The organism is Cupriavidus basilensis OR16 (assembly GCF_000243095.1).
Taxonomy (GTDB): Bacteria; Pseudomonadota; Gammaproteobacteria; order Burkholderiales; family Burkholderiaceae; genus Cupriavidus; species Cupriavidus basilensis_D.
This window is the reverse complement of record NZ_AHJE01000087.1, coordinates 1-43348: the sequence shown is the minus strand read 5'-3', so window position 1 is coordinate 43348 and position 43348 is coordinate 1. Positions and strand designations below refer to the sequence as shown.

Genomic DNA, 43348 nt, shown 5'->3' with positions numbered 1-43348 from the left:
GCTGCTGAACTCGCCGGTGATGCTGTTGAGATGGTCCTGCGCCAGGCGCAGTTCTTCCGCGAACAGGTCCAGCGCCTGTGCTTGCTGCGCGGCGCGTTCTTCGGCCAGGTCCAGGTGCGATTGCGCGTTGCGCAGCGCGGTGAGGTGCCGCTCGCGCGCGAGGAAGGTGCCTTCGTTGCCCGATTGCCAGCCCACCAGCCGCAGCAGCTGGCCGCGCAGCAGGTCGATGCCGGCGCCGGTGCGCGCGGAGATCCATACCTCGGCGGGGTTCGGGCCGATGGCGGCTACCACGTGCGGGCGATCGGTGCCGAAGTGGTGCTCGCCGACCATGGGCGCCAGGTCGATCTTGTTGACCACGCGCAGGATCGGCGAGCCCGGGGGCAAGTGGCCGGAGAGGCGGTCGTCGATGGCGTCGTCGATCTCCGACAGGCCGTGTTCCACGTAGTCGGCCGCGTCCACCAGGTGCAGCACCAGGTCGGCGCGGCCCACGGCTTCCCAGGTGCGCTCGATGCCGATGCGCTCGACTTCGTCGGTGGCGTCTTCGCGCAGGCCGGCGGTGTCGATGATATGCAGCGGGATGCCTTCGATCTGGATGGTCTCGCGCACGCGGTCGCGCGTGGTGCCGGGGATCGGCGTGACGATGGCGAGCTCCGCGCCGGCCAGCGCGTTGAGCAGCGACGACTTGCCCACATTGGGCTGCCCCGCCAGTACCACTGACAAGCCCTCGCGCAGCAGCGAGCCTTGCTTGGCTTGCGCCAGCACGCCGCACAGCGTATCGCGGATATTGGCCAGCTGGCCGCGCGCGTTGGAGGCTTCGAGGAAGTCGATCTCTTCCTCGGGGAAATCCAGCGTGGCTTCCACCAGCATGCGCAGGTGGATCACCTGCTCCACCAGCGCGCGGATGGCGTCGGAGAACACGCCCTCCATGGAGCGCGCGGCCGAGCGCGCGGCGGCTTCGGTGCTGGCCTCGATCAGGTCGGCCACGGCTTCCGCCTGGGCCAGGTCGAGCTTGTCATTCAGGAAGGCGCGGCGCGTGAACTCGCCGGGCTCGGCCACGCGCAGGCCAATCCCGCGGCCGGCATCCAGGCAGCGCGCCAGCAGCATCTGCATTACCACCGGGCCGCCGTGGCCCTGCAACTCCAGCACCTCTTCGCCGGTGTATGAGTGCGGCGCGGGGAAGTACAGCGCCAGGCCGTGGTCGATCGCCTTGCCGTGCGTATCCAGGAACGGCAGGTAGGTGGCGTGGCGGGCTTTCAGCGCCTGGCCGCACACGGCCTGCGCAATCGCGCTCACATCGGGGCCGGACACGCGCACCACGCCGATGCCGCCGCGCCCGGGCGCGGTGGCAATGGCGGCGATGGGGGTGGCGTGAGCGGTGCGAGGCTGGAGGGAGTCGGTTGCGGTCATGGCGGTGGTGGCAGTCATGGCGATATTGTCGCAGATCGATCCGGCGCAACCTTGGCACCTGGCGCTTCCGGCGCACCCGGCGCACCCGGCGCACGCACCGCATCCGCCGCGGGCATTTCCAGGCACGCCATCATCAGGCGGCGTGCCACCGCGCCGTCGATCAGGCCGCCCAGGCTGCCCTGCCGCTTCACCAGCTTGCCGTGCAGGCGTTTGGCATAGCGCTTGGCCAGTACCGGCTTCAGGGCCTCGATCACGTAGCGCAGCCGCTTGCTGACAATGCGAAAGCGATGCACGCGGGTCAGGTCTTCCGAGCGCGCGGCGCGCGCCAGCGCCTTCACGCGCTTGCGTGCGCGGCGCACCCGCCGGCGTGCGAACACCGCCAGCCGCTCCTGCGCGGCGGGGCCCGCCCGCTGCGCGCCGCCATTGCCCAGGTGCGTGAGGTCGCGGTGCAGCACGGGCAGCGGCCAGTGCTGGTGTTCGGTGAGCTGCGCCAGCATGGTGGCGCGTGCGTAGTGGCGGCGCGTGATCGCGGTGTCATGCACCGCCAGCAGCACCGGATCCTCCGGCTGCAAGTCCAGCGCCGGCCGCAAGGTCTCGCTGATGAACACGTCCCAGTCGCGCACATCGCCGGCGGCCTGCGCCAGCCGCCGCAAGCAATCATCCCAGCGCGCGCGGATGGCCTTGGGCAGGCCGGGGCAAATGCCCAGCACACGGCGCGCAGATGCCGCACCGCCACGCGCAACGCATGCACATCATCGGGATGGTCGCGCCGGTGCAAGGCATCCAGCTGATCGGCAATCGCCACCAGGCCCGCATCGCCGAGCGCGATGAAGGCGTCAATAGCGCCCATGCGAGGGTGCAACTGGATGGGAAGGTTGGCAGCGCGCATGGCGTATCGGCGTTGGCGTATCTACCGGAACAACGTGATCTTGCGAAGGCCAGGTTCATGGCACGTTTCAGGGCACGTCTATCCAGTGTAGGCGATTGTGCCGGTTGCGCCGCACTCCATTGACAGCCTGAGCGCTTCGGGTTGCAATGGGTGCTGGCAACGCCAGCCGGCCGCGCTGATCCAGCATCACCAAGCCGTACCTGACCCGTACCTAACCCTAGTAGGAGGAGCAGCGCCATGTCCACCGAACAAGAACGGCTTTTGCTGCGGGACACCATCGAGGCCGGCTTTCGTCAGGCCGCCTTTGTCGCGGACGTGGGCATCCGGCTGGTGGATTGCGGGCCGGGCTGGTGCGAGAGCGAACTGCTGGTCACGCCCCGTCACCTGCAGCATGGCGGCATCGTCCATGCCGGCGTGCAAGCCACCATCGCCGACCACACCGCCGGCGCGGCCGCCACCACCATGCTCGATGCCGGGCGCCATGTCGTCACCGCCGAATTCAAGATCAACCTGCTACGCGCCGCCCGCAGCGATCGCCTGACCTGCCGCGCCGACGTATTGAAATCCGGCCGCGCGATCATCGTGGTCGAGGCCGATGTCTTCGCCAGCGTGCACGGCGAGCGGGTGCTGGTCAGCCGCTTCAACGCCACCATGAGCGTGCTCGACCTGGCCTGAGCGGCGTCCGGCCGCGGCATCGAGGCGGCGTGCCCGGCAAAGAACGGGCAGCCACGGGTCTGGGCGGCTCAGAACAACAGCGTCAGCAAATCGAACAACTCACGATCCGCCGACGCAGCGGAACGGGCGCGCCGCCGGATCACCGCCAGCAGGCAATCCACGAAGCACTGCGCGGCCGCGCCACGCATCGCGCTGCGGCGCGCGATGATGCCGAGCTGGCTGGTTTCGAAGCGCTCGGCCACCGGCACCGCCTGCACCCAGCCGCGCAGCGCGTCGGTAAACATCAGCGGCCGCGGGCAATAGGTGATCATGCCCGCATGCCGCACCATCTCCAGCAGCAACGAGGTCGAATGGGCGCGATGCAGATGGCGCGGCTCGATGTCGGCGCCGTGTTGCCAGAACAGGTTCTGCATCATCGCGGGATAGGTGGCGGGCGTGTAGTTCACCACCCAGTCCTGGTCCAGCAGCTGATGCAGCGAGGTCTTGCCAGCGCAGGGGTGGCCGCGGCTGGCCACCACGCGGGAGTCGTAGGCGAGCAGCAGCTCGCAGTCGAACTCCTGGCCCGACATGGTCGGCGTGAACGGGCCCACCACAAAATCGAGCAGGCCCTCGCGCAGGCGCGGCAGCGCCACCGCCGTCAGGCCCTCGAACACTTCAAGCTGCACCTCCGGCATGCGCTCCCGGAAATGCAGCATCGCCTCGGACAAGAACGTCAGCATGACCCAGGGCGTGACGCCGATCGACAGCCGCCCGCCCACCTCGCCGCGTAGCTCCGCCAGTTCCGCGTTGGCGCGGTCAAGCTGGCCGACCACCAGGCGGGCGTGGCCCAGCAGCCGGTGCCCCGTCTCCGTGAAGCCAACGCCGCCCGCGGTGCGCAGCAGCAGAGCCAGCCGCTGCTCCGCTTCCAGTTCGCGCAGCGCCTTGGTCACCGCCGCCTGGGAGTGGCCCAGCAGGCGCGCGGCGGCACGGATGCTGCCGGCGTCGGCAACCGCAACCAAAGCCTGCAATTGATGGAGTTTCATGGCTCGCGCGAAATAGGCGGCGGTGTGGGCCGGGCCGTGGGGACAACCAACGGTTGTCAGGATAACAAGATTGCGGCTTCCCGCGGCGATTGGACGCTGCCTATGATCGGTTCCTGTTCCACGGGGGCGCCGCCGGCAAGGCGTTGGCCACCCGGCACCCACAAGGAGACCGTCATGCTGCAAGCCACCCAATCCCCTGTATTGCCCGGCATCCGCGCCATCGAAGCCGAGATGGTGGCCTTGCGCCACCGCATCCACTCGCATCCCGAGCTCGGCTTCGAGGAATTCGTCACCAGCGACCTGGTAGCGGAGTGCCTGCAGGCCTGGGGCTACGCGGTGCATCGCGGCCTGGGCGGCACCGGCGTGCTTGGCACGCTGCGCAACGGCGAGGGCCGCGCGCTGGGCCTGCGCGCCGACATGGACGCGCTACCGATCCAGGAAGCCACCGGCCTGCCCTACGCCAGCAAGCTCGACGGCAAGATGCACGCCTGCGGGCACGACGGCCATACCGCCACCCTGCTCGCCGCCGCCAGGTACCCTGGCCGAGCACAAGCCCTTCAAGGGCACGCTGCACCTGATCTTCCAGCCCGCCGAGGAAGGCATGGGCGGCGCCCGTGAAATGATGAACGACGGCCTGTTCACGCTGTTCCCCTGCGACGCCGTGTTCGCCTTGCACAATATGCCCGGCCATCCAGTCGGCAAGTTCGGTTTCCTGCCCGGCCCATTCATGGCCTCGTCCGATACCGTCACCATCCGCGTGAGCGGGCGCGGCGGCCACGGCGCGATGCCGCACAAGGCGATCGATCCGGTGGTGGTGTGCGCCTCCATGGTGATGGCGCTGCAAAGCGTGGTGTCCCGCAACGTCAACCCGCTCGACATGGCCATCGTCACGGTCGGCGCCATCCAGGCCGGCAAGGCGCCCAATGTGATTCCCGACACCGCCGAGATGCGGCTGTCCGTGCGCGCGCTCAAGGCCGAGGTGCGCGACCTGCTGCAGACCCGCATCACCGCGCTGGCGCACGCACAGGCAGAGAGCTTCGGCGCGCGCGCCGAGGTCGATTACGACCGCCGCTATCCGGTGCTGGTCAACCATCCCGCCGAAACGGAACTGGCCCGCGAAGTGGCGCGCGAATGGCTGGGCGACGCAGGCCTGATCGACAACATGGTGCCGCTCACCGGCAGCGAGGACTTCGCCTTCCTGCTGGAGCAGCGCCCCGGCTGCTACCTGATCATCGGCAACGGTGATGGCGAAGGCGGTTGCATGGTGCACAACCCCGGCTACGACTTCAACGACGCCTGCCTGCCGCTGGGCGCCACCTACTGGGTCAAGCTGGCCGAGCGCTTCCTGGCCTGAGCCGCGCCGCGCACGGGCAGGACCGGGCGCATGCCCGGCAATAACCAATAACGAAAACGCGAATAACGATTCAAGGAGACCGGACCATGTCCACCACCGCACCGGCGCAGGCGCTAGCCCTCGCGCCCGCCCTGCCCGCGCCCACGCGCCGCGCGATCGCCGCCATCACCATCGGCAACGGGCTCGAGTTCTACGACTTCACCGTCTACAGCTTCTTCGCCGTGATGATCGGCCGGCTGTACTTCCCGGTGCAAGGCGCGCTCGGGCAACTGATGCTGTCGCTGGCGACCTTCGGCGTGGGCTTTGTGGCGCGGCCGCTGGGCGGCGTGCTGATCGGCCTGTACGCCGACCGCGTTGGCCGCAAGCCGGCCATGACGCTGACGCTGTGGATGATGGGGCTGGGCTCCGCGCTGTTCGTGGTGGCGCCCACCTATGCCCAGGTGGGCCTGTTCGCGCCGGCGCTGATCGTGCTGGCGCGGTTGGTGCAGGGCTTTGCCATCGGCGGCGAGATGGGCGCATCCACCGCGCTGCTGATGGAGTACGCCGACGACAACTCGCGCGGCTACTTCGGCAGCTGGCAGTTGTTCAGCCAGGGTGTGAGCGTGTTGCTCGGCTCGCTGGTAGGCCTGCTGCTGACCAACGCGCTGCCCGCCGCCGCGCTGGAAAGCTGGGGCTGGCGCCTGCCCTTCCTGCTCGGCATCCTGGTGATTCCAGTCGGCCTCTATATCCGCCGGCATCTGGATGAGACCGCCGAGTCCGCCACGGCGGGCACCCACGGCGGCGCCAGCGAGCGCGCGGGCCTGTCGGAAATATTCCTCGGCCACGGCCGCGCGGTGGTGGCTGGCGTGCTGATCACCATCGGCGGCACCTCCGCCAACTACATCGTGCTGCACTACATGGCCAGCTACGCGGTGACGGTGCTCAAGCTGCCGCTGTCGGTCGGCATGGGCGCCGGCTGCCTGGCCGCGCTGGTCCAAGTGGCGCTATGCGCCTATGCCGGCCGCCTGTCGGACCGCGTCGGCCGCAAGCCCGCCATCCTGTGGTCGCGCGTGGCAATGCTGGTGCTGATCTACCCAGCCTTCCTGCTGATCAACGCGTACCCGTCGCTGCCGGTGCTGCTGGCCGCGGTGGCGTTGCTGGCGCTGACGCTGGTCTTCAACACGGTGCCCTCCGTGGTGCTGCTGACCGAACTCTTTCCCCGCCGGATTCGCGCCACTGGCCTGTCGGTGGTCTACTGCATCGGCGTGCTGGTGTTCGGCGGGTTTGCGCAGTTCCTCGCGACCTGGCTGATCGATCTCACCGGCAACCGCAACGCGCCGGCCTTGTATGTGATCGGCTGCGGGATAGCGTCCCTGGCGGGTTTGGTGATGGTGCGGGAGACGGCGGGCAAGCGGCTGGATTGAAAAGCGCCCGCTGGTTTGCTCCCCTCTCCCCCTGAGAGGAGGGGGAGTAAACACCTTCGCCATTCCAAACGGCTCTGGCGCATCTTGTCGGCTTCGTCGAGCACATTCGGCTAGCCCCAAAGAAAAAGCCCGGTGCATGCACCGGGCTCTTTTTTCGCCAGCAGGTTCATCACCCACCGGCCCTGGCATCAACCTCAGCCCTTGGCCACCACGGCGTTTTTCGCCTTGCTCTTGCCCAGCATCCGGTTGATCTGCCATTGCTGCGCGATCGACAAGACGTTGTTGGTCACCCAGTACATCACCAGGCCGGCCGGGAAGAAGAAGAACATGAACGAGAACACCAGCGGCATGATCATCATGACCTTGGCCTGCACGGGGTCCGGCGGGGTCGGGTTCAGCTTGGTCTGCACGAACATCGACACGGCCATCAGCACCGGCAGGATGTAGAACGGATCCGGCACCGACAGGTCATGGATCCAGCCCAGCCACGGCGCGCCGCGCATTTCCACCGACGACAGCAGCACCCAGTACAGCGCGATGAACACCGGGATCTGGATCACGATGGGCAGGCAGCCGCCGAGCGGGTTGACCTTCTCGGTGCGGTACAGCGCCATCATCTCCTGGTTCATCTTCTGCGGATCGCCCTTGTGGCGCTCGCGCATCGCGGTCATGCGGGGCTGCAGGTCCTTCATCTTGCCCATGGACTTGTAGCTAGCCGCCGACAGCGGGAAGAACACCAGCTTGATCAGCACGGTCAGCCCGATGATCGACCAGCCCCAGTTGCCCAGGAAGCCATGCAGCTTCTCCAGCAGCCAGAACAGCGGCTTGGCCAGGATGGTCAGCCAGCCATAGTCCTTCACCAGTTCCAGGCCCGGGGTGATCTTCTCGAGCATGCGCTCTTCCTGCGGGCCGGCGAACAGGCGCGCATCGGTGGTCACCGTGGCACCCGGGGCAATCGCGCCCAGCGGCTGCTGCACGCCCACGCGGAACAGGTTGTTGTCGATCTTCTCGACGTAGAAGCTGTGCTCCTTGCCCGATTGCGGAATCCACGCCGAGGCAAAGTAATGCTGCACCATCGCCACCCAGCCGCTGGTACCGGCGGAGGGGACCGAAGCCTTGCCCTTGCCGATGTCGTCGAAGGTGATCTTGTGGTACTTGTCGGCGTCGGTGTAGATGGCCGGGCCGGTGAAGGTGCTATAGAACTGCGACTGCTCGACCTTGCTGCCGTCGCGCGTCAGTTCCATGTACAGCGTCGGCGAGATCGGCTTGCCGCTGTCGTTGGTCACGGCAAATTTCGTGTCGACAACGTAGCTGCCCTTGTGGAAGGTATAGGTCTTGTCCAGCTTGACCCCGTCCTTCTCCGCCGTCAGCGTGATCGCCACCTTGTCCGAGCCAGCCAGGTCGCGCGGGCCCGCCGAAGCGGTAAACACCGTGGTGTGGTTGGGCAGGTCGCCACCGATCAGGCCGGAACGGGCCATATAGGTGCGCGTCTGGTCACGCTCGAACAGCACGACCGGCTTGCCGTCGTGCTCTTTGTGGTTGAGCAGTTCCAGGCGCGTCAGGATGCCGCCGGCGGTATCGATCTGGGCACGCATCACGTCGGTGCTGACCACGATCTTCTCGCCGCTGGGCTGGGCCGCGGCGACCGGCACGGACGCCGGGGCGTCTGCGGCGGCGCCCGCCGCTGCATTGGCCTTGGGCACGTCGCCTTGCGGGGCCGAAGCGCCGCCTGCGGTTGCCGGAGCCTGCTGCGTCGCGCTCGGGAAGAACATCGACTGGTGACCGTTGGCGCGCTGCCAGTTGTCGTAGAGCAGCACGAGGGCCATCGAGAAGATGACCCAGAGTATGGTGCGTTTGATATCCATGTCTCGCTGTGGTCGAGGGAATTCAGGGGCGGGGTAGCCGGATCGTGACTGGATGGCCAGTCGCGGGGCGAGCCCGGTCTTGCTTTGTTGCCGATGCCGGTGGCACCGGATCATACCCGCCATCCGTGAACGGATGACAGCGGCATAGCCGGCAAGCGGCCAGCCAGCTGCCGCGCCCTGCGCCATGGCACAGGATCGCTTCGCGGGCGTAATCGGAACAGGTGGGCAGGAAGCGGCACTGCGAGCCAAAGAACGGGCTCCATGGCCTGGCTGGCGTTGACGATATTGTCGCCACGCAGCGCCGACACCGGCACGTAGCGCACATCCTTCAAACCCAGCTGGCTGGCCAGCTCGGTGTAGGCGGCGCGGATCTGGTTGAAGCGCTCTTCGCTGAACTCGACCAGGTCCATCTTGTTGATGGCCACGATCACGTGCTGCAGCTCCAGCAGCTTCAGGATGGCCGAGTGGCGCTTGGTCTGCGCCAGCAGCTCGGCGCGGCCGTCGGTCACGGTCACGCGGGTGGCGTCGACCAGCACGATGGCGGCGTGCGCGGTGGATGCGCCCGTCACCATGTTGCGGGTGTACTGCTCATGCCCCGGCGTGTCCGCGATGATGAACTTGCGGCGCGCGGTGGAGAAGTAGCGGTAAGCCACGTCGATGGTGATGCCCTGCTCGCGCTCGGCTTCCAGGCCATCGGTCAGCAGCGAGAAATCGATCTGCTCGCCGGCGGTACGCTTGTTCTTGGCGTTGGTCAGCGCGGTCAGCTGATCGGACAGCACAGCCTTGCTGTCATACAGCAGGCGGCCAATCAGGGTGCTCTTGCCATCGTCGACCGAACCCGCGGTGATGAAACGCAGCAGGCCTTGGTGTGTTGCTTGGGTGCTCATGTCGAATCCTTTGCGTCCGGTCTTAGAAGTAGCCCCGGTCTTGCTTTGTTGCCGATGCCGGTGGCACCGGATCATACCCGCCATCCGTGAACGGATGACAGCGGCATAGCCGGCAAGCGGCCAGCCAGCTGCCGCGCCCTGCGCCATGGCACAGGATCGCTTCGCGGGCGTAATCGGAACAGGTGGGCAGGAAGCGGCACTGCGAGCCAAAGAACGGGCTCAGGGCGATCTTGTAGATACGCAGCAGGGCAAGCAGGATTCGCTTCATGGCAGCGGCTGGGGGGCGGTCAACAAGCGGGAGCGCCCGAGGGCGGGACTTCCGTGGGCGCAGCCTCGGCGGACGTTGGCGGCGACACCCCGGAAGGGGCAGCAGGGCGCGGGGCCAGCGGTTTCACCGCAACCTCGAACAAGCCGGTCAATTCGGCCAGGCACACCCGGCGTACCGCGCTGCGGCTGGCAAATTCCGCGCGCGGAAACTTGGCCTGCAGGCGCAGCAATACATCGCGGCCCGCGAGTTTGTCCTGCCGCTGGCGGAACAGTTCCCGCACCATGCGCTTGACCAGGTTGCGCTCGGCGGCCCGCGCCGCGAACTTCTTGCCAACCACCACGCCCAGGCGGGCTTGCGGCAGGTTGTTCTCGCCCACATACAGCACGAAATGCTGGCTGCGGCGGCGCGGGCGCAATGCAAAAACGGATGAAAACTCATCCGTTTTTGTGAGCCTCGCGGCTTTAGGGTAGGCAAAGGTAGTCACGCTAGGCAAAGCGAGCGGAAAAGCTGTGCTTGGCTGCTGGCTACCGGCCGTCCAAAAGGCGAGGCGAGTGGCCAGGGCGGCGCAAGCTGCTGCACCACCAGGGCCGGTCGCCAGGCCCTTAGACTGCCAGGCGCTTGCGGCCCTTGGAACGACGCGCGTTGATGACGGCACGGCCGCCGCGGGTCTTCATGCGCACGCGGAAACCATGGGTACGCTTGCGGCGGGTAACGGAAGGTTGGTATGTACGTTTCATGTTGCACTCTCTGGTTGATCTGGGCTCGCCCGGCTTCCGGCGTTTAGCCGGGCGCCGCCGCGTATGGTTCGCATGGGGCTGCCGCGGTTTGCGGTGTTGCCGACTGCTGTGGTGATCTTGCTGCCGGCCGTGTATCTCGCGAATCGATGGCACCGACGAATCGGACATCGACGCCGCGCGAAGCAGTTGTGGGAGGGAATCGTGCCGGAGCGGATCATAAACCAACCCATCCGTTCCAACCCCATCAGCCTGCCCGGCCCGCTGCCTGTTCCGGCCAATCCAGCTATTTCCGGTGCGCTTCAGCTTAGGTAAAGCTGAGGATTCGCACCAGTCTTGCACGGAACAGGTCAGACCCGGCGATGCGCATACGTGATCCCCTGCGGCATCGCAGAACCCGCCATTTAACTGAGTTTCGCGCGACGTGTCAAGACTACAGAAGGATTAGAGCCTAGTGGAGCACCCCTGCCTGAAAAATACGCAACAGGCCGTTGTATTTCATTGTCCACAATCGCCAGTGGGTAAGTTTTTTTTCAGCGGGGGTGCAACCCGGGGTCCACCAGGGTGAGCGAAGTCTCTGTTTAGACTGGGTTTTCCTGCGTTTGGGCTACCCGGAAATCCTTTGTGGATAACTTGGGGCGGGGGGTACAATCCGGGTCCAAACACCACACGGGCTGCGTGGCGCAAGCGCAACCCGGGCAACACCCTTGGCATGCCGGACAACGGACGCGCAACGGGCAGAGGCGATTTCGTCCCTCGCTCGTCAGCGGCTCCCGCTTGTCGCGTCGATCACCATGGGGGCCCGGGCTGCGGGGTCAATTGCGGATCGCTTTTGCGATCGCCTTCAGGTTGAACGTACTACCGGCAGGGATGCCTCACCGATCCTTGCCTGTCGTCCATTTGGCCGGACTGTCCATGCACCGTGGCGAACACCGAACAACAAAACAATGCAAGATTTCTGGCAGGCAGCAGCCGCGCAACTCGAGCGCGAACTGACGCCGCAACAGTTCAAGACCTGGATCAAGCCGTTGGCGCCTGTCGCCTTCGACGAGGAAGCGCACGCGCTGCGTATCGCCGCGCCCAACCGCTTCAAGCTCGATTGGGTAAAAAGCCAGTTTTCGGGCCGCATCACCGCGCTCGCCTGCGAATACTGGGAAGCCAACGTCAGCGTTCACTTCGTCCTGGACCCCGCCGCCTCGGGTCGGGCCGCTGCCGGCTATCCGCAGCAGCCCGGTCAGGCCGGCCAGCCGGGCCAGCCCGGCATGGCGCCGCAGCACGCCGGCCCCGGCTATCCGTCCGGCCAGCCGCTGTCGCAGAATTTCGGCCAGCCCGGCATGCAGCCGGGCCAGGGCGGCCAGGGCTACGGCCCCATGAACCAAGGCGGCGGCCAGCGCGGCGGGCAAGCGCCCTACCCCGGCAATGGCGGCGGCGGCAACTATCCCGGCAACGCCAGCCAGGCCAATATGGGCGGCATGGGTGGCGAGATCGTCGACATCGACGTGCCGCAACTCGATCCGGCCGAAGCCAGCGCCCGCTCCTACCGCGTGCAACCGGCGCAGCAACCCATGCAGGGCGGCCACCCCGGCAACCAGGGCGGCCATCCCGGTCACCAAGGCCACCAAGGTCATCAGGCGCATCAAGGTCATCCAGGCCACCCGGGTCATCAAGGCCACCCCGGCAACCAGCAAGGCGGCCAGCAGAACGACTCGGTGCACGAGCGCTCGCGCCTGAACCACATCCTCACCTTCGACAACTTCGTCACCGGTAAGGCCAACCAGCTCGCGCGCGCTGCCGCCATCCAGGTGGCCAACAACCCGGGCAAGTCCTACAACCCGCTCTACCTGTATGGCGGCGTCGGCCTGGGCAAGACCCACTTGATCCACGCCATCGGCAACTTCATGTTGCTGGAGAACCCGCGCGCGCGCATCCGCTACATCCACGCCGAGCAATACGTCTCCGACGTGGTCAAGGCGTACCAACGCAAGGCCTTCGACGAGTTCAAGCGCTACTACCACTCGCTCGACCTGCTGCTGATCGACGATATTCAATTCTTCTCCGGCAAGAACCGCACGCAGGAAGAGTTCTTCTACGCCTTCGAAGCCCTGATCGCCAACCGGGCGCAGGTGATCATCACCAGCGATACGTATCCCAAGGAAATCAGCGGCATCGACGATCGCCTGATCTCGCGCTTCGACTCCGGCCTCACGGTCGCCATCGAGCCGCCCGAGCTGGAGATGCGCGTCGCCATCCTGATGAAGAAAGCCGCCGCCGAGAACGTCAGCGTGCCCGAGGAAGTCGCCTTCTTCGTCGCCAAGCATCTGCGCTCCAACGTGCGCGAGCTGGAAGGCGCGCTGCGCAAGATCCTCGCCTTCTCCAACTTCCACGGCAAGGACATCACCATCGATGTCACCCGTGAAGCGCTGAAGGACCTGTTGACGGTGCAGAACCGCCAGATCTCGGTTGAGAACATCCAGAAGACCTGCGCGGATTTCTACAACATCAAGGTCGCGGACATGTACAGCAAGAAGCGGCCCGCCAATATCGCGCGGCCCCGCCAGATTGCCATGTACCTGGCCAAGGAACTCACGCAGAAAAGCCTGCCGGAAATCGGCGAGCTGTTCGGCGGGCGCGATCACACCACCGTGCTGCACGCGGTGCGCAAGATCGCCGACGAACGCAGCAAGGACGCGCAGCTCAACCACGAGTTGCACGTGCTGGAGCAGACGCTCAAGGGCTGACCTCGAGCGTGGAGTCACAGTGAAGCAGCAGTGAAGCAGCATTTGCCAGCCCAGTCACGCAGGGCTGGCATACTGTAGGGTACGCGCCGGGCAGGATCCGGCGCATGAATCAATCGGAAAGCAACACCGGGGCATTGCGGAACATTGCCATGAAAACGGCCTGGGCTAAGGCTTTGCGGTGAGTCGGGACGAGCGGGCGGAGGGGGCGGCCAGCGACAACAGTCGCCAGCCACCGAAGAAGTCTGAATTTGTGTCGCTTTGCGCACAATTTCATCCTCCGATCGCGCTTCTCCCGCTTCACCGCAGCGGCTTATCCTTGGTACAATGGCGAATTAACTTGTTGATTCCAAAGCGTTTTGGAAGCGGTTTTATAAACCGTGCAGCCAGTTAGTGCCAGTCAGTGCGCACCCGCGGTCGCTTACTACAAACGACGAAGGATAAATTCAATGCAATTGGTCAAAACCTCGCGAGACAATCTGCTGCGTCCGCTGCAAATCGTGAGCGGCATCGTGGAGCGCCGCCACACACTCCCGATCCTGGCCAACCTGCTGATTCGCAAGTCCGGGTCCAACGTATCCTTCCTCTCGACCGACATCGAGATCCAGATCACCACGCACGCCGAATGCGGTGTGGGCAGCGACACCGTGGCCACCACCGTGGCCGCCCGCAAGCTGCTCGACATCCTGCGCGCCATGCCCGACGGCGAAGTCGCCCTGTCGCTCAACGACAAGCGCATGACCGTGCAGTCCGGCAAGAGCCGCTTCGCGCTGCAGACCCTGGCCGCCGAGGAATTCCCCACGGTAGCCGAAGCCAGCGAGTTCGGCGCGTCCGTCAGCCTGCCGCAAAAGACCTTCAAGCACCTGCTCGCCATGGTTCACTTCGCCATGGCCCAGCAAGACATCCGCTACTACCTCAACGGCATGCTGCTGGTGGTGGACGGCAAGAAGGTCATGGCAGTCGCCACCGACGGCCACCGCCTGGCGTACTGCGGCGTTGAGCTCGATACCGAGGCCACCAGCGGCGAAGCCGCCCCGGCGCGCCAGGAAGTCATCATCCCGCGCAAGACCATCCTCGAGCTGCAGCGCCTGCTGGAAGACAACGACGATCCCGTGCAAGTGCAACTGGCCGCCAACCAGGTCAAGTTCACCTTCGCCAACATCGAGCTGATCTCCAAGCTGGTCGAAGGCAAGTTCCCGGATTTCCAGCGCGTGATCCCCAAGGGCTACAAGAACGCCTTCGCCATCGACCGCGTCAAGCTGCAGCAAGCCCTGCAACGCACCGCCATCCTGACCACCGACAAGTTCAAGGGCGTGCGCTGCATCCTGGATACGCACGTACTCAAGATCAGCTCCACCAACGCCGACCAGGAAGAGGCGCAGGAAGAGCTCGAACTCGACTACTCGGGCGACGCGCTCGACATCGGGTTCAACGTGACCTATTTGCTGGACGTGCTCGCCAACCTCAAGAGCGAGCAAGTCCAGGTCAGCCTCGGCGACTCCAATTCGAGCGCGCTGATCACCGTGCCGGAAGACGACAACTTCAAGTACGTCGTCATGCCGATGCGCATTTGATGAGCCGGTAACAGGGACCACAAGATACGCAAAACCGGAGCATCTAACGGCACACCACGGCTTGCGCAACCGCCCAAAGGGCCCCGCGCAAGACCCGCCGCACCAGGGGCCGGATCGTCGAGATCCGCCCCTTTTGCCGTTTTTATGTAACCCGCTATGCGGCCCGATCCGGGCACGCCCATCCGGGCGTGACGAGAGATCGCCGCATTCGCCGTGAGTAAGAGAACATGACCGAAGAGCAACAACCGCAATCGCAACCGCAACAGCAAGACAGCTACGGCGCAGGCTCGATCCAGATCCTGGAAGGCCTGGAGGCGGTGCGCAAGCGTCCGGGCATGTACATCGGCGACACGTCCGACGGCACCGGCCTGCACCACCTCGTATTTGAAGTGCTGGACAACTCCATCGACGAAGCCCTGGCCGGCTGGTGCACGGAAATCACCGTCACCATCCACAGCGACAACTCGATCTCCATCACCGACAACGGCCGCGGCATTCCCCCGCTCGTCAAGTTCGACGACAAGCACGAACCCAAGCGCAGCGCGGCCGAAATCGCCATGACCGAGCTGCACGCCGGTGGCAAGTTCAATCAGAACAGCTACAAGGTCTCCGGCGGCCTGCACGGCGTGGGCGTGTCCTGCGTGAACGCCCTCTCCCAGTGGCTGCGCCTGACCGTGCGCCGCGACGGCCAGGCCCACCTGCTCGAGTTCGCCCAAGGCGCCGTGCAGAACCGCCTGGTGGAAACCGTGACCGGCCCCGACGGCCAGCCCGTGGAAGTCTCGCCGATGCGCATCATCGGCCCCACCGACAAGCGCGGCACCGAAGTCCACTTCCTCGCCGACGTGGATATCTTCACCAATGTGGAGTTCCACTACGAGATCCTGGCCAAGCGCATCCGCGAGCTCTCGTTCCTGAACAACGGCGTGCACATCCGCCTGAGTGACCAGCGCACTGGCAAGGAAGAAGACTTCGCCTTCTCCGGCGGCGTCAAAGGCTTCGTTGAGTACATCAACCGCGGCAAGAGCACCCTGCACCCCAACATCTTCTACGCCAACACCGAAAAAGACGGTATCGCCGTGGAAGTGTCCATGCAGTGGAACGACGGCTACAACGAACAAGTACTCTGCTTCACCAATAACATCCCGCAGCGAGACGGCGGCACCCACCTCACCGGGTTGCGCGCCGCCATGACGCGCGTGATGAACAAGTACATCGAAGAAAACGAGATCGCCAAGAAGGCCAAGGTAGAAACCACCGGCGACGACATGCGCGAAGGCCTCGCCTGCGTGCTGTCCGTGAAGGTGCCCGAGCCCAAGTTCAGCTCGCAGACCAAGGACAAGCTCGTCTCCTCCGAAGTGCGCCTGCCCGTGGAAGAACTCGTCGCCAAGGCCCTCGGCGACTTCCTGCTCGAAACCCCGGTAGACGCCAAGATCATCTGCGGCAAGATCGTGGACGCCGCCCGCGCCCGCGAAGCCGCCCGCAAGGCCCGCGAAATGACCCGCCGCAAAGGCGTGCTCGACGGCATGGGCCTGCCCGGCAAGCTCGCCGACTGCCAAGAGAAAGATCCCGCCCAGTCCGAACTCTTCCTGGTGGAGGGTGACTCCGCAGGCGGCTCCGCCAAGCAAGGCCGCGACCGTAAGTTCCAGGCCATCCTGCCGCTCAAGGGCAAGATCCTGAACGTGGAACGCGCCCGCTTTGACAAGATGCTCTCCAGCCAGGAAGTACTCACGCTGATTACCGCACTTGGTACGGGAATCGGCAAGGACGACTACAACCTCGAGAAGCTGCGCTACCACCGCATCATCATCATGACCGACGCGGACGTGGACGGCTCCCACATCCGCACGCTGCTGCTCACGTTCTTCTACCGCCAGATGCCCGACATCATCGAGCGCGGCCACGTGTATATCGCCCAACCGCCGCTGTACAAGATCAAGCACGGCAAGGAAGAGCGCTATATCAAGGACGACAACGAGCTCAACGCCTACCTGCTGCGCCTGGCCATGGAAAAGGCCGCGCTGGTCAACCCGGACGGCAGCGAAGTCGCCGGCGACGCCCTGACCGAGCTGGCCCGCCAGTACCAACTGGCCGAAGCCGTGATCGGCCGCCTGGCCCGCATCGTGGATAGCGACGCCCTGCGCGCTATTGCCGACGGCGTTGAGCTGGACCTGGACAGCGCCGCCGCCGCTGAAGCCTCAGCCACCGTGCTGAAGGCCAAGCTCTCGGAGATGCACGCCAAGACCCTGCTGGGCGCCGCCGTCAATGACGACGGCACGGCGGATGTCTATGCGCAGTTTGATGAGAAGACGGACAAGCATCGCCTGATGATCGCCCGCCGGCATCATGGCAATGTGCGCTTGTCTCACCTGGACGCGGACTTTGTCCACGGTGCGGATTACGCCGCGCTGTCGCTGGCTGCCAAGACCTTCTACTGCCAAGACCTTCCAGGGGCTGATTGCGGAAGGCACCAAGGTGCGCCGTGGCGAGGGTGAGAAGATGCGTGACCAGACGGTGAATGACTTCCATGCTGCCATGCAGTGGTTGTTGTCTGAGGCCGAGCGTGGGGTTTCTCGTCAGCGCTATAAGGGGCTGGGGGAGATGAATCCTGATCAGTTGTTTGAAACCACGCTGGACGTTACTCAGCGCCGTTTGCTGAAGGTGCAGATTGAGGATGCTATTGCGGCGGATCAGATTTTTACTACGCTGATGGGGGATGAGGTTGAGCCGCGTAGGAATTTTATTGAGTCGAATGCGTTGGTGGCTCGGAATATTGATGTTTGATGGAATAGCATTCGGATTCCAAGTTTGCTAAGAGGCCAGCCTCCATTGAGGCTGGCCTTTTTTCTAACAAATAATTTTTACGTGAGACCAATGCAAGTCGCAATATACACAATTTACGCCTGCCACCTGCATAGCATGCTTGGCTGTTAAGACCACGATTTTGAGGCCTCGACGCATGCATCAAGATGCCTCAATTGAGCACGGAGGTACTTGCTACCAGAGGCGATCTGCGATTGGCAGAGCAATGCACCCTCATTCGTAAGACCGAATGTATGACTCTATAGCGCAAGGCTTTGATCCGTAGGACATCCTCGCTGGAACTGGCTGTGCGAAACCCTCACGGACCACTTGCGCACCTTGTGCGCATCCCCAGCGCCGAGGCGGTCGTACTCGCAAACCGGGACTGAGCCCTCGCTCCCCGATGGGGCCGGGAAGGCCGGTTAGAAAGGAAGGGCTCGCATCGACCCCCTAGCTAGGTGTGCCGCCACTATTGGCGTATCAATCCACTTCCAAATATATGTAAATGAATGATACTTATAGTCCGTGGAATCATTGTCATCATTCTGTTTCAATGCAGGTATGCCCAAGCATCATGACAACTTCTTGCAATGGTTTGGAAGCCGAGTCCGCGGACTCAGGCAACAGAAGGGGCTGTCACAAGAAGAACTCTCACAGCTCGCAGGTATCGACCGAACCTACATTGGAGGTGTTGAGCGAGGTGAGCGTAACCTCAGTTTGTTGAACGTCAAGAGGCTTGCCGATGCGTTGGGCATTAATGCAAAGGACCTCTTCGACGATGACTTCGAATACTGACTATCTCTCTCGTGTACTTCAAAGATTGAGCGCTTTCCGTGGGGAAGCTGAGCTCAATCCCGCTCAAGTAGAAGAACGGTTAATCCTGGGCCCAGGATGGATTGGCGCTATCGAGGCTGGAGCCATTCATCCTAGCTTAGACGTCATCGCGTCGATGTTGTCGGTGTACGGCAAAACTTTAACGGACTTGGCCGATGGCGCGACGGGCAGTGTTCCGTATATCAACCGCTCGATTGCTGCTGAAGCTGTCGGCAGCGACTTGGACATTCATTTCGCCTACGCCCGGCACGATGCAACCTATCGATTGCTGCAAGCATCCCTTGATCAGTTCACGCAAGTTGTCTTGACACTCAGAAACGGGCTCGCCCAGCTAAGTAGGCAGAATGTGAGCGATGAACAAGAGAAGGCAATCAAAACAGAAAGCGTCGCAAGCGCCTTTCTAAAGGCGGTCGAGTTATGGCCGTCGGCAAATCCGTCTGATATCTGGTGGTTTGTTGTATACCGGGCGTATTGCGACCAGTACAACCACCCATCGGAGCACTCCCGACTGGATTTTACCCAAAGCTGGAAGCGGACCGGCGGTTGGGCATTGGAACGTATCCTCGAACGTCATTACGGCACGGCTTTAGCGGCGCATGGTATCAATCTGGTGATTGCAGACGGTGAACGTAAGGTTCGGTTGCTTGCAGGCATTAACATAGGGCACCGGCTTGAGGCAGACAAGATGGACGTCCTGCTTACAGTTGGGAATGGGGCAGCAGAGAAACTGATTGGCGTTGTCCATGTAAAGGCAAGTTTCGCCGAGAGGCGCACGGATGATGTTCCCATGAGCCAAGCACTCGTTGACGCAGGCTATATTTCCCCGCTTTGGACAATGGACTGTAAGAGTACCCCATCAGCTCGCCCGGTAAATCGCGGTGAGTTGGGAGCCATCTTTGACGGACAGGGTGCAGACGGCAGAAGCGCCAAGCGGAAGGACATAGAAGATGATGGTTTCTTTTCCGCCTGCTTTTCGTACAACAAGAATACCCGAGCAACTCCCGAAGCATATCAGGCAAGAGCAAGGGTATTCATCTGCGATTTTTCGAGCCCGAACGATTCTTTTACGCACTTCATCGTGTCGGAGAGGCAGCGCGTCAGAACAAGGCTTGGGATTTAACACCTGCTGCCTCAGCAAGACGCACGTTCGACGCTGCCACCTGTTCAGGCTCAATTTCGAAGCCTATATATGAGCAGCCTAAACGCAGGGCAGCGATACCCGTTGTGCCGGATCCAGAAAAGGGGTCCAGCACAACGACTTCTTCGCCCGCGGACCCATATGCATCAATGCAGCGAAACGGGAGTTCCTCTGGAAACCGCGAGAAATGCTTTAGCCCGTCGATTTTTTCGTTGGCGAACTCCCACACGCTTTTAACAGGAGGCGTCACGCGGAAGTTGTGGCGCTCATTCTTGGTCAGTAGGTAAATTGGTTCGTGATACCGATGGGGGCGGCGGCAGCGCCCTTCGGGCATAGGGTTTTTCTTGCGCCAGATGATCTCACCCCGAAACAGATACCCGCCATCACACAGACCCAAGACAAGTCTGTACGGAAGTGCCAACAAGTTTCCGTATTGGAGCCATGCCGCGTCCTTCTCTAGGAAGGCCTTTCGTTTCATTCTCGGCTTTGTATATGCTGAGTTATGCGCAGCGAGGCCATTCTTGTCAGCCCCCAACGTACTGAATTGGCGGTCATCCTCTCTCCAGTTAACGGGGGTGTTATAGGCATCTCCAATGTTGATCCAGAGAACTCCACCGGGCTTCAGCTTCGGGAGAAGCCCCATAAATACGTTGTTCAGAAACGCTACGTAATCACGCGGGTCTTCCTCCACTCCAGTACCCCGGGAGTGCCTTTGGCCCCAATATGGCGGACTTGTCACGATTACATCGATCGACTCGTCTGGAAGTTGGGGGATCAACTCGAGGCAATCACCTTCGTGGGCCCGGTTCAGTTGGAATGGTCCAAGCATTACGTCAGCATCTCTCATCAATATGGAACTCATAGTCATCATACCAGCACTTCAGCTCTAGGGACAATCAATTCATCGGTTTGAGTTGACACAACCATCTGCATGGTCGCGACTCACGCGGCCGACTGCTTGGAGTCCATCTGGGCAGGGAGCGTTCTCTGCCGCTCGAGTACCAGTACGCCTGCTTACGCGACCTACAGGCGAAACACTTTACTGATTTGGCGCTCGTCCCTCGAGGTGCAACTCATCGTGGAGCTCGCGGGCTTCAGCCGCAGCCTTCAGCCTCAGTGCGCACACTAGAGTGAGCAACGCGGCCAAGCCGCCGAGTACGCCAGCTGCCAACCGCTGCGCATGTATCGCCCTAGCAATAAGCCTCTGTATCGATTTGTCCTCGAACGCATTGCACAACGTCGTAGCTTCCGCGATGGTGAACTTGAACTCTTTTGCGAGTGCGCTCGGATCTGCAAGGCAGCCCTGGGGCTTTGCAGAAGGACTGCCCAAGAAGCCACGAATGACTGTTCCATCTGTCTTAAACCAAACCTCGGACCCTCTGGTCCGCAGGAACGCGTCATCTATGAACAAGCCGGCTATTGAAAGGCTAGCGACCAAATATCCCGCAACCACCATCGCGAACTGAGTTAGCGCGTACCGCCGTGGTGGCTTGAGGACGATAAGAGGCGAACGAATGTCCGATCCACTTGCGCACCCTCTGCAGCCTGGCGATGCCAACTTTGTGCCTATGCAGCCATGACATAAGTCGCTGAAATTCAGGTTGCGTTTCAATCTTCAATCCGTAGATGAAGCGAAATCGCTCAAGATCTCGATTTTCTTGAATGAGCTTTTTGAGCTGAGGGTTCTCTACTTCGGCCTTGCCAGTCACCAACCGCCAGATACGCTCAAGGAGGCTATGGAGAGAGCCAACGCGGAACCAAAAGAAGGTCAGACCCACGAACGCCAGAAGCGGACTGATCAAGGCCGTGGCAAGTGGGCTTTGAAAGATTGATGACAGGGATTCCATAGGCGTTGATGGCGATCCAAAGAGTGTGCAACTGGTTCTCTGCATCTGCAGGGCTGGGCGGGGGTTCTGTGTGTCTGACTATTGTTCCGTTCCCTTAATTTTCTCCAAATCCCGCGCAATCCGATCTCGAATCGGCGACGTATGCCCGTGCTCCTCGTCCGTCTTCCCAGTGACGAGCCAGTACGCGTACTGAGGCCACACTGCCCCAATAGCCTCCACCATCTCCTGGGTCACGCGCTGCTGATTGCGGCATGTGTTCTTCCAGCTATCGGATTTCACCCCGGTCAGTTCCTCCATGCGCTTGAAGCGCCGATGTCCGCCCGCAACGAAATCTATCAATTCTTCTACCCGATCGCGCATTTCAATTGGGCTATTTAAGCTTTATTAGGTAAATTTAGCCTCGTTCGGTGATTCGAGCGAAGGAATGGGCTGGCAACTTGCGAGCAGTGGCACTTTGCCGAGTGCGCCGGTGTTGGTCTACTACTCGCGACATCCGGCGCGGGCCACCTTATTCGTGCCGCACGACGACGAACACACTTTTGCCACCTCTCTTGTGAGGGTGGTGTAGGCGCTCGCGCCGAGAATTATCAGCCGCATTATGGACCATGCGGAGGGGCTTCTGCGCCCTACGGATCTGCGCAGCATCGCAAGGCTGCCTAGCAGAGCATCTCGACTGGTATCCCAAACGAGGAGGCGCCCATGACCGCCCGCCAACGCCACCCGCGCACCGCAGCCGAAGCAAGAGAGGCAGCCACAGAAGCCAAGCTGATCACTGGGCCCCTCATGCGCGAAGGCGAAACCACCCCAACCCACGAAACCATCCACCAAACCTGCCACGACCTCCTGCGCGTCAGCGCGGGCCTGGAATCCCTCCTGCTCCTGCTAGAGCTACAGGCCGCCGAGCAAGCCGCCAACGACGGCCTGCATGCCCTGCTGGCGCCGCTAAAGCAGCAGCTGGACCAGGCAGTGAACCGCGTGCAAGCGCTGTACTGAGCCACACCCGTTCCCCGCACCTGCACCGCGGCCCGCAAGGCCGCAGGCGGTGGGGATACACACGCCTATCGAGGCAAGCACCCACCGCCGCCGCGTGCCGGGACGATGGTCGCCAACCCCGTCCATCCACATTCCGATGTCCAAGATCGCACCCCGACCACAAAACAGGAGGTACCCATGACCGCCCGCCAACGTCGCCCGCGCACCGCTGCCGAAGCACGGGAAGCCGCCATGGAAGCCAGGCTGATCGCCGAGCCCTTGCTGCCGGCCAACGATCCCGATCCGAGCCACGAGGCTACCCACCAAGGCTGCCACGAACTGCTGCGCATCCGTGCACATCTGGAATCCGTCATCACGCTGCTGAACCTGCACGCAGGCGATAGCCGCCTGCATGCCTTGCTGACGCCGCTAAAGCAGCAGCTGGACTAAAGCAGCAGCTGGACCAGGCATTGAACCGGTGCAGGCGCTGTACCCGGGCCTGCGGGCCTCGCCGGCTATCCGTGCCTGCGTCGCCGCACGCTGGGCCGTAGCCGGCGGGGGCTGCGGCTGCATCACAGGCGCGTAGCGCGGTGCAAAGGAGATCACCCGATGACCCTCAAGGCCACCTTCGACCTCAACGCCGACATGGGCCGCATCAGGAAGGGGCGCAGCAAACGCTGCCCCATCAGTCGGCCAGCCTCACGCGGCGAGCCGGCCCTGGCACCACGACCAACAGCCCCAGTCACACATCAAAAGGTGATCCCATGGATGCACGCTCAAAGACCCTGGTTCCCGCCACCGATCCTTCCGAACCCGGCATGCTCGCCGAACCGCTCTTGCCGAAGGAAACGGCAGTCCCGCAGGACGACCCCAAGCGCGAAGCCATCATGCGGAGCTTCGACGAACTCCTGCGCGTCCGCGCCGGCCTGGGAGCCATCCTGACGCTGCTCGATCTACAGGCCGACGCTTCGATCGATTGTATTGGCCTGCATAGCCTGCTGGCGTCGTTGCAGCAGCAGCTTGACGCCAGCGTGGATCGACTCGACGAGCTGTTCTGAGAGCGGATGGCTGGTTGGCATCCGCTCAGCCTGCTTGTTGAGGGAGTGCGCAATAGCGCTTCGCAAGCGTAGAGATCGCCAGCAAAGAGGTCCGCGAGCCAAGACGAATCGCCCGAAGTTTCCAAGGCTACCCTGCGCCCCGGCGCTTGAGAGACGAAGATCGGCCCGATCCTGCCATTCTCCTAAAATAGCAACCTCGGCAAACCGTTGGGCTCGCGCCCCGTAGCATCAGCACAGCCATGAAGATCCTCGAATACATCGGCCTCGACGTCTCCCGGGTCAAGAGCACCTACCGCAAGGTCAAGGAAGCCATTGGCCGCGATGATTTCCGCGCGGCGCAGGTCAAGAAGCTGACCGGCCCCACGCATGGCAAGTTCTACCGCGCCCGGCTGGACGATGCCAATCGCCTGTTGTTCTCGCTGGTGCGCCACGATGGGCAGGCCTGTGCGTTGATGCTCGAGGTGATCGAGCACCATGATTACCGGAACAGCCGCTTTCTGCGTGGCGCGGAGATCGACGAAAGCAAGATCCCCGACATCGACGCGGCCGAGGCGGCGCGCGAGGCCGTGCCTGTGCGCTACCTGCATCCTGAGCGTACCGACATCCACCTGCTGGACAAGCCGATCTCCTTCGACGATGCCCAGGAGTCTGTCTACCGCCAGCCTGCGCCGCTCGTCCTGGTCGGGTCCGCCGGCAGCGGCAAGACCGCGCTGACACTGGAGAAGCTCAAGCATGCGGAGGGGTCGACGCTGTATGTCACGCATTCTGCCTACCTGGCCCGCAATGCCCGCGACCTCTACTATGCCCACGGCTTCGAGCATCCGGCCCAGGAGGCGGAGTTCCTCTCGTACCGGGAGTTCGTCGAGTCGATCCGCATGCCGGCTGGCCGCGAGGCGGGCTGGCGGGACTTCGCGGCGTGGTTTGAGCGTCAGCGCCAGCATTTCCGCGAGATTGACGGGCACCAGGCCTTTGAGGAGATCCGCGGTGTGATCACCGCTGGGGCGCACGGTGTGCTGGATCGCGATGCCTACCTGGCGCTGGGCGTGCGGCAGTCAATTTTTGCGCAGGACACGCGAGGGCGCATTTACGACCTGTTCGAGCGCTATCGCGCATGGCTGGCCCAAAGCGGCCTCTACGACCTCAATCTGGTGGCCCGCGAGTGGCAGCCGCTGGCGGCTGCCAGGTACGATTTCATCGTGATCGATGAGGTCCAGGACCTCACCATGGTGCAACTGGCGCTGGTGCTCAAGACCCTCAGGAAGCCCGGCCAGTTCCTCTTGTGCGGCGACTCCAACCAGATCGTGCACCCGAACTTCTTCAGCTGGAGCCAGGTCAAGAGCCTGTTCTGGCACGACCCGCAGCTTGCCGAGCAGCAGGCGTTGCGCGTGCTTGCCGCCAATTTCCGCAACGGCAGCGAGGCAACGCGTGTTGCCAACACGCTGCTCAAGGTCAAGCATCGCCGCTTCGGGTCCATCGACCGGGAGAGCAACTTCCTGGTCGACGCGGTAGGCGGTGACGCTGGCCAGGTGGTGCTGCTGCCGGACAAGGACAACGTCAAGCGCGAGCTTGACCAGAGCATCCGCCAGTCCACGCAGTGCGCCGTGCTGGTGCTGCGCGACGAGGACAAGGCCGAGGCGAGAAAGCACTTTTCCACGCCCCTGCTGTTTTCCATCCATGAGGCGAAGGGGCTGGAATACGAGAATATCGTGCTCTACCGCTTTGTCTCCGACCAGCGCGGCGAGTTTGCCGAGATTGCTGATGGGGTCGACAAGCAAGACCTGGCCGCGGACACGCTGGCCTACCGGCGCGCCAAGGACAAGAGCGACAAGTCGCTGGAGGTCTACAAGTTCTTCGTCAACGCGCTCTACGTGGCGCTTACCCGTGCGATCAAGAACCTCTACCTGATCGAGTCCGATACCGCGCATCCGCTGTTCGGCTTGCTTGAACTGGCACAGGGCGGCCAGGCCAAGGTGGAGGCGCGGCAGGCCACGCTGGAAGACTGGCAGAAGGAGGCAAGAAAGCTCGAGCTGCAGGGCAAGCAGGAGCAAGCCGATGCCATCCGCCGCGGCATCCTCAAGGAGGTGCCGCCGCCATGGCCAGTGTTTGACCAGGCCAAGGTGCAGGAACTGCTGCTCAAGGTGTTTAGGGAGCAGGCGCCGGGCGCCAAGCCTAAGCAGCAGCTCTATGAGATTGCGGCCAGCCATGATGAGCCGGTGCTGGCGGGATGGCTAGTGCAGGAGGCCGGCTTTGCCGCCGCGCAACATTTTGCCGGGCAACGCGGCGGCCTGGCACGCAAGAGTTTTGCGTCTTATTTCGCTGCCAATTTCAAGGAGATCCTGCGGCAATGCGAACGCCATGGCATCGAGCACCGCTTGCCGATGAACCAGACGCCGCTCATGGCCGCGGCTGCCGCCGGCAATGTGGCGTTGGTCGAGGCGTTGCTGGAGCGCGGCGCGGATCGCGAGAACGTCGACCACTATGGCTGCAACGCATTGCACTGGGCCATGCTGGAAGCGTTTCGCTCGCCTCGATTTGCCGCAGGCCCTTTCGCGGCGCTCTACGAATTGCTGGCGCCGCCGAGCATCGATGTGAACAACGGTGAGCGGCTGGTGCGCATCGACCGGCATTTGTCCGAGTATTTCCTGTTTCAGACGATGTGGGCGTTGTTCAAGTCGCGGTTTACGCACATCCACCGCAAGCCCAATGGCGCTTTTGAAACGCAGGCGCTGCTGGAGGCCTGGCAGCACTTGCCCGCCCACGTGGTGCGGCCGGAGCGTAATAAGCGCCAGCACCTGTCCGGCGTACTGGCGAGAAATGAAGTGGACCGTGACTATGCGTATAACCGCATGCTGTTCAAGCGCTTCGAGCAAGGCTGGTATCAGTTCAGCCCGGCGTTGTCGGTGCGGCGCCGGCATGAAGGGCAAGAGACCTGGGTGCCGATCTATGAAGCGCTCAACCTGCCGTGGATCAACGAGTCCTCCTGGGAAGCCGTCTGGCGGCACATCGATCTTTACCTGGGGCTGGCCCGGCTGCCGGACCGCACCGTGCCCATCGCCGCCGAACGTGCCGTGGCCCGGGCGAATGCGAGGTGACCTGGGGCGGTGTTTCGTCTGGCGAATGGTGGACGGTACACGGCAGCTATTTGCGAAGCCGGAATGAGCCTGTCGGCAAGCTGCTCTGGCAGCCCGCTCCAGATGGCCTTTGCACCTGGCTTCCACCATCGGCAACACGCTGATCGAGACCCGCATATGCCGAATACGGCATAAACCTGTAAACTCAACGGGGTCGACCACCCATCAACCGGATTGATGAGTTGTGCCATGGGTTGAAGCTGACCAGTTCACCGCCAACCCCAGGGTAACGCTTGCCAAACAAGTGGAACGCTTACCCTTGGACGGCCCTCTTCCAAAACCCATTACCGACCAGCCGTATCCAGATGACATCGGAATCCACCTACACGCCGCAGATCAACCCGGGCAATCCCGGCGAGACCTCTGTTTTCTCCATCGCCTTTACCCGCGACGACAAAAGCTGGACGGAGGACATCGACCTGACGAGCTTGCTCCAGGACGTGCTAATGGCCGAGAGCCAGCCGGCGTCACGCCACGGGGCATGGCTGCAGACCGCCGAGGGCCTATGGCTGCTTCCACAACTGCTGAGCTGGCATCTGCGCGAGGACGGCACCGGGCAGTCATCGACCACCATCCAGGCCTGCCATGAAGGACTCGTACCCGAGGGATGCTTTGAGTTCCAGCATGCGGCCAGCGATGTCGACGCGGCAACCGCCATGCGCAACGGCTTCACGCAATGGGCCAGGACCGACGCCGTGGCGCTGCGCGAGAGCGCGCGCGCCGAAGTCACGGAGTGCATGTCCATGACGATGGACTTCCCTGGCAAGGCAGGCCACCCGGCTTTGCGCCGCCGCGTGGTGTTGGGCCCAGCCTCGCACTACATGGCGACACCGCAGGCGCAGGCGGCATGCCCGGCCGCCGCAAGCGCAGAGAGCGTGCAGGACAGCGAGAGCGACGAGCACGGCTTCTGCCCGTGCTGCTTGCTGACCAAATCGATGGACGCCTTTCGCCCCTTGCTTGAGTCGACCGGGTACGCGGCTATCCGCCTGTACGCCGCGCGCGACGGCGACGGCGAGATCCAGGCCGATTGCCGTCTCAACGGCGAAGACTATCCGCCCGGCCAGGTCGCCTTGATGGACTACGTGAAGACTTGGCCGGAGATGGGATTCGAATTCCGCAAGCAGCTTGTGGTAGTGCACAGCCTGGACTGAGAGGGCGATTTGGTGGCCGTTATCACACCACGCTCTTGCGCCCCCGCGTCCGCCAATGCCGTGGCCGGTCCCTGCGCGGCCGGCTTTGTTAAGGCCGGCGGACGCAAACACGCTGATCCCGAAAACGTTGGCTAGCGTACCTGACACTGACGAAGGAAATGTAATGCAACGATCTGCGTCCGACCCGGTCACCACGGGGGCGGTGCGCTCCGCTTCTGGTAGCGCCCGGGAGACATCGTATGGCTGCCGGACAGGAAGGTACGGTGATCACTTGGCATGCCCAATCATCGGCTTGTCTCGCGCGACTTGATAGCATTGCGTATTCCATCGTGTCCACCCCTTTCACCGAGATGCCAGCATGGGTGTTGAATACAGGATCGTCGTTGATTTGCCATCAGAGGACATCGCCGAGAAGATTCTCAGTCGTGCAGTATGTGGCGCAGGCCAGAAGGGCGCCGCAGGCTTTGATTTCCGGTCGCCGGGGAATTCGGGCCCGATGCCAGATGCCATCGCCAGTGTAGAGCCCTATGGATTCTATTTTTGCAGTTTCTCGGGCATCAATGGCCTGAGCGCTGAAGTGCTTGGTTTCATCATCGGCTCCGCTGCCACATACGGAAAGGTGCTTGTGGAGGATCTTGAATAGGTCCGTGGCAAGCGCTCTGGTGCTGCGAACATCGGCTGTCCGGTCGCGCAGTCACTGTTCTACATTGCGGAACGCTCGTATCAAAATAAGAAACGGCCCTACACTCGGGTCCAACGCTGCGTCTCGCTGCGGCGATGACGAAGCCGGCCGGGCATGACCGACCTTCAACCCAACAGGATAGGAAAGAGCAGCATGAAGATGGATCCATTTGCGTTCGGCACGACCAACTGGGCGGAAGTCGAAAGAACAGAGCACAAAGGAGAGACTGGCGTGGCCTATTGGCGCACACAGTTCTTCGGTGACAAGCAGAATCAGATCCGCGTTCGCATGGTCGAGTACACGCCCGGCTACCTTGCGGACCATTGGTGCAAGAAAGGACATGTTCTCTTCTGCCTGGAAGGCGAGCTGGAAACGACGCTGGAAGACGGACGCAAGTTTGTCCTGACTGCCGGGATGAGCTATCAGGTCGGGGACAATGCCGAGGCACATCAGTCCTTCACCAGGACGGGCGCCAGGCTATTCGTTGTTGACTGAGCGACGAACCCCCTTGAGCTCGCCGCGCATGCATGCATTACGTTCGAACAGATGACATCGAGGCAGGTTTGGAGCTTCATGTCGGGCAAGTCGGAGATCGCGGTGCCCGTCCGTTCGCGGCTTGCCGTCAGCACTGCCGAAGCCGCAGTCGATGCGGCGGTGGCCGGCGTTGGGATCACTCGCGTGGTATCAGATGGCGAGCACGTTGCGTGCCGGTGCACTCAAGATCGTGCTCGAACCATTCGAGCCGGCGCCGTGGCCCATCAGCCTTGTTCACACCGGACAGGGAATCCTGCCGCTGAAGCTGTGCGCTTTTCTTGATTTCGCCGGGCCGCGATTGAAGGCTCGGTTGGTGGAGGTGGGGGTCTGAAAGCGATGCGCGCTGGCAACCCGAAGCTGTCCTTCAGAATATCTCCAAGCGGGCCTGGAACTGGAGCCATCCGCTGGTACTTAAGGTCGCTTGCCGGTAACGAAAACGCCCCGCACAAATGCCAGTACATCGTTGCGCGATTGTCGGTAAGCAGATTCGTTTCGCCCGACATGTACGCCTTGCCTGACGCACCCAGCGAAAAATTCCTTCAGCCTGGATGGGTCGATGGTTTCGCCCGTGCGCTCCACCGTTATCCTCCAAGGCTCGATGTCCCATCGCAACACGCCGCATGGGGCACCGGATGTCGCTTGAGGAAGATAGAACTCTTTGTACGTGGCATCCCAGGAATGGGCCGCACCGGAATACTTGATGGTGCGAACCTGCGCCCCAGCGTCAGCATAGCGCTGGGCAAGCCGTTCGCAGGGTTCGGCAGTGCTGTAGTCGTCTTCCGCTCCGACCAGATTGAGCAAGGGTGCCTTCGTAAGGTGCGCTGACCAATAGACCTGGTTGCATCCGGCGTACATCGGGATATGCAGCGCAAACTTCAGGTCGCTCTTTATGACAGCACGCCTAAGCGGTTCCTCCGCCGCCTGGAAGGCGGCGCTACCACCTCGGGAAAAACCCATGATGCCGATTCTCGTGGCGTCGATGCGCGGGTGGCTTGCTAGCAGTTGGAGTGCTTGAAACGCGTCCATCAGGTCTGCTGCATATGGCACCAGAGTCTGGTCTTCAGCCGTACGTTTGACACCGCGAGACGCGAAGACATGGACAACGAAGGTCGCGACGCCGATGTCATTGAAAGCTTCCACCCATTGCGCCATGCTGGCCTCGACCCCTCCGCTACCGTGCATGAGGACGATGGCGGGCACTTTGTCATCCCCACTTTTTGGCAGGGACAAATCGCCCCAGACTTTCTGTTCAGCCCAGTTCTGGCGACGCTCTCGCGCCAGATCGAACATGGTTTTTGGCGTGAAGCTTGCGAATTCGATGCGGCCTTGCGTTTCTGACCGGAATTCCTGGGCTACTGCGGCAAAGGAGAGCGTGATTGCGGCAAGCAGCAATAGGCGAAGTACCCATTGCTTGATTTGGGAGGTACGCCCTGTGAGGATTGACGCCTGCATATCCATTGTTCGCACTTGTGAGAGTTCCCTAAATCACGGGCAAACGCCATGATAGCGGATGACCCAAATAGCCCGCGGAGAACCGCAGTCTTGGGAAAGCGTGGCTTAGTTTGCCTCCGCCGCCGAACCAAGCTCGCGCAGCCGGCGCGAAAATTCCACAGGCTCAACAGGCCGGCAGAATAGAAAACCCTGCTGTCTCTCACAGCCTAGGGAGCGCAGATAGGCTGCCTGCTCCGGAGTCTCGACGCCCTCCGCCGTTACGCTCATGCCGAGCGAGTGCGCCATCGCGACGACCGCGTGGGTAATCGCGGTTGCATCGCGGTTTTCCGGAAGTCCGGCGACGAATGACCGATCGATCTTGAGATTATGAAGCGGGAAGCGCGTGAGATAGGATAGCGACGAGTACCCCGTCCCGAAGTCATCGACGGAAATCCTCACGCCGGTACCGGTAAGCGATGTCAGCGCCGGCATCACCGCTTCGCTGTCCATCATCAAGAGCCCTTCCGTGATTTCCAGCTCCAGCGCACCGGGCTCGAGCCCCGCGCGCGCAAGGCAGCTTTGGACCATCTGCGCCAATCCCTCGTTGATCTGGCGCGGGGACAGGTTCACCGCAATCGACAGATCCGGTGCGATGGTGCGTCGCCATTCGGCTGCCTGCGCGCAGGCTCGTTCCAGCACCCACTGGCCAATGGCTACGATCATGCCTGTCTCTTCCGCGACCGGAATGAATTCCTCGGGCGAGACGTCACCGAGTTCGCCGCTGTGCCATCGCAGGAGTGCTTCCGCGCCAACCGCATTCACGCACTGGCTGTCCATGATGGGTTGGTAGAGGATGCTGAGCTCGCCGGCGGTCAGCGCGCGCCTCAACGATTGCTCCAGGGCAAAGCGGCGCTGCATGCGCAAGTTAAGCGGCGCCGTAAAGAACTGGAAGCTGTTGCGTCCAAGCTGCTTGGCGTAGTACATCGCGGAATCCGCATTGCGCAGCAGCGTTGCCGCGTCACGGCCGTCTTGTGGAAACAGGCTGATGCCAATGGAGGCACCAAGGAAGTACTCGTTCTCGCCTACCGTGAACGGCAATGCGAAGACGTCCAGAAGCTGCGTGGCCAGTGCGGCGATCTCTTCCGTGCCGCGATAGCCGCGTATCACGATTACGAACTCGTCGCCGCCGACGCGGGCGAGCGTGTCGTCCTCGCGCACACATCCGGCCAGCCGCCGCGCGACACTGCGCAGCAGGACGTCGCCGGCTTCATGGCCGGCCGAATCGTTGACCATCTTGAAGCCGTCCAGGTCGACATAGAGGATGGCGACGCGCAGCGGGTCTTGCGCATGTTCGTCGCCGGGCGCGAGCAATTCGGTCATCCGGTCGGCGAGATAGCTGCGATTGAACAGGCCCGTCAGGGAGTCTCGCGTCGCGAGATACTTCAAGCGCTGGGTGGCGTCGCGCACCGGCCCGATATCCACAAAGGAGACCAGCAGGGAGGCCGGTGTTGTGTCGCCTGGCTTGATGATCGGGACTACATTCTCGTTGATCCAGATGATCTCGCCGTTGGTCAGTTCATGCCCGATCACTTGGCCAAGCACCGCTTGGCCCGTTTCTATCACGCGCGACGTTGGCCGGTCCGAGATGGCGATTGGGGAGCCGTCGTCATGAAAGGACCGCACGACATTGCCATAGATATTGCTGCCAACCAGCGACGTGGCCGACCGTAGCATGCGCTGCGCGCTTGGGTTGCATGCCAGCACGACACCGCTTGGCGTCAGCACGAGGATGCCTTCGCTCAGGAGATCGACAACGAGGCGATGGTGTTCCTCGCTCTGCGCAAGCCGTTGCGCAATCGCATCCTGGTGCACGGCAAGGCCGACGCTTTGCCCTATGTTCCGGAGGATCGCCTCTTCCTTGGCGGTTGGCCGGCGCGGCACGCGGTAATAGACCGCAAACGCCCCGAGCACCTTGCCGGCATCGTCCATGAACGGGATCGACCAGCAGGCGCGAAGCCCGATCGGCAATGCGAGCTGCCGATAGGCGTCCCACAATGGATCCGTCGCGATATCCTCGACCACGACCATGCGGCGCTCGAACATTGCCGTGCCGCATGAACCGGCGCAGGGGCCGATTTCGAGCCCGTCCACCGCCGCGCTGAACGCGTCCGGCAACGAAGGCGCCGCGCCAAATTTCGTGTGCGTGCCGTCGTCATCGAGAAGGAGGATGGAGCATGACGGGCCTTCGCCAAACATCTCCTCCGCGCGGCGGCATACCGAAGCGAGCAGCTCCGGGAGCGGCATATTGCGCGTGATCAGCCGCAATACGGCTTGCTCGAACGCCAGCATCTCGTCGGCCAGGTCGGCGGGAGCGCGACCGGTTGGGAGTTCTGCGGCATTGCTGAAATCGGCTGTCGCCGGGCTTTCGTCCATTGCTGCGCTCCCAGTTCGAGGCTAGCGGGTGGGGGTATTCTACGAACTTTGGCTCGTTCTTGCGAACAAAATCCTCCGCAAGCGGGTTGAGGGCAACGGCGGCTGCATCGGCCGGCTTGCCGCGAGGCAGGAGCGCCTTTGGAGCCCGGGTCGGCGGCCAGTTCGGGGCGGCGCAGCTCGGCGCTTGGGTTGGTGAGCTGGCCGCCGATGTTTCCGAGCGCAGCGTGCCATCGGTGATCCGCTATCCGCTATCCGCTCGACGCAATAGCACCGTCCAATTTTCGCGGAGGGCGTTACTGCGGCCTTCAACGCCAGTTCGCGAGTGGCCTTCTTTCGGCCGCATCCCTCTCGTCATTAGCCCGCGCGCCCCGCCCTACCAACGTAGGGTGAATCCTCGTTATCTGGCCGCCGTTATAGATGGATACCTTTCTTCCCCTCGCTCCGTCCAGGAGCGAACGATCGTCGCGCCCTGCGGAAAGATCGGTTGGGACCCGGAATCCAGTCTTACTAACATCTGCTTGAAGCATGACCGCTGTCGTAGGCCAAATTGTTAAAATTTTGTTAAATCCACTTACCGATGCGTTTTCCGAGTCATCAGAAGCGAATAAACACCTGCAGATTAGGAAATTTCCCAAATTTTTGACAATTTCCCTCTGCTAATGTCGCGTCAAAATCCAGCGCGACAGAATCGCAGTGGCGCTTCCTCTTTGAACATTGGAAGCGTCGTACGCATCGTCTTATCCGATTTCGTCTGCGCGCACCCTAAGAATGGGAGAGAACCTGTGCGGCAAGGCGAGGACGACGGTCACCGCAATGGCGCGGCGACACGGGCCGCGCCTTTCCGCTCTGGCCTGGGGAGCGCTTTTGCTCACGGGCACTAGCCTTGGCGCCGGCGTGGTGCCCGATGGCACCGCCACCGCCACCGCGCCCACGGTCACGGTGGGGGCCAATGGCCGCATCACCGTGGGCATCACCAATGCGGTCGGCGGTGTGTCCACCAACACCTACCGGGACTTCAATATCCCGCGCGCCGGTGTCGATCTCGACAACCGCGCGGTGCTCGCCCGCACCATCCTGAACCAGGTCACCAGTACCAACCCCTCCCTGCTCGAAGGGCCGTTGAATGTGCTGGGCAACCGCGCCAATGTCATTCTGGCCAATCCCAACGGGATCACCGTGAACGGCATGACGGTGCAGAACATTGGCAAGCTGGCGTTGACCACCGGGCAGGTCGACCTGACAACGCTCAACAATCCGGCAGCGCAAAGCAACATCACCATCAAGACCAGTCGCGGCCTGCTTGAGATCGGCCCGGAAGGACTGTCGGGCGAATTGCTCCAACTCGAGCTGATTGCCAAGCAGATTCGCATTGGCGGCAGGATCGAGAACCGTTACAGCAACCCCACCGCCAATCTGCGGGTGGTTGCCGGAACCAGCGCGGCGGAGGTTAATACGAGCCCTTCGGCCACCGATAACCGGACTGACTGGATCAAGTACACGGCGCCCGAGGACATTCGCCGCCAGGGCATTGCCGTGGACATCACCGGCGCAGGTAGCCTCGTTTCAGGCCGTATTGAGCTGCTTGTTACCGATCAGGGCGCTGGCGTACGGCATGCCGGCAGCGCCTACGCCACCTCCGGAGATTTTGTCGTCTCCGGCACTGGCGATCTACAACTTGCCTCCGGGAAAATCCGGGCCTTGCAAGATGCCCTGATCGCCACCGGCGGGTTCACCGGCACTGGCGACGTGGACGCCGGCCGGCATCTGCAGGCCACTTCCGACCGCGTTGACCTGAATGCCTCCACGCTGGCAGCCGGCATCCAGACAACGGGAGACCTGGTGATCGGTGTAGCAGGCCAGGCACACAGCCAGGCCGTGAAGCTGACCGGCTCGGTACTGAGCGCCACTGGCGGCATCGGGCTTCTCGACGCTGGCGCGGGCATCTCGCTCGCTGGCACGCAGGCCTCGGCCGCGGGTAACGTCGTCATTGCGGCGTCGCGGTTCCAGACCACGCAGGATGGCAAGCGCACGGCGCTGGCTTCGCACAATGGCACGCTGACCATCCAGGCAACTACGGCGACGCTGTCCGATACCGACGCTGACGGCGTGGCCGGCACTAGTATCCAGGCGCGCGATCTCGCGTTGCAGGACACCGCCATACGCGCCTCCGGCGCCGCCGTGGCGATCGATGCCACCGGCAGCTACGTCCAGCGTGACAGCAGTGTGCTGGCGGCCACCGATGTGCGGCTGCATGCGGGCTCGGTGTTGCTTGACTCTGCCGCCGCGCAATCGACGCTGGTTGCCACCAAGGGTGGCGTGCTGCTGCAGTCCGATGGCGAGCTGACCAGCCGGGGCGCGCTGATCCAGGGCCAGTCGCGTATCGCGGGGCAGGCGCAGTCCGCCGGCGCCGTCACCGTGCTGGCGGGTGGCAGCGTGCTCAATACCTCGACCCCGGAGTATCTGGGCATCTTCTTCGGCGCTGGCGATGACGTGACCGTGCGGGCCGGCGGCGATGTCGTCAACCGCTACGGTCGCATGCTATCGAACGGCTATCTCGCCGTGACGGCTGGCGGCGACTTGCGCAACGAGATCACCAAGCAAGCCGGGACCAACGGCGAGCAGCCGAGCTACCGGGCCGGCAGCGGTCACCGCTGGCTGGTGCTGACCAAGACCAGCGCGCGCTTCGACGTGGACTATGGCCAGGTGGACCGGCCCGCGCAGATTGCCTACCTGCTCTCCGACAAGGGCACCACGCTCACCGGGCGCAATGTCATCAACACCGGTGGGGAAATCTACGCCAACAACGGCGACATCAAGGTGCGCGCGGCGGACACGTTCCGCACCGAAGGCATCACCAGTGGCGCCGCGCACTATGCGCGCAACTGCATGATCGTCTGCCGCACCTCGGCATCATCTACCACCACCGTGACGGGCGGCTTGTTGTCCGCTGGCGGCAGCATCGACATCCAGGCGGGCAAGCTGGCCGCGAACGTGGGCGGGCGCGTGCTGGCGCTGGGCGACTTGACGGTCAATGCGCCGGTCACCTATGCCACCGGCGTCACCGGCTATTCCGCGATCGCGCGCGACCGAGGCTTCAAGGCATTCTTTGGCGACACCTGGGCCAGGCTCTATGCGACGGACATCGGCGGCAGCTGGATGGCGGCGGGGCGCACCCGCGTCACTGGCAATGCCCTGATAGACGGCGGCAGCTTCGACGGGGATGTGGCCATTGCGGGCGGCACCACCGTCACGCGTCCTCGCCAGCGCGTTCCGGTTACCGTCGAGAACCACCTTGGCCTGCCCTCATGGTGGTGGCAATGATGCGGGGCGATATGCGGCTGCGGCCGTCCGTTATCGCCCTGGCAATCCTGGCAATTCTGGCAGCCGGTTCCCTGCAGGCCCAGGTGCCGCCATTGCCGCTGCCGGTGCCTCCGCCATTGCCCCAGCTCACACCGGAAGACCCGGCGCAGCGCCTGTTGCGCGAGCAGCGCCAGCGCGAGCTCGAGCGTGAGGCCACGCAGCCGCCGGCCCGGATCGAGAGCCCGCAGGTACTGCCAGCCGATATGCCGATCGAAACGGTGCCCGAGACGTCCGCCACGTTTGCGATCCAGCGTATCCAGGTGATCGGCAATACCGTGCTGTCCGACGGCGAGATTGGCGCCATCACGGCGCCGTTCGCCGGCAAGCCATTGGGGACCAATCGCATCAACCTGTTGCTGCGGCGCTTTACCGAAGCCTTTGTGGCGCGGGGCTTTATCACCACGCGCGCTTACCTGGGCGAGCAGAATCTCGCCTCCGGCGTGTTGATCGTCACCGTGGTGCCGGGCACGGTCGAGTCGGTCAGCCTCAACGGGCGCGTCATCCGCCCGAGCGGCAGCGCAGGCAGCGGAGATAGCGGAGATAGCGGAGATAGCGGAGATAGCGGAGATAGCGGAGATAGCGGATGGTTCGATACCGTGGGCGGCGGGCTGCTGACGGACGCTGGCACCGGCTGGCAATTCCCCGCGCCGGGCGACACCTTGCGCCTGCAGGATCTGGAGCAAGGGGTCGACCAGGTCAACCGCTTGCGCCGCAACCGGGCCGAGCTGCAGATACTGCCCGGGCAGACGCCGGGCGGCTCGGTAGTGGCGCTGGCCAACCAGCCCGGCGACCGTTTCCGCTTCAATGCCGGCGTGGACAACTATGGCAGCCGGACCACCGGCATCTCGCGCACCCGGCTGGGCATCGATGCCGACAACGCCTTGGGTTTCCAGGAAGCGGTTTCCGCCAGCTATGTGGGCACGCGCGATACCAATGCGGCGGTGCTCTCGGCGGCGGCGCCGTTCGGCTACAACACTTTCAGCTATACCGGCTCGCTCTCCGAGTACCAGACCGCCATTGGCGATACCGCGCTGCTGTACGGCCGCACCTTTGGCCACACGCTGGGCTGGAACCGGGTCCTCACCCGCGACAGGAGCGGGCGGCAAGCCTTCGACCTGACCCTCACCTATCGCAAGAGCGAGCGCGAGATCAACAACCTGGAGCTGGATCCGCAGCGGCTCACCGTGTTGCGCGCGGCCTGGAACGGATTGCGGCGCTTTGCCGCCAACGACCAGCAGGGGTATGCCACGGCCGAGGTTGGCGTGTCGCGCGGATTGCGGCTGATCAATGCAACCCGCGACCCCGCCGATATCCGCTCCGACGAGGCGCATGCGCAATTCACCAAGCTCGATGCCAACGCGGCCCTGCAACTGCCGTTGCCGCGGGCCTTCGACACCGCACTGCTGGCCTGGCGTGCGCAGCTCGTCGGGCAGTGGGCCAACGTGGCGCTGTTCGGCTCCGAGCAGATCTACGCGGGCGGCGTCAGCACCGTGCGCGGTTTCCGCGAAGGCGCCATCGCTGGCGACCGCGGCGCGTACCTGCGCAATGAGATGGTGTGGGCCAACGTGCCGGCGCTGGCCGGCATCCGCATGGAGCCATACCTGTTCCTGGACGGCGGCCAGACCCAATCGGTTGCGACCCGCCGCTGGCAAGCGGTGGCTGGCACCGGCGCCGGTATCCGCCTCTCGGCGCAATGGGCCAAACAAACCTTCACCAGCGAACTGCTGGTTGGCGTGCCGCTCGCGCAGCCCAGCTATCTGGGCACAAAGGCGCCGCTTCTGTTGGCCACCCTTAACTGGACTTATTGAGTGCGGCTTGAATCCGCCTGGCGGAACGCCAGGCTCCGCTATCCGATTTCAAAGGAAACGAACATGCAATCCCGGATCTTTCGCCTTATCGCTACCACCGCATTGGCCTTCAGCCTGCAACCCGTTCTTGCCGCTTCGGTGAACGGCGTGGCCATCCCCGATGACCAGATCACCCGTGCCATGCAGCAGGCACAGCTCCCCGACAACGACGCCACGCGCAACGCCATCAAGCAGCAGCTGATCGCGCGCGAGCTGTTCCGCCAGGAGGCGGCCAAGGCCAAGGGGCTCGAAGCCCGCCCCGATGTGCAGCAGGCCCTGCGCGATGCGAAGGACGCCATCCTGACGCAGGCCTGGCTCAAGGACCATATCAAGCCCGCGCCGGTCACCGAGGAACAGGTGCGCGCGCGCTACAACGCCATCGTGTCGAGCCTGGGCGACAAGGAGTACAAGGCGCGCCTGATCGAGGTCGCCGACGATGCCGCCGCCGCTGCTGCGCTGGCGCGCATCAAGGCCGGCGAGGACTTCGCCAAGGTGGCGCAGCAGGTCAGCCTCGCGCCGTCCAAGGCCAGCGGTGGCGCGATGGACTGGCTCAGCTTCAAGGTGCCGGCGCAGGAGGGCCAGACCCAGAATCTGCCCTTGCCCCTCGCGCAGGCGCTGTCCACCCTGCCGGCTGGCACGGTGAGCGCCACCCCCATTGCCTGGAACAACCGCCGCTTCCTGGTCAAGGTCGACGAAGTGCGCGCGACCCTTGTCCCTGCCTATGACACCGTCAAGCCCGGCATCCAGCAAGCGCTGCAGGCGCAGGCACTTGAGCGGACCACGACCGCGCTGGTCACGCAGTTGCTGGGCAAGGCAAAGATCACGCAGTAAGGCGGCCGCAACGCCCGCCGACGCAACAGGCCCGAAGACATCAAGCCCGACGACCTCAAGCCCGACGACCTCAAGCCCGAAGACATCAGCTCGAAGCACTGCCAGGAAGCACCATGCACCGCGTGAAACAAGCGTCTCTGCCTCAGGGCAACGCACAACCCGATTCCGATTCCTCGTCCGGCATCTCCATGGCGGAGCGTGGGCGTCGCAGCGTGTGGGTGCGTGCGCTGGCCGGCGTGGTGGCCATCACGACCTGGCTTGCGCCGCTGCAGGTGTCCTTGCAGCAAGCCAGGCAGGCGGCGGGGGCGTTGGCGGCGGGCGCCACGGATCCGGCCAGCTTTGCGATCCAGTCCGGTGCCGCGCGGCAAAGCCTGTTGCGCTGGGCGGTGGCGCACCTGCCGGTGACGGTCAGCTTTGGCCCTGCGGCGGCCCATGCCGCGCCCATCACCGACCCCAACGCGCCGGTGCGTTTCACCCCGTCGATCGGCACCACAGCGGACCGGGCGCGCCGGCCGGCGGCGTGCCCGTGGTGGGCATCACCACGCCCAACGCGGCTGGCATTTCGCTCAACCAGTACCGGAGCTTCGTGGTCGATCCGATCGGCCTGATCCTCAATAACAGCACCACGGGTGGCGGCACCTTCCTCGGCGGCCAGGTTGGCGCCAACGCCAATCTCGCCATCTCTGGCCCGGCGGGCCTGATCATCAACCAGGTCACCAGCCAGGTGCCCGCCCAGGTCAACGGCACCATCGAAGTGTTCGGGGTTCCGGCCGGGGTCGTGATCGCCGCGCCGGGCGGGGTCTATACCAACGGCGCGAGCTTCACCAACACGACGCAGGTGACGCTCACCACCGGCGTGCCGCAGTTCCTGTCTGGCACCGGGACATCCAGCAGCTTCGATGCCGCCACCGCCGCTGGCTTCCTCGTGCAGGGCGGGCGCGTACAGATCGCCAATCCGTCGCCGGGGAACCCCAACGGCGTGGGCATCGAGGGCACGGTCGGCAACATCAACCTGATCGCCGAGTCGATCGGCATTGATGCGGCACTCCATGCGGGTAACCAGATCAATCTGGTGGCCGGGCGCCAGTTGGTCACGCCCTCCGCTGCGCCATCCGGCGGCGCCTTTGCCACCACCGCCAGCGGTGCGAACAACGCGGCTAGCAACACCAGTGCCGGCAGCGGCCTGGCGATCGACGCCACCGCTTTCGGTGCCATGACCGCCGGCCAGATCCAGATCGTCAGCACCGCCGCCGGCCTTGGCGTGCGCGCCGACGGCAATCTCGCCGCGTCGGCCAACAATCTGACGCTCGACTCCGCCGGTAACCTGAAGGTCGGCAGTACCTACGCCAAGCAGGCGGTGGCGCTCAATGCCGCCGGTTCCGTCGCAGCGTCGGGCAATGGCCATAGCGAGGCCGGATTCAGCATCAACGCCGGGCAGGACGCGACACTGGGCGGCACGCTGAACGCGGGCAAGGCCGTGGCGGTTTCCGCAGGCGGCTCGATCAGCGGCACCGGTGGCATCCAGGCGCAGGATGCCGTGGGCGTGGCCGCCGGCGGCAGCGTGGATGTGGGCGGTGCGGTCAGTGGATCCCGGATCGCCATCTCGGCCGCCGGCAACGATGGCCGTGGCGATATGCATCTGCGCGGTGATGTCACCGCGCCGGGCGCGATCCAACTCAACGCCGCGCGCGACACCACCATCGACGGCAGCGCGGTCTCGGCTGCCACGCTGGACCTGTCGACCCAGCGCAATCTGACCATCAACGGCATGGCGGGCAGCACCGGCGGCAATGTGTCGCTCACCGGCGTCACCGGCAGCGTCACCACCACCGGCAATATCGTGTCGCCCGGCACGCTTGCCATCTCCGCGGGCACAGATGCCAATCTCGGTGGCCAGGTGCTCGCCACCGGCCCGGCGAGCGTTACCGCGCGCAGCGGGAGCATCACCACCAGCGGGCAGATCGGCAGCAATGCCGACCTCTCGCTCACCGCCGCGCAGGACGTCACGGTGGGTGGCCAGGCCCAGAGCGCGGGCAAGACCACCATTACCGCCGCCGCCGGCAGCGCCGCGATCAACGGCGCGCTCACCAGCGATGGCGATGCGGCCATCTCGGCCGGGCAGAACGCCAACGTGGCCGGCAGCCTGGCCAGCGGCGGCAACGCCACGATCCAGGCTGCCGCTGGCTCGGCCACCGTGAGTGGCACACTCTCCAGCGTGGGCAATGCCACCGTCAATGCGGGACAGAACCTCACCCTGGGCGGCAGCGTCCTGGCCGGCGGCGACCTGGCGGCCACGGCCGGACAAACGCTCAAGGCGGGCCAGCTCACCTGGGTGGGCGGCAACGCCACCCTGCGCGGCACGGATATCCAGGTCGGCCCGGCGGCAGGTTCCGGCGCAACCCGGGGCAACGCCGTCACCGGCACGCTCGACGCGGCCGCCACCCGCAGCCTCGTCCTGACCGGCGACACCACCGCCGCCAATATGACCCTGGGCGGCCAGTCGATTGCCAACAGCGGTGCGACGATTGCCACGCAGCAGCTCACGGTCAACGGCGGCGCCGTCAGCAATACCGGCACGCTCGCCGGCAACCAGGTCAGCCTGGATGCCACCAGCCTGGTCAACCGCGGCACCGTCGGCGGCCAGACCGTGAACGTGACGGCGGCGTATACCCTGGACAATGCCCTGGGCCTGATCGCAGGCGCCAAGAGCCTCGCGGTGACGAGCGGCGCGCTCACCGGCAACCAGGGCGGCACCCTCTTCGCCGGCGATCTCACCGGACAGGCGCCCACGGTGGGCGACCTGACGCTGAGCGTCACCGGTGGCAACGGCAGCTTCAACAACGCCGCGGGCCAGATCCTGGCGGGCAACAACCTGACGGTAAATACGCCGTACCAGGTGTTCGACCCGTCGGCGGCCACCACCGGCACGCTGAACGCCAACGCCATCCTGACCCTCGCCGCGCGGGCCATCAACAACACCGGCACATGGAACGTGCCAGGCGGCAGCGCGGTGCTCAATGCCAGCCAGGGCATCACGAACACCGGCACGATCCAGAAATCCGGCGACCTGACCCTGGCCACAGGCGGCACGCTCACCAATGCCGGGCAGATTGTGGGCGGCAGCAATCTCTCGCTGTCCGCCGGCGCCTTGACGAACACCGGCACCGTGCACGCCAACGGCAATCTGGCGCTGGGCGGCAACGTGGCCAACAAGGGCACCGCCGAGGCACTGGGCAATCTGAGCGTCACCGGCGGCGACTATGACAACCGTGGTGGCACCACCCAGGCCGGTGGCGACATCAAGGTCGACATCTCCGGCACGCTCAACAATATCGGCAGTGTCATCGGGGCCAACGGCAACCTGCATATCGCCGCAGGCGCGGTCATCAATGACCGCACGGCCCCCGTCGATGCGGGCAGTTCCTCCACCAAGGTGGTCAACGATGGCCTGCTCAACTCGACCATCCTCGGCAGCTATTCGCCCTGGTTGCCAGGGGGGTCTTGCGACAGCTGCTCCGCCTATGTACCTGGCGCCATCTCCAATATCACGCTGGCCGACGTCGTGCGCAATCCCGACGGCTCCGTACTGCTGGTCCGTGGCGCGGAGATCATTCCCTCGAACGGGGACCAGCAGTTTGGACAAAACCTGTGGCACCTGATCCCGGCGGCTCTGGGTGCGGCCAGGGTGCCGCCCTCCCTCCTGACGCCCGGAAACGTCCGCAGTATCGGCGGCATCCCCACCGTCGACCATACGGTAGTGGCGCAAACCGACGGGAGCGCCGGCCAGATCATCAGCGGCGGGAACCTCGACATCAATACCGCCTCGCTCTCGAACAAGGGCGGCATGATGTCGGCGGGCAAGAACGTTACGCTCAATGTTGGCAGCCTGGACAACAGCCGCTCCGCGACGCTGATCAACAGCGTTGCGGAGTCGGTGAACCAGGCCGAGCTCTCGGCCTTCATGGCGCAGCTTGCGGCACTGACGACAGGCAATACCGAAGGACCCGGGCCGCTGGTCTACGGCGTCCCGCCGAGCATGAGCGCCTGCGACAGCTGTACCGCACCACCGCCATGGTCGCCGGTCGCGCTAGGTCAAACCGCTACGGGGGCATCAGCGCCCACGCCCGGCCAAACCACCGTCAGCACCCAGCTCGGCAAGGCCGGCCAGATTGTCGCGGGCGGCAACCTGACGCTCACCGGCACCGGCGACCTGATCAATGCCGGCGACCTGGTCGCAGCGGGCAAGGTCGCCATCAAGACGCCGGGCACGTTCACCAACAAGGGCGTCCACGACAGCAAGATCACCACCACGCCCGGCTGCGTGGCAGGCGCGCCGGACTGCCCGGACGACAGCAATCCCCGCGTGGAATCCCTCGCCTGGCAACAGACCCCCAGCACCGTCGCCGCCGGCCAGACGCTGACGATCACCGCATCCAACATCCAGAACCTGAACGCGACGCTGGCCGCGCAGGGCGATGTCAGCCTGA

33 protein-coding genes and 4 pseudogenes are annotated in these 43348 nt (G+C 63.8%); 21 read left to right on the top strand and 16 right to left on the bottom strand.

Annotated elements, in window-relative coordinates:
- From mnmE to OR16_RS47440, 3 genes and pseudogenes are all read right to left on the bottom strand, one after another.
- Positions 1 to 1407 (bottom strand): tRNA uridine-5-carboxymethylaminomethyl(34) synthesis GTPase MnmE (gene mnmE, locus OR16_RS28300; protein WP_043421482.1); only part of this gene is annotated, 1407 nt, incomplete at its 3' end.
- Between the two features lie 14 nt (positions 1408 to 1421).
- Entirely contained in the window at positions 1422 to 2117 is a 696-nt protein-coding gene (locus tag OR16_RS28295) for a CHAD domain-containing protein (RefSeq protein WP_006161873.1), read from the bottom strand.
- A 47-nt stretch (positions 2118 to 2164) separates the two neighbouring features.
- Positions 2165 to 2257: pseudogene (locus OR16_RS47440) on the bottom strand (CHAD domain-containing protein); the annotation flags it as partial.
- 276 nt (positions 2258 to 2533) lie between these two features.
- On the opposite strand from OR16_RS47440, the gene OR16_RS28285 reads away from it, so the two are divergent.
- Positions 2534 to 2971 carry a PaaI family thioesterase gene (locus tag OR16_RS28285; RefSeq protein WP_006161869.1) on the top strand — a complete coding sequence of 146 codons (438 nt, stop codon included), beginning with the start codon at positions 2534 to 2536 and terminating at the stop codon, positions 2969 to 2971.
- A 68-nt stretch (positions 2972 to 3039) separates the two neighbouring features.
- Here the strand turns inward: OR16_RS28285 and OR16_RS28280 are convergent, their stop codons facing one another.
- On the bottom strand, positions 3040 to 3993 hold the full coding sequence (locus OR16_RS28280) for a LysR family transcriptional regulator (protein WP_043421465.1): 954 nt from the start codon (positions 3991 to 3993) through the stop codon (positions 3040 to 3042).
- Positions 3994 to 4167: 174 nt separating this feature from the next.
- On the opposite strand from OR16_RS28280, the pseudogene OR16_RS28275 reads away from it, so the two are divergent.
- A pseudogene (locus tag OR16_RS28275) lies at positions 4168 to 5347 on the top strand (M20 aminoacylase family protein).
- Positions 5348 to 5433: 86 nt separating this feature from the next.
- A complete protein-coding gene (locus OR16_RS28270; protein ID WP_006161865.1) occupies positions 5434 to 6750 on the top strand; it encodes an MFS transporter in 1317 nt (438 codons plus the stop codon).
- A gap of 194 nt (positions 6751 to 6944) precedes the next feature.
- Here the strand turns inward: OR16_RS28270 and yidC are convergent, their stop codons facing one another.
- From yidC to rpmH, 6 genes and pseudogenes are all read right to left on the bottom strand, one after another.
- Positions 6945 to 8615: a membrane protein insertase YidC gene (yidC, locus tag OR16_RS28265; RefSeq protein WP_006161863.1), complete on the bottom strand. Its 1671-nt coding sequence runs from the start codon at positions 8613 to 8615 to the stop codon at positions 6945 to 6947.
- Positions 8616 to 8637: 22 nt separating this feature from the next.
- Positions 8638 to 8910 carry a membrane protein insertion efficiency factor YidD gene (yidD, locus tag OR16_RS41940; RefSeq protein ID WP_006161862.1) on the bottom strand — a complete coding sequence of 91 codons (273 nt, stop codon included), beginning with the start codon at positions 8908 to 8910 and terminating at the stop codon, positions 8638 to 8640.
- Positions 8843 to 9502 (bottom strand): annotated as a pseudogene (locus OR16_RS28260) (GTP-binding protein); the annotation flags it as partial. The pseudogene OR16_RS28260 and the gene yidD (OR16_RS41940), both read right to left, overlap by 68 nt.
- Before the next feature lie 22 nt (positions 9503 to 9524).
- Complete coding sequence (yidD, locus tag OR16_RS28255; RefSeq protein ID WP_006161858.1) at positions 9525 to 9770, bottom strand: membrane protein insertion efficiency factor YidD; 246 nt, start codon at positions 9768 to 9770, stop codon at positions 9525 to 9527.
- Positions 9771 to 9789: 19 nt separating this feature from the next.
- Positions 9790 to 10254: a ribonuclease P protein component gene (rnpA, locus tag OR16_RS28250; RefSeq protein WP_085961323.1), complete on the bottom strand. Its 465-nt coding sequence runs from the start codon at positions 10252 to 10254 to the stop codon at positions 9790 to 9792.
- Between the two features lie 118 nt (positions 10255 to 10372).
- Positions 10373 to 10507: a 50S ribosomal protein L34 gene (rpmH, locus tag OR16_RS41935; RefSeq protein ID WP_006161855.1), complete on the bottom strand. Its 135-nt coding sequence runs from the start codon at positions 10505 to 10507 to the stop codon at positions 10373 to 10375.
- Between the two features lie 944 nt (positions 10508 to 11451).
- On the opposite strand from rpmH, the gene dnaA reads away from it, so the two are divergent.
- The 5 genes and pseudogenes from dnaA (at position 11452) to OR16_RS28225 (ending at position 19566) form a co-directional block, all read left to right on the top strand.
- Entirely contained in the window at positions 11452 to 13242 is a 1791-nt protein-coding gene (gene dnaA, locus OR16_RS28245; protein ID WP_006161854.1) for a chromosomal replication initiator protein DnaA, read from the top strand.
- Between the two features lie 446 nt (positions 13243 to 13688).
- Positions 13689 to 14813: a DNA polymerase III subunit beta gene (dnaN, locus tag OR16_RS28240; protein WP_006161852.1), complete on the top strand. Its 1125-nt coding sequence runs from the start codon at positions 13689 to 13691 to the stop codon at positions 14811 to 14813.
- 227 nt (positions 14814 to 15040) lie between these two features.
- A pseudogene (gene gyrB / locus OR16_RS28235) lies at positions 15041 to 17594 on the top strand (DNA topoisomerase (ATP-hydrolyzing) subunit B).
- Between the two features lie 543 nt (positions 17595 to 18137).
- Positions 18138 to 18407 carry a helix-turn-helix domain-containing protein gene (locus tag OR16_RS28230; RefSeq protein WP_237717262.1) on the top strand — a complete coding sequence of 90 codons (270 nt, stop codon included), beginning with the start codon at positions 18138 to 18140 and terminating at the stop codon, positions 18405 to 18407.
- Positions 18391 to 19566: a helix-turn-helix domain-containing protein gene (locus OR16_RS28225; RefSeq protein WP_158001394.1), complete on the top strand. Its 1176-nt coding sequence runs from the start codon at positions 18391 to 18393 to the stop codon at positions 19564 to 19566. Before OR16_RS28230 ends, OR16_RS28225 begins: the two co-directional genes overlap by 17 nt.
- On the opposite strand, the gene OR16_RS41930 is transcribed toward OR16_RS28225, so the two are convergent.
- The 4 genes from OR16_RS41930 to OR16_RS28210 all read right to left on the bottom strand — a co-directional run bounded on the left by OR16_RS41930 (position 19544) and on the right by OR16_RS28210 (position 21791).
- On the bottom strand, positions 19544 to 20413 hold the full coding sequence (locus tag OR16_RS41930) for a DNA-methyltransferase (RefSeq protein ID WP_006161847.1): 870 nt from the start codon (positions 20411 to 20413) through the stop codon (positions 19544 to 19546). The genes OR16_RS28225 and OR16_RS41930 overlap by 23 nt on opposite strands.
- Before the next feature lie 210 nt (positions 20414 to 20623).
- A complete protein-coding gene (locus OR16_RS48475) occupies positions 20624 to 21040 on the bottom strand; it encodes a DUF6216 family protein (RefSeq protein ID WP_006161845.1) in 417 nt (138 codons plus the stop codon).
- Positions 21012 to 21431, bottom strand: a complete 420-nt coding sequence (locus OR16_RS43725; protein ID WP_141639929.1) for a DUF6216 family protein — start codon at positions 21429 to 21431, stop codon at positions 21012 to 21014. Before OR16_RS43725 ends, OR16_RS48475 begins: the two co-directional genes overlap by 29 nt.
- A gap of 78 nt (positions 21432 to 21509) precedes the next feature.
- Positions 21510 to 21791, bottom strand: a complete 282-nt coding sequence (locus tag OR16_RS28210; RefSeq protein ID WP_141639928.1) for a DNA-binding protein — start codon at positions 21789 to 21791, stop codon at positions 21510 to 21512.
- 339 nt (positions 21792 to 22130) lie between these two features.
- On the opposite strand from OR16_RS28210, the gene OR16_RS40105 reads away from it, so the two are divergent.
- The 8 genes from OR16_RS40105 (at position 22131) to OR16_RS47845 (ending at position 29290) form a co-directional block, all read left to right on the top strand.
- Entirely contained in the window at positions 22131 to 22424 is a 294-nt protein-coding gene (locus tag OR16_RS40105; protein ID WP_006161839.1) for a DUF1484 family protein, read from the top strand.
- Between the two features lie 177 nt (positions 22425 to 22601).
- Positions 22602 to 22853: a DUF1484 family protein gene (locus tag OR16_RS28200; RefSeq protein ID WP_006161837.1), complete on the top strand. Its 252-nt coding sequence runs from the start codon at positions 22602 to 22604 to the stop codon at positions 22851 to 22853.
- A gap of 314 nt (positions 22854 to 23167) precedes the next feature.
- A complete protein-coding gene (locus OR16_RS40100; protein ID WP_006161835.1) occupies positions 23168 to 23461 on the top strand; it encodes a DUF1484 family protein in 294 nt (97 codons plus the stop codon).
- A gap of 239 nt (positions 23462 to 23700) precedes the next feature.
- The gene (locus tag OR16_RS28190; RefSeq protein ID WP_006161834.1) at positions 23701 to 26553 is read left to right on the top strand and encodes an ankyrin repeat domain-containing protein; all 2853 of its coding nucleotides are present in this window, start codon (positions 23701 to 23703) and stop codon (positions 26551 to 26553) included.
- A 344-nt stretch (positions 26554 to 26897) separates the two neighbouring features.
- A complete protein-coding gene (locus tag OR16_RS28185) occupies positions 26898 to 27743 on the top strand; it encodes a DUF6348 family protein (RefSeq protein ID WP_006161832.1) in 846 nt (281 codons plus the stop codon).
- Between the two features lie 358 nt (positions 27744 to 28101).
- Entirely contained in the window at positions 28102 to 28386 is a 285-nt protein-coding gene (locus tag OR16_RS43720; protein ID WP_141639927.1) for a hypothetical protein, read from the top strand.
- A gap of 192 nt (positions 28387 to 28578) precedes the next feature.
- Entirely contained in the window at positions 28579 to 28920 is a 342-nt protein-coding gene (locus tag OR16_RS28180) for a DHCW motif cupin fold protein (RefSeq protein ID WP_006161831.1), read from the top strand.
- A gap of 193 nt (positions 28921 to 29113) precedes the next feature.
- On the top strand, positions 29114 to 29290 hold the full coding sequence (locus OR16_RS47845) for a LysR family transcriptional regulator (protein ID WP_337459877.1): 177 nt from the start codon (positions 29114 to 29116) through the stop codon (positions 29288 to 29290).
- 80 nt (positions 29291 to 29370) lie between these two features.
- Here the strand turns inward: OR16_RS47845 and OR16_RS28170 are convergent, their stop codons facing one another.
- On the bottom strand, positions 29371 to 30417 hold the full coding sequence (locus OR16_RS28170; RefSeq protein ID WP_006161829.1) for a dienelactone hydrolase family protein: 1047 nt from the start codon (positions 30415 to 30417) through the stop codon (positions 29371 to 29373).
- Positions 30418 to 30516: 99 nt separating this feature from the next.
- Positions 30517 to 32823, bottom strand: coding sequence for a putative bifunctional diguanylate cyclase/phosphodiesterase (locus OR16_RS28165; protein WP_006161828.1), 2307 nt, complete (start codon positions 32821 to 32823; stop codon positions 30517 to 30519).
- A gap of 864 nt (positions 32824 to 33687) precedes the next feature.
- On the opposite strand from OR16_RS28165, the gene OR16_RS28160 reads away from it, so the two are divergent.
- From OR16_RS28160 to OR16_RS28145, 5 genes are all read left to right on the top strand, one after another.
- A complete protein-coding gene (locus OR16_RS28160; RefSeq protein ID WP_006161827.1) occupies positions 33688 to 36144 on the top strand; it encodes a filamentous hemagglutinin N-terminal domain-containing protein in 2457 nt (818 codons plus the stop codon).
- The gene (locus OR16_RS28155; RefSeq protein ID WP_006161826.1) at positions 36129 to 37991 is read left to right on the top strand and encodes a ShlB/FhaC/HecB family hemolysin secretion/activation protein; all 1863 of its coding nucleotides are present in this window, start codon (positions 36129 to 36131) and stop codon (positions 37989 to 37991) included. The genes OR16_RS28160 and OR16_RS28155 overlap by 16 nt, the downstream gene beginning before the upstream one ends.
- A 63-nt stretch (positions 37992 to 38054) precedes the next feature.
- Positions 38055 to 38861, top strand: a complete 807-nt coding sequence (locus tag OR16_RS28150) for a peptidylprolyl isomerase (RefSeq protein ID WP_006161824.1) — start codon at positions 38055 to 38057, stop codon at positions 38859 to 38861.
- A gap of 122 nt (positions 38862 to 38983) precedes the next feature.
- On the top strand, positions 38984 to 39469 hold the full coding sequence (locus OR16_RS46485; protein WP_237717260.1) for a hypothetical protein: 486 nt from the start codon (positions 38984 to 38986) through the stop codon (positions 39467 to 39469).
- A partial coding sequence (locus OR16_RS28145; protein ID WP_006161821.1) for a filamentous hemagglutinin N-terminal domain-containing protein occupies positions 39388 to 43348 on the top strand: 3961 nt, incomplete at its 3' end. The genes OR16_RS46485 and OR16_RS28145, both read left to right, overlap by 82 nt.

Coding starts and splice junctions, on each gene's coding strand:
- OR16_RS43720 (WP_141639927.1), top strand. CDS start 28,102: ATGGGTGTTGAATACAGGATCGTCGTTGATTTGCCATCAGAGGACATC.
- yidC (WP_006161863.1), bottom strand. CDS start 8,615: ATGGATATCAAACGCACCATACTCTGGGTCATCTTCTCGATGGCCCTC.
- OR16_RS28280 (WP_043421465.1), bottom strand. CDS start 3,993: ATGAAACTCCATCAATTGCAGGCTTTGGTTGCGGTTGCCGACGCCGGC.
- OR16_RS47845 (WP_337459877.1), top strand. CDS start 29,114: ATGGCGAGCACGTTGCGTGCCGGTGCACTCAAGATCGTGCTCGAACCA.
- yidD (WP_006161858.1), bottom strand. CDS start 9,770: ATGAAGCGAATCCTGCTTGCCCTGCTGCGTATCTACAAGATCGCCCTG.
- dnaA (WP_006161854.1), top strand. CDS start 11,452: ATGCAAGATTTCTGGCAGGCAGCAGCCGCGCAACTCGAGCGCGAACTG.
- OR16_RS41930 (WP_006161847.1), bottom strand. CDS start 20,413: ATGCTTGGACCATTCCAACTGAACCGGGCCCACGAAGGTGATTGCCTC.
- OR16_RS28185 (WP_006161832.1), top strand. CDS start 26,898: ATGACATCGGAATCCACCTACACGCCGCAGATCAACCCGGGCAATCCC.
- OR16_RS28200 (WP_006161837.1), top strand. CDS start 22,602: ATGACCGCCCGCCAACGTCGCCCGCGCACCGCTGCCGAAGCACGGGAA.
- OR16_RS28210 (WP_141639928.1), bottom strand. CDS start 21,791: ATGCGCGATCGGGTAGAAGAATTGATAGATTTCGTTGCGGGCGGACAT.
- OR16_RS28285 (WP_006161869.1), top strand. CDS start 2,534: ATGTCCACCGAACAAGAACGGCTTTTGCTGCGGGACACCATCGAGGCC.
- OR16_RS43725 (WP_141639929.1), bottom strand. CDS start 21,431: ATGGAATCCCTGTCATCAATCTTTCAAAGCCCACTTGCCACGGCCTTG.
- OR16_RS28190 (WP_006161834.1), top strand. CDS start 23,701: ATGAAGATCCTCGAATACATCGGCCTCGACGTCTCCCGGGTCAAGAGC.
- OR16_RS40105 (WP_006161839.1), top strand. CDS start 22,131: ATGACCGCCCGCCAACGCCACCCGCGCACCGCAGCCGAAGCAAGAGAG.
- OR16_RS28150 (WP_006161824.1), top strand. CDS start 38,055: ATGCAATCCCGGATCTTTCGCCTTATCGCTACCACCGCATTGGCCTTC.
- dnaN (WP_006161852.1), top strand. CDS start 13,689: ATGCAATTGGTCAAAACCTCGCGAGACAATCTGCTGCGTCCGCTGCAA.
- OR16_RS28180 (WP_006161831.1), top strand. CDS start 28,579: ATGAAGATGGATCCATTTGCGTTCGGCACGACCAACTGGGCGGAAGTC.
- OR16_RS28225 (WP_158001394.1), top strand. CDS start 18,391: ATGACTTCGAATACTGACTATCTCTCTCGTGTACTTCAAAGATTGAGC.
- OR16_RS28270 (WP_006161865.1), top strand. CDS start 5,434: ATGTCCACCACCGCACCGGCGCAGGCGCTAGCCCTCGCGCCCGCCCTG.
- rpmH (WP_006161855.1), bottom strand. CDS start 10,507: ATGAAACGTACATACCAACCTTCCGTTACCCGCCGCAAGCGTACCCAT.
- OR16_RS28165 (WP_006161828.1), bottom strand. CDS start 32,823: ATGGACGAAAGCCCGGCGACAGCCGATTTCAGCAATGCCGCAGAACTC.
- OR16_RS28170 (WP_006161829.1), bottom strand. CDS start 30,417: ATGGATATGCAGGCGTCAATCCTCACAGGGCGTACCTCCCAAATCAAG.
- OR16_RS40100 (WP_006161835.1), top strand. CDS start 23,168: ATGGATGCACGCTCAAAGACCCTGGTTCCCGCCACCGATCCTTCCGAA.
- OR16_RS48475 (WP_006161845.1), bottom strand. CDS start 21,040: ATGGTGGTTGCGGGATATTTGGTCGCTAGCCTTTCAATAGCCGGCTTG.
- OR16_RS28155 (WP_006161826.1), top strand. CDS start 36,129: ATGGTGGTGGCAATGATGCGGGGCGATATGCGGCTGCGGCCGTCCGTT.